The organism is Mesonia oceanica (assembly GCF_902499555.1).
Classification (GTDB): domain Bacteria; phylum Bacteroidota; class Bacteroidia; order Flavobacteriales; family Flavobacteriaceae; genus Mesonia; species Mesonia oceanica.
Window position 1 is genome coordinate 56,260 of sequence record NZ_CABVMM010000011.1, and the last position, 56,351, is coordinate 112,610.

61 protein-coding genes (2 of these 61 only partly in view) are annotated in these 56,351 nt (G+C 34.1%); 33 read left to right on the forward strand and 28 right to left on the reverse strand.

Features of this window, described 5'->3' with window-relative positions:
- The 14 genes from rplO to ctlX all read left to right on the forward strand — a co-directional run.
- Positions 1-215, forward strand: partial view of a 50S ribosomal protein L15 gene (gene rplO / locus FVB9532_RS13850; RefSeq protein WP_150545775.1) — the final stretch only. 238 nt of this gene lie to the left of the window's left edge; 215 of the gene's 453 nt are visible here — the last part of the coding sequence; its start codon lies off the left edge, out of view; its stop codon occupies positions 213-215.
- A 9-nt stretch (positions 216-224) separates the two neighbouring features.
- Positions 225-1,568 carry a preprotein translocase subunit SecY gene (secY, locus tag FVB9532_RS13855; RefSeq protein WP_150545776.1) on the forward strand — a complete coding sequence of 448 codons (1,344 nt, stop codon included), beginning with the start codon at positions 225-227 and terminating at the stop codon, positions 1,566-1,568.
- Positions 1,569-1,570: 2 nt separating this feature from the next.
- Complete coding sequence (gene infA, locus FVB9532_RS13860; protein WP_014031991.1) at positions 1,571-1,786, forward strand: translation initiation factor IF-1; 216 nt, start codon at positions 1,571-1,573, stop codon at positions 1,784-1,786.
- 114 nt (positions 1,787-1,900) lie between these two features.
- Positions 1,901-2,017 carry a type B 50S ribosomal protein L36 gene (ykgO, locus tag FVB9532_RS13865; protein WP_013305171.1) on the forward strand — a complete coding sequence of 39 codons (117 nt, stop codon included), beginning with the start codon at positions 1,901-1,903 and terminating at the stop codon, positions 2,015-2,017.
- Between the two features lie 2 nt (positions 2,018-2,019).
- On the forward strand, positions 2,020-2,394 hold the full coding sequence (gene rpsM / locus FVB9532_RS13870; protein ID WP_150313922.1) for a 30S ribosomal protein S13: 375 nt from the start codon (positions 2,020-2,022) through the stop codon (positions 2,392-2,394).
- Between the two features lie 12 nt (positions 2,395-2,406).
- Positions 2,407-2,790: a 30S ribosomal protein S11 gene (gene rpsK, locus FVB9532_RS13875; RefSeq protein ID WP_150545777.1), complete on the forward strand. Its 384-nt coding sequence runs from the start codon at positions 2,407-2,409 to the stop codon at positions 2,788-2,790.
- 98 nt (positions 2,791-2,888) lie between these two features.
- Positions 2,889-3,494, forward strand: coding sequence for a 30S ribosomal protein S4 (gene rpsD, locus FVB9532_RS13880; protein ID WP_150545778.1), 606 nt, complete (start codon positions 2,889-2,891; stop codon positions 3,492-3,494).
- A gap of 24 nt (positions 3,495-3,518) precedes the next feature.
- Entirely contained in the window at positions 3,519-4,511 is a 993-nt protein-coding gene (locus tag FVB9532_RS13885; RefSeq protein WP_150545779.1) for a DNA-directed RNA polymerase subunit alpha, read from the forward strand.
- 56 nt (positions 4,512-4,567) lie between these two features.
- Positions 4,568-5,101, forward strand: coding sequence for a 50S ribosomal protein L17 (rplQ, locus tag FVB9532_RS13890; protein WP_150545780.1), 534 nt, complete (start codon positions 4,568-4,570; stop codon positions 5,099-5,101).
- A 94-nt stretch (positions 5,102-5,195) separates the two neighbouring features.
- A complete protein-coding gene (gene carA / locus FVB9532_RS13895) occupies positions 5,196-6,308 on the forward strand; it encodes a glutamine-hydrolyzing carbamoyl-phosphate synthase small subunit (RefSeq protein ID WP_150545781.1) in 1,113 nt (370 codons plus the stop codon).
- A gap of 159 nt (positions 6,309-6,467) precedes the next feature.
- On the forward strand, positions 6,468-7,754 hold the full coding sequence (eno, locus tag FVB9532_RS13900) for a phosphopyruvate hydratase (RefSeq protein WP_150545782.1): 1,287 nt from the start codon (positions 6,468-6,470) through the stop codon (positions 7,752-7,754).
- 212 nt (positions 7,755-7,966) lie between these two features.
- Positions 7,967-9,253 (forward strand): citrate synthase, encoded by a 1,287-nt coding sequence (locus FVB9532_RS13905; RefSeq protein ID WP_150545783.1) that lies wholly within the window; start codon positions 7,967-7,969, stop codon positions 9,251-9,253.
- 72 nt (positions 9,254-9,325) lie between these two features.
- Positions 9,326-10,240 carry a dimethylarginine dimethylaminohydrolase family protein gene (locus FVB9532_RS13910; protein ID WP_150545784.1) on the forward strand — a complete coding sequence of 305 codons (915 nt, stop codon included), beginning with the start codon at positions 9,326-9,328 and terminating at the stop codon, positions 10,238-10,240.
- Between the two features lie 221 nt (positions 10,241-10,461).
- Positions 10,462-11,400: a citrulline utilization hydrolase CtlX gene (ctlX, locus tag FVB9532_RS13915; RefSeq protein ID WP_150545785.1), complete on the forward strand. Its 939-nt coding sequence runs from the start codon at positions 10,462-10,464 to the stop codon at positions 11,398-11,400.
- Between the two features lie 116 nt (positions 11,401-11,516).
- Here the strand turns inward: ctlX and FVB9532_RS13920 are convergent, their stop codons facing one another.
- Together FVB9532_RS13920 and FVB9532_RS13925 are read right to left on the reverse strand one after the other, a co-directional pair.
- Complete coding sequence (locus FVB9532_RS13920) at positions 11,517-13,007, reverse strand: BCCT family transporter (protein ID WP_317132294.1); 1,491 nt, start codon at positions 13,005-13,007, stop codon at positions 11,517-11,519.
- Complete coding sequence (locus FVB9532_RS13925) at positions 13,004-14,434, reverse strand: SDR family oxidoreductase (protein WP_150545786.1); 1,431 nt, start codon at positions 14,432-14,434, stop codon at positions 13,004-13,006. The genes FVB9532_RS13920 and FVB9532_RS13925 overlap by 4 nt, the downstream gene beginning before the upstream one ends.
- 69 nt (positions 14,435-14,503) lie before the next feature.
- Between FVB9532_RS13925 and FVB9532_RS13930 the strand changes: the two genes are divergently transcribed.
- A complete protein-coding gene (locus FVB9532_RS13930; RefSeq protein WP_150545787.1) occupies positions 14,504-14,707 on the forward strand; it encodes a hypothetical protein in 204 nt (67 codons plus the stop codon).
- 14 nt (positions 14,708-14,721) lie between these two features.
- Positions 14,722-15,387, forward strand: a complete 666-nt coding sequence (locus FVB9532_RS13935) for a hypothetical protein (RefSeq protein ID WP_150545788.1) — start codon at positions 14,722-14,724, stop codon at positions 15,385-15,387.
- On the opposite strand, the gene FVB9532_RS13940 is transcribed toward FVB9532_RS13935, so the two are convergent.
- Both FVB9532_RS13940 and FVB9532_RS13945 read right to left on the reverse strand, forming a co-directional pair.
- Entirely contained in the window at positions 15,388-15,657 is a 270-nt protein-coding gene (locus FVB9532_RS13940) for a MarC family protein (protein WP_228482352.1), read from the reverse strand.
- Positions 15,658-15,734: 77 nt separating this feature from the next.
- The gene (locus FVB9532_RS13945) at positions 15,735-15,998 is read right to left on the reverse strand and encodes a hypothetical protein (protein WP_150545789.1); all 264 of its coding nucleotides are present in this window, start codon (positions 15,996-15,998) and stop codon (positions 15,735-15,737) included.
- A 60-nt stretch (positions 15,999-16,058) separates the two neighbouring features.
- Between FVB9532_RS13945 and FVB9532_RS19925 the strand changes: the two genes are divergently transcribed.
- The 3 genes from FVB9532_RS19925 (at position 16,059) to FVB9532_RS13955 (ending at position 18,068) form a co-directional block, all read left to right on the forward strand.
- A complete protein-coding gene (locus FVB9532_RS19925) occupies positions 16,059-16,193 on the forward strand; it encodes a hypothetical protein (protein ID WP_262714400.1) in 135 nt (44 codons plus the stop codon).
- A gap of 74 nt (positions 16,194-16,267) precedes the next feature.
- The gene (locus FVB9532_RS13950) at positions 16,268-17,089 is read left to right on the forward strand and encodes a helix-turn-helix domain-containing protein (protein WP_194716555.1); all 822 of its coding nucleotides are present in this window, start codon (positions 16,268-16,270) and stop codon (positions 17,087-17,089) included.
- Between the two features lie 97 nt (positions 17,090-17,186).
- Positions 17,187-18,068, forward strand: a complete 882-nt coding sequence (locus FVB9532_RS13955) for a T9SS type A sorting domain-containing protein (protein ID WP_150545791.1) — start codon at positions 17,187-17,189, stop codon at positions 18,066-18,068.
- Positions 18,069-18,077: 9 nt separating this feature from the next.
- Here FVB9532_RS13955 and FVB9532_RS13960 read toward each other — a convergent pair whose 3' ends face one another.
- The 3 genes from FVB9532_RS13960 to FVB9532_RS13970 form a co-directional block, all read right to left on the reverse strand.
- Entirely contained in the window at positions 18,078-18,710 is a 633-nt protein-coding gene (locus FVB9532_RS13960) for a MarC family protein (protein WP_150545792.1), read from the reverse strand.
- A 151-nt stretch (positions 18,711-18,861) separates the two neighbouring features.
- Positions 18,862-19,284, reverse strand: coding sequence for a hypothetical protein (locus FVB9532_RS13965; RefSeq protein ID WP_150545793.1), 423 nt, complete (start codon positions 19,282-19,284; stop codon positions 18,862-18,864).
- A 7-nt stretch (positions 19,285-19,291) separates the two neighbouring features.
- Complete coding sequence (locus FVB9532_RS13970) at positions 19,292-19,741, reverse strand: thioredoxin fold domain-containing protein (RefSeq protein WP_150545794.1); 450 nt, start codon at positions 19,739-19,741, stop codon at positions 19,292-19,294.
- Positions 19,742-19,919: 178 nt separating this feature from the next.
- Here FVB9532_RS13970 and argS point away from each other — a divergent pair, with 178 nt between their 5' ends.
- The gene (argS, locus tag FVB9532_RS13975) at positions 19,920-21,695 is read left to right on the forward strand and encodes an arginine--tRNA ligase (protein ID WP_150545795.1); all 1,776 of its coding nucleotides are present in this window, start codon (positions 19,920-19,922) and stop codon (positions 21,693-21,695) included.
- Between the two features lie 3 nt (positions 21,696-21,698).
- On the opposite strand, the gene FVB9532_RS13980 is transcribed toward argS, so the two are convergent.
- From FVB9532_RS13980 to FVB9532_RS13990, 3 genes are read right to left on the reverse strand one after another with little or no spacing between them, the layout of a single operon-like run.
- On the reverse strand, positions 21,699-24,005 hold the full coding sequence (locus FVB9532_RS13980) for a TonB-dependent receptor plug domain-containing protein (protein ID WP_150545796.1): 2,307 nt from the start codon (positions 24,003-24,005) through the stop codon (positions 21,699-21,701).
- A complete protein-coding gene (locus FVB9532_RS13985) occupies positions 23,998-24,900 on the reverse strand; it encodes a FecR family protein (protein ID WP_150545797.1) in 903 nt (300 codons plus the stop codon). The genes FVB9532_RS13980 and FVB9532_RS13985 overlap by 8 nt, the downstream gene beginning before the upstream one ends.
- A gap of 55 nt (positions 24,901-24,955) precedes the next feature.
- Entirely contained in the window at positions 24,956-25,471 is a 516-nt protein-coding gene (locus FVB9532_RS13990) for an RNA polymerase sigma factor (RefSeq protein WP_150545798.1), read from the reverse strand.
- A gap of 615 nt (positions 25,472-26,086) precedes the next feature.
- Between FVB9532_RS13990 and FVB9532_RS13995 the strand changes: the two genes are divergently transcribed.
- The 4 genes from FVB9532_RS13995 (at position 26,087) to FVB9532_RS14010 (ending at position 33,231) form a co-directional block, all read left to right on the forward strand.
- Positions 26,087-28,330 (forward strand): DUF7619 domain-containing protein, encoded by a 2,244-nt coding sequence (locus FVB9532_RS13995; protein WP_150545799.1) that lies wholly within the window; start codon positions 26,087-26,089, stop codon positions 28,328-28,330.
- Positions 28,331-28,444: 114 nt separating this feature from the next.
- Complete coding sequence (locus tag FVB9532_RS14000; protein WP_194716556.1) at positions 28,445-30,571, forward strand: DUF7619 domain-containing protein; 2,127 nt, start codon at positions 28,445-28,447, stop codon at positions 30,569-30,571.
- A 360-nt stretch (positions 30,572-30,931) separates the two neighbouring features.
- The gene (gene ffh, locus FVB9532_RS14005; protein ID WP_150545801.1) at positions 30,932-32,260 is read left to right on the forward strand and encodes a signal recognition particle protein; all 1,329 of its coding nucleotides are present in this window, start codon (positions 30,932-30,934) and stop codon (positions 32,258-32,260) included.
- An 80-nt stretch (positions 32,261-32,340) separates the two neighbouring features.
- Entirely contained in the window at positions 32,341-33,231 is an 891-nt protein-coding gene (locus tag FVB9532_RS14010; RefSeq protein ID WP_150545802.1) for a bifunctional 5,10-methylenetetrahydrofolate dehydrogenase/5,10-methenyltetrahydrofolate cyclohydrolase, read from the forward strand.
- Between the two features lie 39 nt (positions 33,232-33,270).
- On the opposite strand, the gene FVB9532_RS14015 is transcribed toward FVB9532_RS14010, so the two are convergent.
- From FVB9532_RS14015 to FVB9532_RS14055, 9 genes are all read right to left on the reverse strand, one after another.
- On the reverse strand, positions 33,271-33,669 hold the full coding sequence (locus FVB9532_RS14015) for a YkvA family protein (RefSeq protein WP_150545803.1): 399 nt from the start codon (positions 33,667-33,669) through the stop codon (positions 33,271-33,273).
- Between the two features lies 1 nt (position 33,670).
- Entirely contained in the window at positions 33,671-34,750 is a 1,080-nt protein-coding gene (locus FVB9532_RS14020; RefSeq protein ID WP_150545804.1) for an AI-2E family transporter, read from the reverse strand.
- A gap of 3 nt (positions 34,751-34,753) precedes the next feature.
- Positions 34,754-35,179: a VOC family protein gene (locus FVB9532_RS14025; protein ID WP_150545805.1), complete on the reverse strand. Its 426-nt coding sequence runs from the start codon at positions 35,177-35,179 to the stop codon at positions 34,754-34,756.
- A gap of 3 nt (positions 35,180-35,182) precedes the next feature.
- Positions 35,183-35,419, reverse strand: a complete 237-nt coding sequence (locus tag FVB9532_RS14030; RefSeq protein WP_150545806.1) for a DUF7218 family protein — start codon at positions 35,417-35,419, stop codon at positions 35,183-35,185.
- A gap of 50 nt (positions 35,420-35,469) precedes the next feature.
- Positions 35,470-36,273, reverse strand: coding sequence for a 23S rRNA pseudouridine(2604) synthase RluF (rluF, locus tag FVB9532_RS14035; protein ID WP_150545807.1), 804 nt, complete (start codon positions 36,271-36,273; stop codon positions 35,470-35,472).
- A gap of 13 nt (positions 36,274-36,286) precedes the next feature.
- A complete protein-coding gene (locus tag FVB9532_RS14040; RefSeq protein ID WP_150545808.1) occupies positions 36,287-37,126 on the reverse strand; it encodes an alpha/beta hydrolase in 840 nt (279 codons plus the stop codon).
- Positions 37,127-37,144: 18 nt separating this feature from the next.
- Entirely contained in the window at positions 37,145-37,330 is a 186-nt protein-coding gene (locus tag FVB9532_RS14045) for a hypothetical protein (protein WP_150545809.1), read from the reverse strand.
- A gap of 82 nt (positions 37,331-37,412) precedes the next feature.
- Entirely contained in the window at positions 37,413-38,066 is a 654-nt protein-coding gene (locus FVB9532_RS14050) for an inorganic diphosphatase (protein WP_228482354.1), read from the reverse strand.
- A complete protein-coding gene (locus FVB9532_RS14055) occupies positions 38,029-38,580 on the reverse strand; it encodes a hypothetical protein (RefSeq protein WP_150545810.1) in 552 nt (183 codons plus the stop codon). Before FVB9532_RS14055 ends, FVB9532_RS14050 begins: the two co-directional genes overlap by 38 nt.
- 141 nt (positions 38,581-38,721) lie before the next feature.
- Here FVB9532_RS14055 and FVB9532_RS14060 point away from each other — a divergent pair, with 141 nt between their 5' ends.
- From FVB9532_RS14060 to FVB9532_RS14070, 3 genes are read left to right on the forward strand one after another with little or no spacing between them, the layout of a single operon-like run.
- Positions 38,722-39,354, forward strand: a complete 633-nt coding sequence (locus FVB9532_RS14060; RefSeq protein WP_150545811.1) for a 7-carboxy-7-deazaguanine synthase QueE — start codon at positions 38,722-38,724, stop codon at positions 39,352-39,354.
- A 37-nt stretch (positions 39,355-39,391) separates the two neighbouring features.
- Entirely contained in the window at positions 39,392-40,225 is an 834-nt protein-coding gene (prmA, locus tag FVB9532_RS14065) for a 50S ribosomal protein L11 methyltransferase (RefSeq protein WP_150545812.1), read from the forward strand.
- A gap of 51 nt (positions 40,226-40,276) precedes the next feature.
- Entirely contained in the window at positions 40,277-40,552 is a 276-nt protein-coding gene (locus FVB9532_RS14070; protein ID WP_150545813.1) for an ATP-dependent Clp protease adaptor ClpS, read from the forward strand.
- 60 nt (positions 40,553-40,612) lie between these two features.
- On the opposite strand, the gene FVB9532_RS14075 is transcribed toward FVB9532_RS14070, so the two are convergent.
- The 4 genes from FVB9532_RS14075 to FVB9532_RS14085 form a co-directional block, all read right to left on the reverse strand.
- Positions 40,613-41,359 carry a class I SAM-dependent methyltransferase gene (locus FVB9532_RS14075; protein ID WP_150545814.1) on the reverse strand — a complete coding sequence of 249 codons (747 nt, stop codon included), beginning with the start codon at positions 41,357-41,359 and terminating at the stop codon, positions 40,613-40,615.
- Between the two features lie 227 nt (positions 41,360-41,586).
- Complete coding sequence (locus FVB9532_RS19930; protein ID WP_262714401.1) at positions 41,587-41,715, reverse strand: hypothetical protein; 129 nt, start codon at positions 41,713-41,715, stop codon at positions 41,587-41,589.
- Positions 41,716-41,833: 118 nt separating this feature from the next.
- Positions 41,834-42,589 (reverse strand): TIGR03915 family putative DNA repair protein, encoded by a 756-nt coding sequence (locus FVB9532_RS14080; RefSeq protein ID WP_150545815.1) that lies wholly within the window; start codon positions 42,587-42,589, stop codon positions 41,834-41,836.
- A gap of 99 nt (positions 42,590-42,688) precedes the next feature.
- Positions 42,689-43,975 carry a putative DNA modification/repair radical SAM protein gene (locus FVB9532_RS14085; RefSeq protein WP_150545876.1) on the reverse strand — a complete coding sequence of 429 codons (1,287 nt, stop codon included), beginning with the start codon at positions 43,973-43,975 and terminating at the stop codon, positions 42,689-42,691.
- Between the two features lie 140 nt (positions 43,976-44,115).
- Between FVB9532_RS14085 and FVB9532_RS14090 the strand changes: the two genes are divergently transcribed.
- From FVB9532_RS14090 to FVB9532_RS14105, 4 genes are all read left to right on the forward strand, one after another.
- Entirely contained in the window at positions 44,116-45,339 is a 1,224-nt protein-coding gene (locus tag FVB9532_RS14090) for an MFS transporter (protein ID WP_150545816.1), read from the forward strand.
- A 55-nt stretch (positions 45,340-45,394) separates the two neighbouring features.
- Positions 45,395-46,156 (forward strand): LexA family transcriptional regulator, encoded by a 762-nt coding sequence (locus FVB9532_RS14095; RefSeq protein WP_150545817.1) that lies wholly within the window; start codon positions 45,395-45,397, stop codon positions 46,154-46,156.
- Positions 46,157-46,251: 95 nt separating this feature from the next.
- Positions 46,252-47,850, forward strand: a complete 1,599-nt coding sequence (locus FVB9532_RS14100; protein WP_194716557.1) for a tetratricopeptide repeat protein — start codon at positions 46,252-46,254, stop codon at positions 47,848-47,850.
- A gap of 123 nt (positions 47,851-47,973) precedes the next feature.
- A complete protein-coding gene (locus FVB9532_RS14105; RefSeq protein ID WP_150545819.1) occupies positions 47,974-49,398 on the forward strand; it encodes a T9SS type A sorting domain-containing protein in 1,425 nt (474 codons plus the stop codon).
- A gap of 74 nt (positions 49,399-49,472) precedes the next feature.
- Here FVB9532_RS14105 and FVB9532_RS14110 read toward each other — a convergent pair whose 3' ends face one another.
- A complete protein-coding gene (locus FVB9532_RS14110) occupies positions 49,473-50,351 on the reverse strand; it encodes an SDR family oxidoreductase (protein ID WP_150545820.1) in 879 nt (292 codons plus the stop codon).
- Between the two features lie 131 nt (positions 50,352-50,482).
- On the opposite strand from FVB9532_RS14110, the gene FVB9532_RS14115 reads away from it, so the two are divergent.
- Complete coding sequence (locus FVB9532_RS14115; protein ID WP_150545821.1) at positions 50,483-50,860, forward strand: winged helix-turn-helix transcriptional regulator; 378 nt, start codon at positions 50,483-50,485, stop codon at positions 50,858-50,860.
- A 184-nt stretch (positions 50,861-51,044) separates the two neighbouring features.
- On the opposite strand, the gene leuB is transcribed toward FVB9532_RS14115, so the two are convergent.
- The 4 genes from leuB to FVB9532_RS14135 form a co-directional block, all read right to left on the reverse strand.
- Positions 51,045-52,160, reverse strand: a complete 1,116-nt coding sequence (gene leuB, locus FVB9532_RS14120) for a 3-isopropylmalate dehydrogenase (protein WP_150545822.1) — start codon at positions 52,158-52,160, stop codon at positions 51,045-51,047.
- A 143-nt stretch (positions 52,161-52,303) separates the two neighbouring features.
- Positions 52,304-52,894, reverse strand: a complete 591-nt coding sequence (gene leuD / locus FVB9532_RS14125; protein WP_150545823.1) for a 3-isopropylmalate dehydratase small subunit — start codon at positions 52,892-52,894, stop codon at positions 52,304-52,306.
- Positions 52,894-54,276: a 3-isopropylmalate dehydratase large subunit gene (gene leuC / locus FVB9532_RS14130; RefSeq protein ID WP_150545824.1), complete on the reverse strand. Its 1,383-nt coding sequence runs from the start codon at positions 54,274-54,276 to the stop codon at positions 52,894-52,896. Before leuC ends, leuD begins: the two co-directional genes overlap by 1 nt.
- A gap of 144 nt (positions 54,277-54,420) precedes the next feature.
- Positions 54,421-55,593, reverse strand: a complete 1,173-nt coding sequence (locus tag FVB9532_RS14135; RefSeq protein ID WP_150545825.1) for a 2-isopropylmalate synthase — start codon at positions 55,591-55,593, stop codon at positions 54,421-54,423.
- A gap of 149 nt (positions 55,594-55,742) precedes the next feature.
- On the opposite strand from FVB9532_RS14135, the gene FVB9532_RS14140 reads away from it, so the two are divergent.
- On the forward strand, positions 55,743-56,351 hold the start of the coding sequence (locus FVB9532_RS14140) for a hypothetical protein (RefSeq protein ID WP_150545877.1). The gene runs 942 nt beyond the window's last position; 609 of the gene's 1,551 nt are visible here — the first part of the coding sequence; the start codon lies at positions 55,743-55,745; the stop codon falls past the right edge of the window.

Sequence of the window (56,351 nt, forward strand, 5' to 3'; positions counted from 1 at the left end):
TAGATACTTTACAAAAGTTAGTAGATGACGGTAAAATAAAAGATACCGTAGATTTTCAAACTTTGGTAGATCATAGATTGGCTACTAAGACAGATTTAGTAAAAATCTTGGGTAGAGGAGAGCTTAAAGCTAAATTAAAAGTTTCTGCTCATAAGTTCACTGCCTCTGCAAAAGAAGCTATTGAAGCTGCTGGCGGAGAAGCTGTAACCTTATAATAGATTAGGATGAAATTTATTGAAACTTTAAAAAACGTTTGGAAAATAGAAGAACTAAAGAATCGTATTCTGATTACTTTAGGTCTTCTATTGGTGTATCGTTTTGGTACGCAGGTAGTACTTCCAGGGATAGATGCCACTCAGTTGTCTAATTTAGCAAACCAGACCGAAAATGGTCTTTTAGGTTTGCTTAATGCATTTACTGGAGGTGCATTTTCTAATGCTTCAATTTTTGCATTAGGTATTATGCCATATATTTCTGCTTCTATTGTTGTGCAGTTAATGGGAATCGCGGTTCCTTATTTGCAAAAACTTCAAAAAGAAGGGGAGAGTGGTAGAAAGAAAATAAATCAAATAACCAGATGGTTGACCATTGCAATTACATTAGTTCAAGGTCCTGGTTATATTTATAATCTTTATAGTACATTACCTGATAGTGCCTTTATGTTAGGTGACTCAATAAGTTTTATTGCTTCTTCTGTTATCATCCTTACCACTGGTTGTATTTTTGCTATGTGGTTAGGGGAGAGAATAACAGATAAAGGTATCGGTAACGGTATCTCACTATTAATTATGGTAGGGATCATTGCAAGATTACCGCAGTCATTCGTACAAGAATGGGTGTCTAGAGTGTCAGGATCTGACGCTAATGGTGGTCTAATTATGATTCTTATAGAATTATTTATCTGGTTTGCAGTGATATTTGCTTCAGTAATGTTGGTGATGGCTGTAAGACAAATACCGGTTCAATATGCAAGAAGAAATGCGACAGGAGGATACGAAAAGAATATTTTTGGTGGAGCGAGACAATTCATTCCTTTAAAGCTTAATGCTTCAGGGGTAATGCCAATTATCTTTGCGCAAGCAATTATGTTTATTCCTTCTGCTTTGGCAGGACTTTCAGACTCAGAAACTGCACAAGGTATTACTGCAGAATTCAATAATATTTTTGGATTTTGGTATAACCTAGTGTTTGCTTTATTGATTATCATATTTACATATTTCTATACCGCTATTACTGTTCCTACCAATAAAATGGCTGATGATTTAAAAAGAAGTGGTGGTTTTATTCCGGGTATTCGACCTGGTAGTGAAACTTCAGAGTACTTAGATAGGATTATGTCGCAAATCACGTTGCCGGGATCTATATTCTTAGCGTTAATCGCTATTTTCCCTGCAATCGTTGTTTCCATAGGGATGCAACAAGGTTGGGCATTGTTCTTTGGAGGTACTTCTTTAATTATTATGGTAGGGGTAGCTATCGATACTATGCAACAAATCAATTCGTACTTGTTGAACAGACATTACGATGGTTTAATGAAATCAGGTAGAAAAAGAAAAGCAGTAGCATAATTATGGCAAAACAACCCGCAATAGAGCAAGATGGAACTATTATAGAAGCTTTATCAAATGCAATGTTTAGAGTAGAGTTAGAAAACGGACACGTTGTAACAGCTCATATCTCTGGAAAAATGAGAATGCATTACATTAAGCTTTTACCAGGTGATAAAGTAAAACTGGAAATGAGCCCATACGATTTAACAAAGGCTCGTATAACCTATAGATACTAATAAATCTTTTAAATGTAAATAATTCAAATATTTTTCTTACTTTTGCAGTTCGAAAAATTTTGATAAAAGTCTAAAAGACAGAAACTTTACATTTATCAAGAAAAATCAATTGAGATGAAAGTAAGAGCATCAGTAAAAAAGAGAAGTGCCGACTGCAAGATTGTACGCAGAAAAGGGCGTCTTTACGTTATTAATAAAAAGAATCCTAGATTTAAACAAAGACAAGGCTAATTATGGCAAGAATTGCAGGTGTAGATATACCTAAACATAAGCGAGGAGTTATAGCTTTAACCTATATCTTCGGAATTGGCAAGAGTAGAGCTCAAGAAATCCTTGAGGAAGCCAAAGTAGATGAAAATACAAAAGTTTCAGATTGGACCGATGATGAAATCGGAAGAATTCGTGAAGCTGTTGGGCAATATACCATAGAAGGTGAATTAAGATCTGAAGTGCAACTTAGCATTAAGCGATTAATGGATATAGGTTGTTACCGTGGTATCCGTCATAGATCAGGTCTTCCATTAAGAGGTCAACGTACTAAGAATAATTCTAGAACACGTAAAGGAAGAAGAAAAACTGTTGCTAACAAGAAAAAAGCAACTAAATAATAAGTAGTAGTTATGGCAAAGTCAACAACTAAAAAACGTAAAGTATCCGTTGATTCTTTTGGTGAGGCACACATTACTGCATCCTTCAATAATATCATTGTTTCTTTAACAAATAAAGGAGGAGATGTAATTTCTTGGTCTAGCGCAGGTAAAATGGGTTTTAGAGGTAGTAAGAAAAATACTCCTTACGCTGCTCAATTAGCTGCAGAAGATGCTGTGAAAGTAGCACACGAAGCTGGATTAAGAAAAGTAAAAGTATATGTGAAAGGACCCGGAAATGGTAGAGAATCTGCAATCCGTTCTATTCACAATGGTGGTGTTGAAGTAACCGAAATTATCGATATTACTCCAATCCCACACAATGGATGTCGTCCACCTAAAAGACGTAGAGTTTAATCATATTTAAAGTATAACAAACAAGGGAGTTCCGGTTATCGAAGGATTTTATATTATCGAAAGACCTTAATTCATAACCGCCCTTAAAATTTAAGTAAATGGCAAGATATACTGGTCCAAAAAGTAAAATAGCTAGAAAGTTTGGAGAAGCTATTTTTGGAGATGATAAATCTTTCGAGAAAAGAAATTATCCTCCAGGTCAACACGGAAACAACAGACGCCGTGGAAAAAAATCTGAATATGCTATCCAGTTAATGGAAAAGCAAAAAGCAAAATATACTTACGGTATATTAGAGCGTCAGTTCAGAAATATGTTTGAAAAAGCAACAAGTTCACAAGGGATTACTGGTGAAGTTTTACTTCAATTATGTGAATCTCGTTTAGATAATGTTGTGTATAGAATGGGGATTGCCCCTTCAAGAAGAGGAGCAAGACAATTAGTTTCCCACAGACATATTACTGTAAACGGCGAAATAGTAAATATACCATCTTACCGTCTAAGAGCTGGAGATGTAATTGGGGTAAGAGAAAAGTCTAAGTCTTTATCAGTTATCCAATCTGCATTGGAAAACTCAAATAATGTTTACGAATGGATTAGCTGGAATTCAGAGAAGAAAGAAGGAACTTTCGTTTCTATCCCTTCTAGAATTCAAATTCCAGAAAACATTAACGAACAATTCATCGTCGAATTATACTCGAAATAATTTTTAATAGACAGAACTCATAATATGGCCATACTTAATTTTCAGAAGCCCGATAAAGTTATCATGATTGATTCAACGGAGTTCGAGGGCAAGTTTGAATTTCGTCCCTTAGAACCTGGATATGGATTAACAGTAGGTAACGCTTTAAGACGAGTACTGTTGTCTTCTTTAGAAGGTTTTGCAATCACTTCAGTAAGAATTGAAGGAGTAGAGCACGAATTCTCTACCATCGCTGGAGTAGTAGAAGATGTTACTGAGATTATCTTAAACTTAAAACAAGTTCGTTTTAAAAGACAGATTGAAGATGTAGATAATGAAACCGTTACTATTTCTGTATCTGGAAAAGATCAATTAACTGCGGGAGACTTTCAGAAATTTATTTCAGGATTTCAGGTGCTAAATCCAGATTTAGTAATCTGTAATATGGAAGATAGCGTAAACCTTAATATCGAATTAACAATCGATAAAGGTCGTGGTTATGTGCCTGCTGAAGAAAACAAAAAAAATAATGCTCCTTTAGGTACTATATATACAGACTCTATTTATACACCAATAAAGAATGTAAAATATAGTATAGAAAACTATCGTGTAGAACAAAAAACTGATTATGAAAAATTAGTTTTTGAAATTATTAGTGATGGTTCTATTCACCCTAAAGATGCTTTAACAGAAGCAGCAAAAATATTAATCCATCACTTTATGTTATTCTCTGATGAAAGAATAACATTAGAGGCAGATGAAATTGCTCAAACTGAAACTTATGATGAAGAATCACTTCATATGAGACAGTTATTGAAAACTAAGTTAACCGACTTAGACCTTTCAGTAAGAGCTTTAAATTGTTTAAAAGCTGCAGAAGTAGATACTTTAGGAGACTTAGTATCTTATAACAAAAACGATTTGATGAAGTTCCGTAACTTCGGGAAAAAGTCTTTAACAGAGCTAGAAGAACTAGTAAGCAATAAAGGACTTAATTTCGGTATGGACCTTTCAAAATATAAACTAGATAAAGATTAATTCATCATATTTTGCTCCCCGCGAGGGTTTGGTAGCAAGATGATAAAGTAAAAGTCATGAGACACGGAAAGAAATTTAATCACTTAGGAAGAAAAACAGCTCATAGAAAATCGATGTTGGCCAACATGGCTTCTTCTTTAATTGAACACAAAAGAATTAATACTACTACTGCTAAAGCAAAGGCTTTAAAACAGTTTGTAGAACCTTTAGTAACTAAATCTAAAGAAGACACTACTCATAACAGAAGATTGGTTTTCGCTAAACTTCGTAACAAATATGCGGTAAGTGAATTATTTAGAGAAGTTGCCCCTAAAGTAGGTGATCGTCCGGGAGGATATACTAGAATCATCAAATTAGGAAATCGTTTAGGAGATAACGCAGATATGGCACTTATCGAATTAGTAGATTTCAACGAAATTTACAATCCTAAAGGAGAAGGTAAGAAAAAAACTACTCGTCGTAGTAGAAGAGGTGGTAAGAAGAATAATTCTTCTGAAGAAACTACTTCTACAGAAACTAAAACTGAAGCTAAAGAAGAGCCGAAAAAAGAAGCTCCTAAAGCTGATGAAAAAGCTGACGATAAAAAATAATATGATTTACCTCTATTATTAAAAATCTTAAAAAAGGATAAGCTCTTAGAGTTTATCCTTTTTTTTTAATTTCTTTGTAAATAAATTGAAATCAATGAAATATCAAGTTCGAAAAAAAGCAATTTTATTATTGGAAGATGGTACCATTTTCCACGGAAAAGTAGTTGGTGAAAGAGAAGGTACAAGCTTTGGGGAAGTTTGTTTCAATACCGGAATGACAGGGTATCAAGAAATTTTTACAGATCCTTCCTATTATGGTCAAATTATGATTACCACCAATGCGCATATTGGTAATTATGGGACTTTTTCAGATGAAATAGAATCAGATTCAATTAAGATCGCCGGACTTGTTTGTAAGAATTTTAGTTATAATTATTCAAGAGAAAAATCAGATCTTTCTTTAGAAGAATTTTTAAAAAAATACAATCTCCTTGCAATCTCAGATATAGATACACGCGCTTTGGTTTCTTACATTAGAAGAAATGGAGCGATGAACGCTGTGATATCTACTAGAGTAGATGAAATAGCTCAATTAAAAGAAGAACTGGCATCAATTCCTTCTATGAAAGGTTTAGAGCTTTCTTCTAAGGTATCTACCAAAGAACCTTATTTTATAGGAGATGAAAATGCTGAATTTAAAGTAGCCGCATTAGATATTGGTATCAAGAAGAATATCCTAAGAAATCTTGCCCAAAAAGGATGTTACATTAAAGTTTTCCCTTTCAATACTTCTTTTGAAGAAATGGAATCGTGGAATCCTGATGGATATTTCTTATCAAATGGTCCTGGAGATCCAGAACCTTTAAAAGATGCAATTGAAGCTACTAAAAAAATCATTGAAAAAGATAAACCATTATTTGGTATATGCTTAGGCCATCAAGTTATTGCATTGGCCAACGGAATCGATACATTTAAGATGCACCATGGGCATCGCGGAATTAATCATCCCGTAAAAAACTTACTTACTGGAAAAGGTGAAATAACCTCTCAAAATCATGGATTTGCCGTAAGTAAAGAATCCTTAGAGAAAAATCCGGATGTGGAAATAACCCATATTCATTTGAATGATCAGACCGTTGCTGGATTGAGAATGAAAAATAAAAACTGTTTTTCAGTTCAATATCATCCAGAAGCCGGTCCCGGACCTAACGATGCACTTTATTTATTCGATCAATTCATTGAGAATATGAAAAAAGTTACCGCATAAAATTAAAGCCCTTGAAATTTTCAAGGGTTTTTTTGTTAACAAAAACGTTTTCGGATGGCTTTAAATTCCAAAATTCATAATTGTTGACATAAATTTAAAAGTATTTAAGCTTTTAAATCATTATCTTGCAGCTAAATTATTTATAATCAAACAAGAACTATGAGCTTAATAATTGAAATTCACGCTAGACAAATATTTGATTCAAGAGGTAACCCTACGGTAGAAGTAGATGTAATTACAGAAAACGGAATATTAGGTAGGGCAGCCGTTCCTTCTGGAGCTTCAACTGGAGAACATGAGGCGGTTGAACTTAGAGACGGTGGTGATGATTATATGGGAAAAGGCGTAACCAAAGCTGTAGAAAACGTAAATACAAGCATTGCTGAAAATTTAATCGGTTTTTCTGTTTTTGAACAAGAAGCTATTGATAAAGCAATGATCGAGTTAGATGGAACTCCAAATAAATCTAAATTAGGAGCGAATGCAATTTTAGGAGTATCCTTAGCAGTAGCTAAAGCTGCTGCAAATGAGTTAAACCTTCCTTTGTATAGATATGTAGGAGGAGTAAGTGCTAAAACACTTCCGGTTCCTATGATGAATATTATTAATGGAGGTTCTCACTCAGATGCACCAATTGCGTTTCAAGAATTTATGGTGATGCCGGTAAAAGCAAAGAACTTTTCTCACGCCATAAAAATGGGAACTGAAATTTTTCACAACCTTAAGAAAGTTTTAAAAGACAGAGGCTTAAGTACAGCTGTAGGTGACGAAGGAGGTTTTGCTCCAACCTTAGATGGAACAGAAGATGCTATCGAGTCAATACAAAAAGCGGTTGAAAATGCAGGTTATAAATTTGGAGAAGAAGTAATGATTGCTTTAGATTGTGCTGCAGCAGAATTCTACGAAGATGGAAAATACAATTACAAGAAATTTGAAGGTGAAGGTGGTGAAGTAAGAACAAGCGAAGAGCAAGCTTCTTACTTAGCTGAATTAGTTTCAAAATACCCTATCATCTCCATTGAAGATGGAATGGATGAAAACGACTGGGAAGGTTGGAAAGCCTTAACAGATAAAATTGGAGATAAAGTACAATTAGTTGGAGATGATTTATACGTAACTAACGTAGAACGTCTTTCACGTGGAATTGACGAAGGTATCGCCAATTCAATCTTGATCAAAGTAAATCAAATTGGTACATTAACTGAAACTATTGCTGCTGTAAATATGGCGCATAATGCAGGTTATACTTCTGTCATGTCTCACCGTTCAGGAGAAACGGAAGATAATACCATTGCAGATTTAGCTGTTGCACTAAATACTGGGCAAATCAAAACCGGTTCTGCTTCTCGTAGTGACCGTATGGCTAAGTACAATCAATTATTAAGAATTGAAGAAGAATTAGGTGAAGTAGCTTATTATCCACAAGATAAAGCTTTTAAAATCTAATCTAAGAATATAAATTCAAAAAAGAGTCCTATTGAAAAATAGGACTTTTTTTATGCGAAAAAATGAATTTTTCTTAATTATTGGATTAACCTTTTCGATAATAGGAATTTTCTATTGAAATAATCAAAATTATAAAGCCTTCTTAACGGCTATTTAACACTATATTTTGTAAATTAGCGACACTTTAAATTAAAAATTCAATAATAAATAAAATGTCAAAAACAGCTACGATAGAACTTGACGGGAAAAAATATGAATTTCCTGTTACAGAAGGAACAGAAGGCGAAAAAGCGATTCAAATTAAATCTTTAAGAGGTGATACCGGTGGACTTATAACATTAGATCCCGGTTTTAAAAACACAGGATCTTGTGAGAGTGCCATTACTTTCTTAAACGGAGAGGAAGGGATTCTGAGGTACAGAGGATATTCGATTGAAGATTTAGCGGAAAAAGCGAGCTTTTTAGAAGTAGCATATTTATTGATTTTTGGCGAGCTTCCCACTCAGGAGCAATTAGATAAATTTTACGGAGATATCAAAGAAGAATCTCACGTAGATGAAGAGATGAAGAAAATCTTAGATGGTTTTCCTAAGACTGCTCACCCAATGGGAGTACTTTCATCATTAACAAGTGCGTTAATTGCATTTAACCCAGGCTCTGTAAACGTAGATTCAGAAGAAGATATGTATACGGCTATCGTGAAATTATTAGCTAAGTTTCCGGTATTGGTAGCTTGGACACTAAGAAAAAGAAATAGTAAGCCATTAGATTATGGTGATAGCTCTTTAAATTATGTAGATAACATCTTAAAAATGATGTTTAAAAAGCCAAATGAAGAGTATAAAGTGAATGCTAAAGTTTCTGAAGCTTTAAACAAATTATTGATTCTTCATGCAGATCACGAGCAAAACTGTTCTACCTCTACGGTAAGAATCGTAGGTTCATCTCACGCTGGATTGTTTGCTTCAATTTCTGCTGGTATTTCTGCACTTTGGGGTCCACTTCACGGAGGAGCTAATCAGGCTGTTATCGAAATGCTAGAAGGTATTAAAGAAGACGGAGGCGATACCAAAAAATATATGCAAAAAGCGAAAGACAAAGAAGATCCATTTAGATTAATGGGCTTTGGTCACCGCGTTTATAAAAACTTTGATCCTCGCGCGAGAATCATCAAAAAATCTGCTGATGAAGTATTAGGAGATTTAGGAATTGAGGATCCGGTATTAGACATCGCCAAAGGATTAGAAAAAGAAGCTCTAGAAGACAATTATTTTGTAGAAAGAAAGCTTTATCCGAACGTAGATTTCTACTCAGGAATTATTTATAGAGCATTAGGGATTCCAACAGAAATGTTTACCGTCATGTTTGCCTTAGGTAGATTACCGGGATGGATTGCACAATGGAGAGAAATGAGATTGAAAAAAGAACCAATTGGACGTCCACGTCAGGTGTATATCGGTGAAAACCACAGAGACTTTAAGGATATCGAAAAAAGATAATCATATTATTGTCAATTTTATAAAAGCTTCATAGGAATATGGAGCTTTTTTTATATTTGCTAAAAAATAAAAATGCTTTCATTACATATCACCAATGAGACCAATCGGCTTAAAGCCGTAGTATTAGGTCTTGCAAGAAACATAGGAGATCAACCAGCTATCGATGATACTTACGATCCCAAATCATTAGAACACTTAAAAGCCGGTACCTATCCAGAAGAGCAGGATATGGTCAAGGAAATTAAAGCGGTAGAAGACGTATTAAAAAAGTATGACGTTGAAGTTTACCGTCCAAAAGTGATTGAAAATTACAATCAGATTTTTTCAAGAGATATAGGTTTTGTGATCGAAGATAAATTTATCATTGCGAATATTTTACCCGATCGTGAGCGAGAGATTGAAGCCATTCAGCATATTATCGATAGGGTTCCAAAAGAAAATGTAGTACGTTTCCCAGAGGAAGCACATGTGGAAGGTGGCGATGTCATGCCACACGGCGATTATATTTTTGTAGGAACTTACCGAGGTGAAGATTATCCCGATTTTATTACTGCGAGAACCAATACAAAAGCTGTAAAAGCCTTAGAAGAATTATTTCCGAATAAAACCGTCAAGTCGTTCAATCTTAGAAAATCGAATACCGATGCGAAAAATAATGCGTTGCATTTAGATTGTTGTTTTCAGCCGGTTGGAAAAGACAAAGCCATTATTCATAAGAATGGGTTTTTAGAAGAAGAAGAATACGAGTGGTTGGTGAATTACTTTGGAAAAGAAAATGTATTTGAAATTACCAAAGAAGAAATGTATCATATGAACAGTAATATTTTCTCCATTTCTCCTGAGGTAGTCATTTCTGAAAAAAACTTTACACGATTAAACGCTTGGCTTCGTGAAAATGGAATTACTGTAGAAGAAGTACCTTATGCCGAAATTGCCAAGCAAGAAGGTTTATTACGTTGTTCTACTTTACCGTTAATTCGGGAGTAATCGCGTCAAGGATTGAGCGGTGTGTTTGAGCTCTTTTTTGTTGCCTTGAGCGGAGTCGAAAGGTTTTATAGACAAAAAAAGCGAGTAGCGAAAGCCTGCCCGGACGCTCAAAATAAATAACTATATGAATTACTTTGTCAGTTTGAGCGGATTAGAAAAATTTTTAAAATACATTCCGTAAGAGGAGACAAACATTAATTATTGTATTAAGAAGAAGAAAAATGAAACAGATTACAGATAGTATTTTAATGATTAGACCCGTTGCTTTTAGAATGAATGAAGAAACGGCGGTAAATAATTATTTTCAGAAAAATATTGAAGGAAACGTAGATGAAATTACTCAGAAAGCGCAGCAGGAGTTTGACGATTTTGTATCGAAACTACGTAAAGTAGGTGTAAATGTAGTAGTGGTTGATGATATTGCTGAAAATAATACCCCTGATTCCATCTTTCCGAACAACTGGGTTTCTTTTCACGAAACAGGAGATATAGCCCTGTATCCAATGTTTGCTGAAAATAGAAGGAGAGAACGTCGTGAAGATATTTTACAAAGCTTAGAGGAAGAAGGTTTTGAAATTAAAAATATTGTTGATTATACGGCGGCGGAAGAAGAGAACATTTTCTTAGAAGGAACGGGGAGTTTACTACTAGACCGTGCTAACGAAAAAGCTTACTGTGCACTTTCTGAACGCGCCGATGAAGATTTACTTATCGAGTTCTGTGAAGATTTTGAGTACATGCCCATTATTTTTAAAGCGAATCAAACCGTAGACGGTGAACGTAAAGCGATTTACCATACCAACGTGATGATGTGCTTGGCAGAAGAGTTTGCGGTAATTTGTTTAGATACCATCGACGATAAAAAGCAACGAAAAGCCGTGATGAATAGTTTGAAAGAAGACGGTAAAGAAATTATTACGATTTCTGAAGAGCAAATGCATGAATTTGCCGGAAATATGTTGCAAGTACAAGGAGCATTCAATAAGAAATATTTGGTGATGAGTGAACGTGCTCACCAAAGTTTAACGACAGACCAAGTGGCTAAAATTGAAAAGCATTGCGAAATTTTAAGCAGCAGTTTGCAAACCATCGAAACCCTTGGAGGTGGAAGTGCGCGTTGTATGCTCGCTGAAGTTTTCTTGCCAAAAGCTGAAAAATAAATTTTTTAAATAGGCGTCTTGCTGAAGCTGCCCGTCCAGTAGGCAGGCTTGATTCAGCATTTTATCTTGATAAACAAAACCTCATAGATTTTTCAAAAATCTATGAGGTTTTGTTTTTACGATTTCAAACTTCGGAAATCTTTTACCAGTCGAATTCCTATTAAAACACTTAATAATGCAAAAGGGAGTGAAGTGACAATCAACAATTTTTGCATGGCGGTGAGTACATCAATTTCAGCATTAAAACTTCCTAAGAGTAAAATGGCTTCGGTGAAAATGAACATTAAAATAGCCCAAACTAATCGATGGGTTTTCTTGGGGTTTTGTTTTCCTTTATCGGTAAACATACTCAACACATAAATGGCAGAATCTACCGAGGTAATTAGAAAGCCAACTAAGAGAACAATGGTTAAAATAGAAGTTAGCGTAGAAAGTGGATAAGCTTTAAGAAACACAAAAATAGAAGTGAACACATTATCAAAATCCCCTTGGTAATTATTCATCTGTTCGATAAGCTGAAAAGAGGAAGAGCCAAAAACACTAAACCAAAAGAAACTACCTAGTGAGGGGATTAAAATAGCGCCCAAAATCATTTGCCGAATGGTCCTTCCTTTCGAGATTCGGGCGATAAAAATACCGGTAAACGGTGCCCAAGCTAGCCAAAAAGCCCAATAATAAAGTGTCCAGTCGGTTAAAAATTGCTTTCCGGGATTGTAATTTCCCAAAGCTAAACTCAACGGAAGAAAATCGATGATGTATTGATAAGTCGCTATCCCAAAATTTTCAAAAATCTGAAGCATATCACTTTGCACAAAAACAAAAAGTAATAGTAGAAATGTTAATGCAATGTTCCAATTTGATATTTTTTGAATCCCTTTGTGAATTCCTTGATAGGCAGAAATAAAACCGAAGAGAAAGATGATAAACGTAAATAAATAAGCAAATGCGTAATCGTTCTCGGTATTGAGCAGAAATGTGAGTCCGCCCTCAATTTGTTCGGTTCCTAGACCAATAGCGGCAACAATTCCGATAACCGTAGTTAAAACAGTTAATAAATCAATCCCTTTAATTAGTTTACTGCCCTCAAACTGAGGAAAAGCATTACTGAGCAACATCGTCTTTTTTCGAATAAATAAATAATAGCCAATTACTAAAGCGAAGAATACATAAAATGCCCAAGCGGTAAATCCCCACTGGTAAAAAGTATATTCCAGTGCCATTACTTCCGCAGAATTATTGCTAGAAATGGGCGGGTTTTGTTGCATAAATACCGGTTCTTGGACGGCGCGCAATAAAATACCGGCACCCATTCCGGCGCTGTAAAGCATCGCAATCCAAGATAAAGTGTCGTACTCTGGTTTTTCTTTTCCGAGTCTTAATTTCCCTAAGGGGGTAAAGACTAAAATAAATAGAAACAAAACACAGCCTAAACCTAACCACAAGTAAAAACTTCCGAAGAGGTTTCTAATGGTTACCGAGTAAGATTCTATGGTGTAATAAAAGCTTTGCGGAGAAATAAAAATAAAACCTGAAAAAGCTAAAATAGTCAGAATAGATAAGGCTAAAAGAAGGTTGTTCTTAAAGTAGTCGAGTAAAGATTTAATCACTTGGCAGCCGCAATTTCATTCAACATTCCCTTAAAGATAAAAAAATGAAACGGAAGCATACTATACCAATAAGCTCTTCCGGCAATTCCCCTGGGTCTAAACGTGGCGGTTTGGTGTACAATTCCTTCCTCGTCAATACAGAATTCTAACCAAGCTTCTCCAGGAACGCGCATTTCAGCAAACAATAAGAGCCTGTTATTTTCTTTATCGGCTAAAAGCACACGCCAAAAGTCGAGTGAATCTCCGGTATTAATTTTATTATTATGTGTTCTGCCACGACGCAATCCTACACCGCCAAAAAGTTTATCGAGAAAACCTCTGAATTTCCATAAAGAATTGGCGTAATACCAACCATTTTTGCCACCAATGCTCCAGATTTTTTCTAATGAAACTTTTGGATCTTCTGCTTTTTGTTGCTGAACATCACGCAAACAACCATGGGTAGGAACCTGAATGTACTTATTCAAATCTTTTTGCCTGTATCTTCCGCTAGATTTAGAATCTTTCCAGCTAGAAACCACTTGATTTTGTTCAATTTTATCGAAGGCCATTTTGATTGCTTCTTCATAAGAAATAGGTTCAATATTTAACATTTCTTGTAAACGCGTATCTTTAGAAATTACTTCTACCGTCATACTGTCCACTAAGTTTACGGCAAGTTTATAGGAGGTGGAAGTCACAAAATACAACCAATAGGAAGAGAGTCTTGGCGTCATAAAAGGAACTCCGATAATGTGTAATTTTAATCCCCTAATTTTAGAATATTGAAGCATCATTTTTTTGTAAGTCAATACTTCTGGGCCACCAATATCAAAAGCTTCATCATAACACTTTTCGTTACCCAAAACACCGGAGAGGTATTGCAAGACATTTCTAATCGCGATAGGTTGTGTTTTGGTGTCTACCCATCGTGGGGTAATCATAAACGGAAGTTTCTCACATAAATCTCTGATAATTTCAAAAGAGGAACTTCCTGAACCTACTACAATTCCAGCTTGCAAACATGTAAGATGAAAATTGCCTTCCTGTAAAATTTCACCAACCTTTTTGCGGGAACTTAAATGCTTAGAACTTTCCTTATCATTGGTCATTCCGGTAAGAAAAATAACTTGCCTAGCATTGACAGGTTCTAAATAGTGGTTGAAATTTTCTGCGGCTTGTGCTTCTTTTTCATCAAAATCTTTGGTAGAAGTTGTCATGGAATGAATCAAATAATACGCTGCATCAATATCTGTGGGAAGTAAGTTGGGTTTTACTTCTTCTAGAAAATCAATCTCTACAATTTCGATTTCTTTTTTTACTTCAGGGTCTACCGATAGTCGGTCGGCACTTCTTACTGCGCAGACAACTTCGTGGCCTTGCTCTAAAAGTAAAGTCAATAATCGCATTCCTATATATCCATTAGCACCGGTAAGAAGAATTTTCATGAGTCAATTTTCCAAGAAAATTACAATTAAATACTTAACTTTCGGTACTTTTTAAGATGGGTTTATAAAATGAAGAATACATTAAAAATCGTTTTGCTGTTAGTTGGAGCTGTATTAATTGGCTATGGAATATACACCCTGCTATTTCCGCACGTTTCTTTAGAAAATGGAACAGAAAAAGTAATGGCTGAAAACGATGCCACACAATCTTTCGCCATGATTTGCTTAGGAATTCTTTCTTTAGTTTGCGGGATTGCTTTTAGAAAACGATAGTTCACTTTATTTATATGAAAAATATACTTTTTACACTTTTATTCCTTCTGCCTTTTATTACGTATTCTCAAAAAGTAGGAGGTGGTGCCTTTGCAATTAATCCTTTTCATGAAGCAAAAGTAGAAACGCGATCTGGAGAGATTATAGAAGGGGTTGCGAGGCTAAACTTAAATAATGAGATTGTATTTAAAGAGGATATAGATGCCGATAAGATTTTTTATAATTATAAAACAGCAAAGTCTGTTGATTTAACGATTGAAGGAGAACAGAAAAAATATGCTTACAAGATTGTCGATGGAGTTGCCTACCCACACGCTATTAAATTATTAGAAGTTTTTACTGAAGGAAATGTGATTCTTTATTTTAAGAAAAAAACAACTACTGATGCCTTTGCAGGTCAAAATTTTGCTAACGAAATGTCTCAAGGAGTGAATAATTCAGTTTCTAACAATGTGTTGAAAGATGTTAAATACACCAATTTCGATTATTATTTAGGAGTTCCCGGTCAAGATTTAGTGACCGATTTGAGAAACGGAAATACCTATTCAAAACGTTTTAAAACAATCGCTAAAAATTATTTTAGCGATTGTTCCGATTTAATGAATAAAATTAAGAGTAAGTATTTTAAGCGTTATGAAATAAGGTCGATTGTGAATTATTACAATAACGATTGCCAATAACTACCTAAACGCAACACCTAAAACCGTCATTACGGAAGAGCTAATATATTCAATACCAATAGCAATCACAATAAAACCAATAATTCTGGAAATTGCATTAATGCCGGAAGCTTCTAGCCATTTTACAATAAACGGAGCACTTCTTAAAACTAAAAACGTCGCAAAACATACAATTAAAATAGAAAGTACAATGACAAGTTGATCTAAGAAAATACTGTATTCTTCATTTAAGCCAATTAAAAATGAAATAGATCCCGGTCCGGCCAGCACATTGGGATCGCGAGCGGAGTTAACGCTACGCCATCACGTTGATAATCATCATTTTTATTTTTTTACGCTCCATACCTTTATGTTTGTTGAAAGATCCTGTGAGTAAAACAAATCCGGAAAGTGATAATAATTCCTTCAGGTCTTATTTCAATATTGCAAGTATTGATATATTTATCTAAAATCAGCAGATGTTGAATTTCAATGCTGGTGGAAGTAATAAAAAGTTTATGGGAACCAACTCCTTTCTTTTTAATAGGTTCCATTAGCGTAAATGCTTTTCCTATTTCTTCATTTATCTTTTCACGGCGTTCAGGATGATTATAAGAAGCATTTAGTAGCATAACGTGTTTATTGGGTGTAAATCTTTCCTAAATTAATTAATTGGCTATGGAATATACACCTTGCTATTTCCGCATGTTTCTTTAGAAAATGGAACAGAAAAAGTAATGGCTGAAAACGATGCCACACAATCTTTCGCCATGATTTGCTTAGGAATTCTTTCTTTAGTTTGCGGAATTGCTTTTAAAAAACGTTAAAGTATTAAGTTTTTAATTTGCTTTTAATAGTTTAATTGATTTAATTTCAGTGTTTTATTTTGATGACTGAAATTATGGATATTGTATCTTTACCTACAGAACAATTATTAAGCGTTGAATCTTTAGATTATTCGAATTCTTATAATTACAAAACACCCCATCGTCATAATTATTTCGAAATTATTTTGGTAAATGAGGGCGAAGGACATCAATTTATCGATTTTCAAAAATACAGCTTATCCAAAGGTTCTATTTATTTAGTATATCCCGGGCAGGTTCATTTGTTGAGACGTAATCAAGCTAATGGGTTACTTCTTCAGTTTAAAAAAGATATTTTTGAGTTTATTTTTCCAATTCGGCATTATGATTTATTTTTTAAACAAGCCGAATTAAAATTGAAATTAAAAGATTTTGAATTACTACATCAACTTTTTAAGCAAATTGAAATTCTGAATCTCAATCAGGATAGTACGCATTTATCTTTTTGTAAAATATATAGTTACTTAGAAATTATTCTTATTACTTTAATTGAAAATCAATCTACCGGAGTGTTTTTTGACCAAGTGAATTTTTCTGCAAAATTTATATTAGCTGTTGGGGAAAACATTAAAACTAAAAGAAAAGTAGTTGAATATGCAGAGCTACTATCATTGCCTAAAGATAAACTTACCGCAATTTGTAAGAAAACTTTTGGGAAGACGCCTCTTAAAATAATTCACGAAGAATTACTTCTAGAAATTAAAAGGGAAATGATACTTAATGAAGCATCATTAAAAGAAATTTCCTATGACTTTAATTTTAATAATCCTGCTAATTTCAGCAAATTTATCAAGTCAAATACCGGTAAATCAGCTTCAGAGTTAAAAGCGGAGTTATTGACACTCTATAATTTATAGATGTATAATTGTCTATTTTACAAGTATTTATCTCTTTTTGATAATTTGTTTAAATAAAGGTAAGGTATATTTATCATATAACTTAAAAACTTTTGTGATGAAAAAAATTCTTACTTTATTTTACTTGTGTCCTTTATTTCTTTCAGCTCAACTCCAAAATTTAGATTTTGAAGATTGGCAAACAGACACCAAACTTAATTATTGGCAATGTGGAGTGATTTTTGGTGAAAATGATTCATTTTCTGAGCATTTTTATTTTGGAAATAATGCTGATGCACATCATAATAATTATGCCCTTACCTTGGGAATGTGGTATTTTTATGTGAAAGACGCTGCTATACAGAGAGCACCTATTAGTTATTTGCCGGAAAAACTGACAGGGTATTATAAATATACCGAAAATTTGCTTGAAAAAGAGGGGGAATATGTTGTAGACACTGCTCAGGTAAATGTATTTCTTACCAAGTGGGATCCGGCTATTTCTCAAAGGGACACCATTGGTATAGGAGAATTGAAATTAGGTGAAGAACAATTAAATTATCAATTATTTGAAGTCGCTATCGAGTATGATGATATTACCCAAGAACCAGATTCTATAGCAGTAATTTTAGATCCGTCTTTGATAAATCGAAAAGGCTCTATTATTGGTGGTGTTGGATCAGGCTGGCAAGCAGACATTAGTGGAGACGGTAGTTCTTCCTTTTTTACCATAGATTATCTTTCTTTAGAAGGTGATGTTCTAACTAATACTTCTTATGAAAAGTCTCAAATTGTAATGTATCCTAATCCTTCTTCGGAAGAAATTTTCATTTCAACATATAGCGGAGAAATTGCTATTTATGATATACTGGGAAAAAAAGTATTAGCTAAAACTATAACAGAAAATCAAGCTATTAACATTGCCACATTATCTAAAGGGGTGTATTTTCTAAAGTTAGCTGGTCAAAATAGTATTGTAAGGAAATTTATTAAAAAGTAAATGGAATATTTACCTAAATACCACACCTAAAACCGTCATTACGGAAGAGCTAATATATTCAATACCAATAGCAATCACAATAAAACCAATAATTCTTGAAATTGCATTAATCCCTGAAGCGCCTAACCATTTTACAATAATGGGGGCGCTTTTTAATACCAAAAAAGTAGCAAAACAAACGGCAAAGATAGAAAGGACGATCACTAATTGATCTAATAACTCATTATGTTCTTCATTTAAACCAATTAAAAATGAAATAGATCCTGGTCCGGCCAACATTGGTATCGCTAGCGGAGTTAATGCTACGCCATCACGTTGATAAGCATCATTTTTTACTTTTTCGCGGTCCATTCCTTTGTGTTTATTGAAAGTTCCCGTAAGTAATGCAAAACCGGAAGAAACAATAATGAGTCCACCGGCAATGCGGAGGGATTCAATACTAATTCCGAAGAAATTTAGAATATATTTTCCGGTGAAAAATGCAATTAATAAAATTACAAAAATATTGATTGCTGTAAGAATTGAAGTGCGCGATCTCTCGGCATTACTGTCTTCTTTAGTAAGTCCTACAAAAATAGGAACCGTTCCCAGCGGATTAATCACCGAAAATAAAGCAGCAAAAACATAGATAAATAAGTCCATTCTTTTTTGCCGCAAATGTGATTTTTAAAATTTAGATGGATGTAAGCAATTCTTTAAATGAATGTTTGAGGAAGGTTAAAAAAGAGACTAATTTTTTAAATTAAATATTCAAACTAGAAAAGTACGGTTTTCAATATTTATACAGAAAAAATCAAGGATGCGAAGAAGAAGTCCAATGATTCGCTTTAAAATCCAGCAATTTCTTCATGAAGATATGCGTGTTTTTGGTATCAGCTTTTACTTTAATAAAATAGTGATCTCGGTAAATGGAGTATTCTTCTGCTTTGCTTTTGTAGAGTTTTAGTTTATAGTAAGGGATAACCAAAGCATAAGTTTCTAATAACGACCGGAAAGTGACAATAATTCCGTCAGGTCTTATTTCAATATTGCAAGTATTGATATATTTATCTAGAATCAGCAGATGGTGAATTTCAATGCTGGTGGAAGTAATAAAAAGTTTATGGGAACCAACTCCTTTCATTTTAATACGTTCCATTAACGTAAATGCTCTTCCTACTTCTTCATTTATCTTTTCACGGCGTTCAGGATGATTATAAGAAACATTTAGTAACATAACGTGTTTATTGGGTGTAAATCTTTCCTAAGTTAATTAATTGGATAGGTGTTTTGTAACCGGATACCCGATTTAAGATTCTACCATCACCACCGTTTAAAAAGAGTAAGGTAGGGTAGCTTTGAAGTCCAATACTTTCTGCAATTATTTTACCTTCCCCTTTTTCTGCATTCAGTGCAAGGTTTATAAATTCTTCGTTATAAAAACTACCTACTTCTTTATCTTTTAGCGTATTTTTCTTCAGAGATTTACAAACGCCACACCAATTGGCATATAAATAAACAAAAACCAATTTTTCTTCCTTTTCTGCTTTTTCCAAAGCTTCTTGATAGTTCCCATTATAAAAATCAATTCCTTTTTTAGCCGCTGGTTTTTTAGCAGAAGAAATTCCGAAGAAAACAAACATTCCGCATACTAAAAACAATTTATTGATCAGGAAAGATGTGAATAGTCGCATTTCTTAATATTATTAGTTAAAGTTAAGCCTTAATTAGAAGGAATACAAACGCTCTGTATGCAATTTAAATTTCACTTTTTTAATACAACTAATACTGAATTTAAAAAGGAAAGCCGTTAAGGATGTTAGTCAGCTTTAAATTTTAAATTATCTTTGCGGTTCAAAATTTTTTGAGAAGATGACTATTCAAGACACATTAGCAGACAAAGTAAAAGAAGCCGTAAAACACCTTCATAATATAGAACTAGAAAATGTTGAGTTTCAAGCAACACGTAAAGAGTTTGAAGGTGATGTGACCGTTGTGGTTTTTCCTATGTTACGTCAAGTAAAAACCAATCCGGTACAATTGGGAGAAGCTATAGGGAAATACTTAGAAGAAAATGTAGAAGAGGTTGCTGGCTTTAATGTGGTAAAAGGCTTCTTGAATATTGTGCTTAGTGATGCGTATTTCTTAAAGTTTTTCAATGTTATGAAAGACGACGAGCATTATGGAAGCATCTCTACCAATGAGCAATCTCCAAAAATTATGGTCGAGTATTCTTCGCCCAATACAAACAAACCTTTGCATTTAGGACATATTCGAAATAACTTATTAGGCTATTCTGTTGCAGAAATATTGAAAGCTGCGGGAAATACAGTTTATAAAACTCAAATTATTAACGACCGAGGAATTCATATTTGCAAAAGTATGTTGGCTTGGCAGAAATTTGGAGAAGGTGAAACTCCGGATTCTACAGGATTAAAAGGTGATAAACTTGTTGGTAATTACTATGTGAAATTTGACAAAGAATATAAAACTCAAATTTCTGAATTACAAAAGCAAGGTGTTTCTGAAGAGCAGGCCAAAAAAGAAGCGCCGTTGATACTGGAAGCCCAAAAAATGTTACAATTGTGGGAAGCTGGAGATGAAGAAGTAGTAGCACTATGGGAAAAGATGAACCAATGGGTGTATGATGGTTTTGAGCAAACTTATGCAGCGCTTGGGGTAGACTTTGATAAAAATTACTACGAAAGTAATACCTATTTATTAGGAAAAGAGGTGGTAAACGACGGACTCGAAAAGGGCGTTTTTTACCGAAAGCAAGATGGAAGTGTGTGGATAGATTTAACCGAAGAAGGTTTAGATGAAAAAATCGTGTTGCGTGCTGATGGAACTGCGGTTTATATGACGCAAGATATCGGTACGGCGATTCAGCGTGTGGAAGATTATGCCATTAACGGAATGGTTTACACTGTAGGAAACGAGCAAGATTATCATTTTAAAGTATTGTTTTTAATCTTGAAGAAATTAGGTTTTGAGTGGGCAAATCATTTGTATCACTTAAGCTACGGAATGGTAGATTTACCCAGCGGAAAAATGAAAAGCCGTGAAGGAACTGTAGTAGATGCCGATGATCTTATTGAAGAAATGACCAAAACCGCCCAAGAAATTTCTGAAGAATTAGGAAAGCTTGAAGGGTATACTGAAGAAGAAAAACAACAACTGTACAAAACTATTGGTTTGGGAGCCTTAAAATATTACATTTTAAAAGTAGATCCTAAAAAACGTATTTTGTTCAATCCCGAAGAATCGGTAGATTTTCAAGGAAATACAGGACCGTTTATTCAATATACGTATGCAAGAATTCGTTCCATTTTAAGAAAAGCAGATTTTAATCATTCTACAGATTTAGCAGACTATCAATTGCACGAGAAAGAACGTGAAGTAGTGAAGTTGCTTCAGCAATATCCAGAGATCGTGCAACAAGCGGCAGAACAACACAGTCCCGCATTAATTGCAAATTATACCTACGATTTGGTAAAAGAATTTAATTCGTTCTATCAAAATGTAAGTATTTTGGGGGCAGAGGTTGAAGAAGAAAAAATATTTAGGGTTCAACTTTCAGAAGCGGTGGCCAATACCATTAAAAACGGATTTTCGTTATTGGGAATAGATGTTCCTGAACGTATGTAAAAATTAGAACTTAACCCTGAACACAAAGTTTGGGGTTAAGCCTAAAGCTTCTTGCTGCACTAAATAAATTTCATTATTCCTATTTTGGCGGTAATAAGAGTTGATGATATTTTTCCTGTCCAATAAATTCCATATAGATAAACCAGCGTAGGCCATTAATTTCTTCTGAATTTTAAACTCTTGACTTACCGAAATATCTACCCGCATATAATCTTTTAAGTTACTGCTATTAATAGGTTCATAATCAAATTGGTTGTTGGCTAACCCATTTTCGGTAATTGGAGTGAAGGGTTTTCCGCTACGCCAAATGAGTCCGCCGGAAGCTTTAAAAGTTTTGTAGCTATAGGAAGTGGCAAAGGTGAAAGAATTAGTGATTTCAAAATTATTCGGAATTCCTGAAGTAGATAAATCTTCAAAGAAATAATCATTATGCGTAAGAGAATAACTTAAGCGAGTATCAAAATTTTTAAACTTTTTATTGATGAGAATATCCAATCCTAAAATTCTATAATCCCCCACAATCTGCGCATATTCATATTGATTCTGAAACCCTTGACTTTGTGAAGAAATTCCTTCAACCTCTTTTACGTAAGATTCTACACTTGCCAACCAATTATTTTTTTGAAAGTTAAGTCCTAAAGAAGCTTGCCTACTTTGAAGGATAGGGAAAATTTGCTGATCTGCCAATTGCCATTTTCGGTTTTCAATTCCCAAAAAATCATTTTGAAAATTTATCACCTGAGATAAATATTGGCTTTTCAATTCGCCTAAAACTTCTATCGAAAAGTTATTCAAAAACTGCTGATTCAAACTTAGCCTTGGTTCGGCTAATAGCAAATTAAAATCATTCAAATAATTTAATCGGGTACCCGCATGGATCAAGGTTTTTTTAGAAGAACTTTGGTAGCGTACACTGGCGAATAGATTATTTACATTGATGGTATTTGCAAGCCTATCTTCATTGGTGATTTCCTCGTTAGCTTCAGCATTTTTTATTTTGGTAGAAATAAACTCGTAACCTGAATTTAACTGAAAGTGACTATCTAAAACCCATTTGGTAGTTAATTTAAGCGAGTTTTCATATAAATTGTTTTCTTGCTCTAGGTAATCACTGGTGTTTAGAATTTCGTTTGTAGCAGTAAGCTTATAGTTAGAATGATAGAGTTGAAGTTGTGAAGTGAAGTTTTCGCTCCAATTTCTGCGATAATACACCCCCATTCCTAAACTGTTTTGTGAAAGCTTACTGCTTTTGGTTTCAATAGTTCCGTTGTTTAATTCTTCAGCAGTAAAACCCAATTCATTAGAAATGGAAAAATAATTTAGTCGTAATATATCTTTTTCAGAAAGTTGGTATAACCACCGAAAACTCACATCTGAAAACCTGAAATCCTCTTCACCATTACTTAGACTAGTTGGATTGGTGGTGACTTCTGTATCTTGAAATGCCCTATCGTAATATTGTAAATAAGTAGGAGTGATAAAAGCTCCGTTAATAGAGGTTCTTGCTGCAATCTGTATAGAAGATTTTTTGTCGAGTGGGGTGTCGATAAAAGCATCGGCACTTAAAAATGTAAGTCCAATTTCTGCAGTAAACTCATCGTTTAACTTTTTATCTGAAGCGAGTTCAATAACGCTTGAAACGCTATTGCCAAAATAAGCGGGAGTGCCATTTTTATATAATGTCGCGGTATGATTTTGATGTGGATTGATGGCAGAAATTAACCCGAAAAAATGCCCGGATTGATAGACTCTAATCCCATCCCATAAAATTAAGTTTTGGTCGTTAGTTCCGCCACGGATATTAATATTGGAAACTTTTTCATTTACGCTTTCTACTCCGGGGAGTGCTTGTATGGTTTGAAAAGCATCATTTTCAATAAGTCCGGGAATGATCCCTATTTCATCAAAATTAATTTTAAAACTTCCATCTTTAATTTTAGAGACCCCTTTAGCGATTACGTTGGTTAAAATAATCTCATCTAATTTTTCTACCGGTAATTCTTGCTTTGGGGGTTTTACAGGAATATTTGCATCGACTACAATTTGATTACTGCCAATGAGGGTAAATTTAAACCCCGTTTTTTCTTCTAAGAAGGCGATGGTTTCGGTAACCGAAAGCATATTGGGCGGTTCCGGTACTTCAATATTTTTTAAATCTTCATCAGCGTAAGAAAACCTGTAATTGGAGTGGCTTTCTAATATCTCTAATAATTCTGTTAAAGGAAAAGTGTTCTGACTTTTTTCTTGTGAAAAAAGCTGATGGCAAAAAGTGAAAAGAAATATTACAATGAGGTAGTTTTTTTTACTCACTTTTAATAATGCTTACAGAACTACCTTCTATTTTGTACGTGAGATTAAAAGGAATGGTAATTGCCTTTAATGCTTGTTGTAAGTTGTTATGTACAAAGCTTCCGGTAAATGTTCGATCTGCATCAAAAGTAAGGTTTTTTAAATGAACCTTAATGTTATATTGTCTTTCTAGTTCGTTAAACACCTCTTTTAATGGAGTGCTTGTAAAATTACTTTCTCCGGCAATCCAAGAAGGGGTTTGGGCAGAAATATTTTCTACTAAACTACTTCCATTAATTTTTCTGTATTCTTTCCCGGCGGGTAGTAAAATAGTGTCTTTTGCGGTAGTTACTTCTACAAGGCCTTCATAACAACTCACTACAAAAATATTGTTTCGTTGTTTTACATTAAATTGTGTTCCTTTTACGCTAACATTTCCTAAGGGAGTCACCACTGTGAATTTTTCACCTTTGGCAACCTTAAAATAAGCTTCCCCTTTTAGTTGTACTTCCCTTTTTTGTTTCCATTGATTTTCATTAAAAGCAAAGTAAGAAGCAGCATTTACATTTACTTGAGAATTATCTGGGAGTGAAATATTTTCTGAAGTTGCTATTTGCGTAGAAACTTCGGTTAAGGAATCTTGAAAAAGAAAAGTATAAGCTAAAAACCCGATAATCAATACGGCAGCAATTTTACTAATGTTTGCTAACCAATTTGTACGAGTGTTTTCTTTCTCTTTTTGTGCCTGTATGTTGGTGTAAGTGGTAGCTGCGTCAAACTTTGGCGCTTTAAAATATTGTGCGGCGGCATCAATTTTTTGATAGTCCTTAAAGGCTTCAAATTGCTCAAGCTCTCTCTTTTCTTCAGGAGAAAGCTCGCCGTCTAACCATTTTTGTATGAGTTTTTCTTCTTTCATCTTCGTGTTCTCTGCAAATAAAACAAGTAAGCTTAAAAATTTCCTACCTCTACTATTAAATTTCTTTTAAATCTTCCCGAAGTTTTTTCAGGGCAGTGTAAATTCTCTTTTCAACTGCTTTTCTTGAGATGCCTAAAATTTCAGCAATTTCTTTATGTTTTTTACCTTCGGTACGATTCATCATAAAAGCGACGCGTTGGGCTTCAGTAAGTTTGGCTAATGCGTTTTGAAATTTTTCTAAGTATTCTTTTTCTTCTACTAAAAACTGTGGGTCTTGATGATTTACTTTTTTAGTTTGTTTCTGTTGGTATTTTAGAACCACTTTTTGATGGTTAAATTCATTCAGCATTAAATTGTTGGCCACCGTAAATAAAAAAGATTTGGCTTTGTTGGGCGGAACGTCTTTACATTTTTTCCAAAGTTTTACAAAAGCTTCTTGCACTTTATCTTGGGGACCTAATTTTTCACCAAACTTGTAATAAAGAAAATTAAATAAGTGGGTGGCATGCTCATTATAAATCTTACTGAAAAGACGTTCTTCACAAACATTTTCTTTTAGGGATTTGGGCATTCTTTTGAATTTTAGGCAATAAATGTAGAAAAATTTATAATAACAAGTAGGAATTTAATAAGATAGTATGTTTTATAAATAACAAACAAGATTTATGTTGCGAAGCATGGTCTTAATTTAGTTATTCTTTTTAAGGGTTTTCTTATTTGTTTTTTGTTTAGGGGGAGAATGGTCGTCTTTTTTGGCGGCCATTTTCTTTTAGTCTATATGCTTTTTAATATTTATACCTTGATAATCAATCAATTTTATACATTCTATACGAAAAACCACATCTATTTTAGCAGAAGCAGTTATCTATTTGGATTTTGATGCATCGGTGTTAATGAAGTTAAGTTTCTACAGAAGTTATTGAAAACTTATCAGTCACTTCTGAAGATGTAATGCATGTTGAAAATAAATCCCAGCAGATTAATTTGAGTTCACTAAACACAGGAATTTATTTTTGAAAGTATCAAATAGGAAGTGGAACTTCTTTTACTCAGAAAGTGATAGAAAAAGAAAAGATGATTTTAATTTTTTTGAAATATTCATAGAGAACTCTTAATATTTTTATTAAAAATGTTAGGAGTTTATTGTTTTTGGTTGTTGTAAGTGAAAATATCAAAAACTTTTATCATGAAAAAAATTACTTTATTAGTACTCTTTGTACTAGCATTTCAAAACTTTTCTGCACAAACAGTTAATATTCCAGATGAGTATTTAAAGTCACTATTATTAAACTATTCACCTGTTATAGACACTAATAATGATAATGAAATTCAAGTTTCTGAAGCTTTACAGGTAACAGAATTAGATGTGCAGTTTCAATCTTCTTGGGCGCCTACAATTAGTGATGCAACAGGTCTGGAAGCTTTTATAAATTTGACTAATTTAAATTTAAGAGGAAATGTATTAACAGATATTGACTTAACTTCCTTGGTGAACTTAGAGGTATTAAATTTAAATGACAATAATATTGGCACAGTAGATATCTCTCAGAATTCTAACCTGCAGATTTTCAGAATTCGTAATAATAATTTAACATCCATTAATCTCGATCATCCTGATTTACTAGAATTGGAAATTAGTGGTAATAATTTAACCACTTTAGATATTACCGGCGAATTAAATTTAGAGCTTTTAAGTGCATCTGGGAATAATATTGCAGCGATAGATTTGTCTCAAAATCTTAATCTAGAAGAAATATTTTTAAGTGCAAATCCTATTACTAACTTAGATGTGAGTAATAATATGTATTTAGAATATTTGTGGATTGAAAGTAATTTAATAACCGAGCTAGATTTATCTCAAAACCCTAATTTAATAGAGGTTAGCTTTTTTGATAGTGAATTTTTGGTTTATGTAAACTTAAAAAATGGTAATTCGTCCAATATTGGTTTAGGAGAAGGATTTTATGAGACTCCCAATGTAGAATTAGTATGCGTAGATGAAATAGATACTTTTAATACATGGTATTTTCAGCAGCTAGAAGTATTAAATGCAACATTAAGTACGAATTGTAATTTTGGTAATGATCAGCCTAATGTGGTGTACGGTTCGGTGAAGTATGACATAGGCTTAGGTTGTAATGACCCTTCTGCTGTAATTGTTCCAAACACACTGGTTACCGCAAATGTGAATGGGGAAGATTATGGAACCATAACAGATGCTAATGGAGACTATACGTTATACACCGATGAAGGAAATAATACATTAACGGCTCTTTCTGCTAATATGAATTTTACATTTACACCTGCTTCACAGCAAGTCAACTTTACGGGCTATGGAAATCAAACTACTATAGATTTTTGTGCAGAAGCTGCTACTACCATCAATGATTTGTCAGTTGCCTTTCTTCCTATAAATAATGCAAGACCTGGTTTTTCATCAAATTATCAAATTGTTGTGACTAATAACGGTACCACTAGTTTAGATGGAGAGATTTTACTCACTTATGATGAAAATTTACAAACCTTTATAGTAGCTTCACCTTCAGAAACTGCGACGACCACCAATACAATAAGTTTTAGCTTTACAGGTTTAGATCCTTTTCAAAGTGATTATATAAACCTTCAATTTTTAAATGCTCAACCTCCAACGTTAAATGGTGGTGATAGCTTAGATTTTAATATCGAAATAACAACTTCTGTTATCGATGATAACCCAAGTGATAATGAGTTTACCTATAGTCAAGAAGTAGTGAATTCTTTTGACCCTAATGATAAAAGCGTATTGGAAGGGAGTGAGGTTTATATTGAGGAGGCCATTAACTATTTACATTATATGGTTCGTTTCCAAAACACTGGTACTGCGAATGCACAAAAAGTAGTAGTAAAAGATACCTTGAGTGATAACTTAGATTGGAGTTCTCTGCAGATGGTTTCCGCTAGTGATGATTATCAAGTGAATATTGTAAACGGTAATGCGCTAGAATTTGTTTTTGATAACATAGATTTACCCTTTGAAGATGCCGATGAAGAAGGTAGCCAAGGTTACATTTCCTACAAGATAAAACCAAAACAAGGTATTGTGGTTGGAGATATAATAGCTGGAGATGCTGCTATCTATTTCGACTTTAACGAACCGATTATTACCAATGAAGTCTCTACAGAAATTATAGAAAACCTATCGGTCGCTGCTAAAGAGTTATCATCTAGAATTCAACTGTATCCAAACCCTACAGAACATGTAATGTATATTGAAAACAATTCTTCAGAAAAAATAGATCAAGTAGGAGTTTATACCATAACAGGTCAGCAGATTTTAGTTGAAAATAAAGCTCAGCAGATTAATTTAAGTTCGCTAAACACCGGTATTTATTTTGTGAAAATTACTACAGAAGGCGGAATTTCCTTTACTCAGAAAGTGATTAAAAAGTAAAGATAAGTTCGGTTTTTTTTATAATTATTGAAAATTCCTGACATTTTTATTAAAAAGTGTTAGGAATTTTTTGTTTTTGGTTGTTATAAATAAAATTACCAAAAACTTATTATGATGAAAAAAATTACTTTATTAGTGCTCTTAGTACTATCGTTTCAAAACTTTTCTGCACAAACAATTAATATTCCAGATCAGAATTTAAAAGATGCGCTTCTCAACTATGATCCAGCTATTGATACTAACGTTGATGGAGAAATTCAGGTTTCGGAAGCATTAGCCGTTACAGAATTAGAATTTAGTAGTGGTTCTTCGTTTGATCCCAAAATTCAAAACACAACAGGTTTGGAAGCTTTTCAGAATCTAACTAGTTTAACAATTTGGAATCATTCAATAACAGCTATCGATTTAACCTCATTTGTAAATCTTGAAGAATTAAACTTAGATCATAATCAAATAAGTGCAATAGACTTTTCTAATAATTTAGCCTTGCAACAGATTGATGTAGGTTTTAATAATTTATATAGTATAGATGTAAGTATGTTATTGGATTTAAAAGATTTTTATGTGAGAAATAATAATTTAGTTTTATTAGACTTAAGTAATAATCTAGCTTTGGAAAAGGTAGATTGTCAAGGTAACCCATTAACATCTTTAGATGTTTCTAATAATTCTAATTTAGAATATTTAGAACTCATGTATCTTGAAAATTTACAATATTTAAATCTTAAAAATGTAGATGTCGCAAATTTATATGCAGAAGCCCCTTTTAGTGATATGGAAAGTCTTGAATATGTTTGCGTAGATGACGTAGATGTGTTTTTTGAAAGTTTTTATAACAATGAATGGCTTGGAGAGCCTTGGTTTACCGTAAGTACTAATTGTGATTTTAATATGGAAGCTATTAATCTTATAAGTGGTGTTGTTAAATATGATACAGGCTTAGGTTGTAATGACCCTTCAGCAGTTGTAATACCAAACACAATAGTCACTACAACTATAAACGGCGAAGATTATGGTACAATCACTAATGCTAATGGAAGTTATATTTTATACACAAGTGAAGGCACAAATACTTTGACAGTAGGCTCAATAGATACTAATTATGCATTTACACCAGCTTCACAGCAAGTCAACTTTACAGGCTATGGAAACCAAGAAACTGTGAATTTTTGTGCAGAAGCAAATGCTGAGGTAAATGATGTTTCAATTGTATTTTTACCATTACAAACAGCAGTTCCGGGTTTTTCAATTAATTATCAAATTGTTTTTACTAATAACGGTACCACTAGTTTAGATGGAGAGATTTTACTCACCTATGATGAAAATTTACAAACTTTTATAGTAGCTTCACCTTCAGAAACTGCGACGACCACCAATACAATAAGTTTTAGCTTTACAGATTTAGCCCCTTTTCAAAGTGATTATATAAATGTTGAATTTTTAAATGCCCAACCTCCAACGTTAAATAGTGGTGATAGCTTAGATTTTAATATCGAAATAACAACTTCTGTTATTGATGATAACCCAAGTGATAATGAGTTTACCTATAGTCAAGAAGTAGTGAATTCTTTTGATCCTAATGATAAAAGGGTATTGGAAGGAACTGAGGTTTATATTGAAGAAGCCAGTAACTATTTACATTATATGGTTCGTTTCCAAAACACTGGTACTGCGAATGCACAAAAAGTAGTAGTAAAAGATACCTTGAGTGATAACTTAGATTGGAGTTCTCTGCAGATGGTTTCCGCTAGTGATGATTATCAAGTGAATATTGTAAACGGTAATGCGCTAGAATTTGTTTTTAATAACATCGATTTACCCTTTGAAGACGCCGATGAAGAAGGTAGCCAAGGTTACATTTCCTATAAGATAAAGCCAAAACAAGGTATTGCAGTTGGAGATATAATAGCTGGAGATGCTGCTATCTATTTCGACTTTAACGAACCGATTATTACCAATGAAGTCTCTACAGAAATTATAGAAAACTTATCGGTCGCTGCTAAAGAGTTTTCATCTAAAATTCAATTGTATCCAAACCCTACAGAACATGTAATGTATATTGAAAACAATTCTTCGGAAAGAATAGATCAAGTAGGAGTTTATTCGATAACAGGTCAGCAGATTTTAGTTAAAAATAAAGTTCAGCAGATTAATTTAAGTTCGCTAAACACCGGTATTTATTTTGTGAAAATGACTACAGAAAGCGGAAACTCTTTTACTCAAAAAGTAGTGAAGAAGTAAATGGTTAATTCATTGAAATAGGAGGCTTAACCTCAATAAACCACCAATTTGATGAATTTTTTAATGGTCGGTAGTAAAATATGCAAAAGTTAATTATTTTAAGTTTAATTATTACATATATTGATTTTAATTAGATTGTACTTCCTAGCGATTAAGTTAAAAGTTAGGAAGGTTCTTTGAGAAATTAACTGCCGACCTCTATTTTTTAGGTTAAAAATTCTTTAATTGGAGTAATTTTCAATGCTAAAATAAATCTGATAAATATATTTCCAAAAAGCAAGCTTATTTTTAAGGTTGCTTTTTTTATTGTTATGTAGCAAATCGTTAACTTTGCAAATCTCAAAAATTGACTGAAAGATTATGTTTGATAATTTAAGTGATAAGTTAGACAAGGCACTACACGTTTTAAAAGGGCATGGCCAGATTACCGAAGTTAATGTTGCTGAAACTTTAAAAGAGGTAAGAAGAGCATTGGTAGATGCCGATGTTAACTTTAAAACCGCTAAGAACTTTACCAATACGGTAAAAGAAAAAGCACTGGGGCAAGATGTACTTACAGCCTTAAAACCAGGGCAGCTTATGGTAAAGCTCGTGAAAGATGAGCTTACCGAACTTATGGGAGGAGATGCAGAAGGAATTAACCTTTCAGGAAATCCTAGTGTGATTTTAATGTCAGGGTTACAAGGTAGTGGTAAAACTACATTCTCCGGTAAACTTGCTAATTACCTAAAAACTAAAAAGACAAAAAATCCTTTATTGGTAGCTTGTGATGTTTATCGTCCGGCAGCGATTGACCAGTTACATGTGGTGGGAGATCAAATTGGGGTTGAAGTATTTTCAGATCGAGAAGAAAAAAATCCGGTTGCTATTTCTCAAAAAGCAATCGCTTACGCTAAAGAGCACGGTCATAACGTAGTGATTATCGATACCGCGGGTCGTTTAGCGGTAGATGAAGCGATGATGAATGAAATTTCTGACATTCATAAAGCTATCCAGCCACAGGAAACTTTATTTGTGGTAGATTCTATGACAGGGCAAGATGCAGTGAATACAGCAAAAGCCTTTAACGATACATTGAATTTTGACGGAGTTATTCTTACCAAATTAGATGGTGATACTCGTGGTGGTGCGGCTATTTCCATTAAATCTGTGGTAAATAAACCTATTAAGTTTATTGGTACCGGTGAGAAGATGGAAGCCATAGATGTGTTCTACCCTTCTCGTATGGCAGATCGTATCTTGGGAATGGGAGATGTGGTTTCTTTAGTAGAAAGAGCTCAAGAACAGTACGACGAAGAAGAGGCGAGAAAACTTCAGAAGAAAATTGCCAAGAACCAGTTTGGGTTTGACGATTTCTTAAATCAAATTCAGCAGGTAAAGAAAATGGGGAATATGAAAGACCTCATAGGGATGATTCCCGGTGCTGGAAAAGCTATGAAAGATATCGATATTGATGATGATGCTTTTAAACATATTGAAGCTATTATCCATTCGATGACACCAGAAGAAAGGTCTACACCATCACTTATTAATGCAAGTAGAAAACAAAGAATAGGAAAAGGTTCAGGAACTTCAGTAACTCAGGTAAATCAATTACTGAAGCAGTTTGATCAAATGAGCAAAATGATGAAGATGATGCAAGGCGGAGGCGGAAAGAAAATGATGCAAATGATGCGCGGAATGAAATAAAACAAAAAGGCTGGGAGTAAAATGTCCGGCCTTTTTTTATTGAAATGATTTATTGATTACCCAGATTCAATTTATAAAAAATGATATTATTAGACGGTAAAAAAATTAGCAACGATATTAAAAACGAAATAGCGGCAGAAGTTGAAAAAATGAAAAGCCGTGAAGAGAAAGTTCCGCATCTTGCAGCGATTATTGTAGGGAATGATGGAGCGAGTATGACCTATGTAAATAGTAAAGTTAAAGCTTGTAAGCGCGTAGGTTTTGAGTCTAGCTTGGTGAGAATGTCCGGTACGACAAGCGAAATGGAACTGCTTGATAAAATTGAAGAACTGAACAATAATGATGATATCGATGGTTTTATCGTTCAGTTACCCTTACCTCCACAAATTGATACCCAAAAAGTATTAATGGCAGTAGATCCCGATAAAGATGTAGATGGTTTTCACCCAACTAATTTTGGGAAAATGTCGTTAGATATGACTTCCTTTATTCCGGCCACACCGTTTGGGATTTTAGAGTTGTTAGAGCGTTACGATATTCCAACAAAAGGAAAACATACCGTAGTGATAGGGAGAAGTCACATTGTGGGAAGACCTATGAGTATTTTGATGGGCAGAAGTGGTTTTCCTGGGAATTCAACCGTTACTTTAACGCATAAATACACCAAAAATATAACTCAGATTACATCACAAGCAGATATTATTATCATTGCTGTGGGAATCCCACATTTCTTAAAAGCAGAAATGATTAAAGATGATGCTGTCGTAATTGATGTAGGAATTACAAGGGTTCCGGATGAATCTACCGAGAAAGGCTATAAAATTGTAGGAGATGTAGATTTTGATAATGTAAAAAAACGTGCTTCCTATTTAACGCCGGTACCTGGTGGAGTAGGGCCTATGACTATTGCAATGCTGTTGAAAAATACATTGCTGGCTAGAGAACGTCACAGAAAAAGAGAAAGAATATAGTTCATAAAAAAAGGAAGCCTTCAAGCTTCCTTTTTTATTTTAATCCTGTTCAAGTTTCCAATCTAAGTATTTATGGATATCGGTTTCTACAAATCGAAGAGCTAAGGTAAACACACTTAAATCATCCACATAACCAAATCCGGGAATAAAATCTGGAATCAAGTCTAGCGGATTTAAAACATATAGCAATGCAAATGCAATAGAAGCAATGGTAAACCAAGGCACATTGTGGTAATGTCCTTTTTTATAATCTTTCAGCATATTAATCATTAACTTACCCAGTTCAGCATATTTTTCAAGTAAACCTGCAGTTGACATTTTATGATCAATTTGCTTTTGATTGTCCAATGTTTCAGTAACATCTTCAGGCCTTGTTTTATTGGCTTCACGTTTAACGTACTCCTCGTTAATTTTATCTTTTATTTTATCAAATATCATATTACAATTTTTTCGAGTTACTTTCTTCTTTTAATTCCTTGTTATCTATTTCATTGGTGTTGCTAGAACTAAATTTATCTTTTCCATATTCTTTCTTATAAATCATCACAATCAATAAGAATAAAGATACTAATAAAGGACCGAAAATAAGTCCGATAAATCCAAATAAAGGAACGCCAACAACCACGCCAATTAAAGTGATTAATGGGTGTACATCAGATAATCGCCTTAATACATATAATCTAATTATGTTATCGGAGGATCCCACAACTACAATTCCATAAATCAAAATTGCGATAGCTTGCCAGTCTTCACCTTGTGTAAACATTAAAATGGTGACGGGTACAATTCCGATAGCTGTTCCCACAAATGGGATCATAGAACCAATAGTAGTAATTACAAACCAAAAGAATGGATTGGGTACCCCAAAAATTAAAAAGCCAATTAAAGCAACAATTCCTTGTACGAAAGCGACTAACGGGATACCAATTGCATTAGCCTTTACCATATTGTCACTTTCTTTACCAATTAACATCAAGTTTTCATGGTTAATGGGTAAATATTCATCTAAAGAGTTTCTAATCTTATCTTGGAAAGTGAGCATGTAATACAGTAAAAAATACATAATACCAATGGCTATAAATGCATTAAACGTACCTCCCGCCAAATTCTGTAAATTGGTAGATACCCAGCTAGTAATTTCTGAAGTATTTATTTGATCACTAACACTGTAATTTAGCGAATGTTCCCACTTGTCTATTTGAGTTTTAAAAGCTTGCACCACTTTTTCCGAATTGTTTACTGCTTTTCCTATCTTTGAAGTAAGCATCGTAATGATTCCGGCTACCGGAACTAGAATCCCAATAAAAGAGGCAAACATTAATAAACCGGCTGCCAAATCTTTGTTCCACCCCTTGTTTACTAGTTTTCTCATCCAGCCCTTAAGCAGAAAAAACAAAGTAATGGCACCTAAAATCCCAGAGAGGTAAGGTGTTAATTCATTAAAAATCAAGAAGCCTAAAAATAAAAGAAGCAACAATATAAAAAGTTGTCTTACTAAGGATGGTTGTAGTTGTTTCATATATTATTTGGCAAATAATTGTTGTTGGTCTTTAAATGCTTTAAACTCTAAAGCATTTCCGCAGGGATCATAAAAAAACATGGTGGCTTGTTCACCCGGTTTTCCTTTAAATCGAATATAGGGTTCAATTTCAAAAGATATGTTCTTTTGCTGGAGTTTTTCTGAAAACGAATGAAAATCTTCCCACGTTAGTACTACTCCAAAATGTGGAATTGGTACAGCTTTTCCATCTACCGGATTTGTACTTTTCTTAGCCGAACTATCTTTTTCTTTGTAATGAATGACCAACTGATGGCCGAAAAAATCAAAATCTACCCAGTGATCGTCACTTCTCCCTTCTTGAAGCTCTAATGTGTCTCGGTAAAAAGTTCTCGCGGCCTCTAAATCATCTACCGGAATAGCTAAGTGAAAAGGTTGAATATGCTTCATCACTTAATGATTTCTTAGCGCGTCAATAAGTTCGTCTTTTTTCATATTAGAGCGACCTTCGATACCTATTTTTTTAGCCTGTTGGTATAACTCTTCTTTAGTGCGCTCTTCATATTTTTTACTTTTGCCTCCTTTTTTACCAGAATCTGGGGTGTTTGCAATTCGTGCAGATTTTTCTTTACTATAACCTTCGTCTCGTAAAGCTTCGTACTGCTCTTCGTTTTTAATTCGTTTTGCCATTTTTGTTTTAAATGTAGCAAGAATTAAAAATCTTTATCCTTAAAATAATGTTACTTTTTGCGATTGATTCTTGGTCGCTTTTTTACTTTAGCTTGGACTTCGTTGGCAGAAAGTTGAGAAGCTTCTTCAGTTTTGCTGGAATCACCTATAAGTTGATTCAGGTTTTTAAATTCTTCGGGAGTAAGTTCACGGTATTTACCCACAGGTAAATCCAGTTCAATATTCATGATCCGGATACGCTTTAGATTCACCACTTCATAGTTTAGATATTCACACATTCTTCTAATTTGGCGGTTTAAACCTTGCGTGAGTATAATCCTGAATTCGTGACTGCTTACCTTAGCTACTTTACACTTTCTTGTAACAGTGTCTAAAATAGGAACCCCATTACTCATTTTATTTAAAAAATCGTTGTTAATGGGTTTGTCAACTTTTACAATATATTCTTTTTCGTGATTATTTCTGGCACGTAAAATTTTGTTGACAATATCACCATCATCGGTAAGTAGGATGAGACCTTCACTAGGTTTGTCTAATCTTCCAATGGGGAAAATACGCTTTGGGTAATTAATATAATCAATGATATTATCTTTCTCGACCCGAGTGTCAGTCGTGCAAACAATGCCCACAGGTTTATTAAACGCTAGATAAACGTTTTTTTCTTTTTTAGCTGAAATTAATTCACCATTTACCCGAACTTCATCTTCATCAGAAATTTTCGTTCCCATTTCAGGAACAGCTCCGTTAATGGTTACCCTTCCTTCATCAATAAGCTGGTCGGCTTTTCTACGGGAACAATACCCCACTTCACTTAAAAATTTATTGATTCGTTTTAATTTCTTCTCTTCTGCCACAGATGTGAAATTTTTATTTTTTTAGAAATTGAATAATTGCTGAATAAATATAGTCATTATTGAGCGAATGACCGGCACCTTCGGTTTCTATAAATTCAGATTGCTGTAGGTTTTGCTGAATACTTTTTGAAGCTTCTACCGGAGCGACTTTATCATATTTATCGTGAATTACCAGGGTAGGTTGTTTTACTTCTTTAGCAAATTTTGCAATGGAAAATTCTTCAAACTTAAATCCTAATTGGTCATAAAATTTATTTTCTAAACCTTTCATCACCCGGGGTTTTAAATTTAAGATTTGTTGGTAGTCTTCCATAATCGAAGTTAGTTCGGAAGGTGGTCCTAAAAGTACTAACTTCTTAATGTTTTGATTAGGGAATTGATGCTGATGAAAAACGGTGGTCATTCCACCAATGCTATGACCTATTACAATTTCAGGATTATATGCCTGCACTATTTTCTCTACACATTTCGTATAAAGCGGAACATGAATATAGTTTCCTTCAGAATACCCATGAGCAGGAGCATCAAAAGCATAGATGTTATAATTTTCTGCCTGTAGCTTTTCGATTAAAACTTTCCAACGATAAGTGTTACTTTCCCAGCCATGGATAAGCAAAATTGTTTTGCCGGAACCTTGCCAATGATAAGTTTGTAGCTTGATTCCTTCAGCAGTTATCACCTTGGCTTTGGCACCGTTTAAAAAGTCTTCCTGTTCAGGTTTTACCTTTCCGCGACGGGGTGTGCAAAACAAGTAGAAAGCTTTTTTGACTGCCTTTTGGGGTTTTACTAAGTGTAAGGTATTAAGCCTTATCCCAATTACTTTTGGTAAGTACTTATTAATTGTTTTTTTCATATAAACCCCATAATTAGGTTAAACTTCGTCGGTATCTTTTTTCCTTTTTACAATACCAATTCCTGATAAGAAAAATATAAGGCCAACAATGGCAAATGCCCAAGGACTAAGTCCAATAGATAGGCTTCCAAAAATACCAAATACACCTAACACTAGGCCAATCATTCCGCCAACAACAAGTATAATTCCAAGAATCTTGATCATCTCTAATTTTTTTGGTTAGAGGGTAAAGATAATATTATGTGTTGCTGCTAAGGTGGTGATTAACATTTTGTAAACAAAAGCATCATGGATGGGTTCGCCATTTCTCGATTTCACTTTTGGCAGATTCTTCACCTGTCCAGCGTAAAATTTTCACTTCGTCATTTAGATCGTAATTTTCAAACCAAGTACCAATCATTTTTCTTATTTCAGGATATTTAGTGGAAAAATCATCGAAATTAGCCGCTTTAATAATCCTGTTTTTTTCTTCCCTAGGGATAGCAATTATTTTGTTGTCAGATTCCCCATTGTCACTTAATTCTAACAACGCAATTGGAATGATTTCAACAACACTTCCCGTCGGTATGTTTTCGCCTAAAATAAGAACATCAAGCGCATCTCCATCACCACCTTTTTCAGGATTGGAATAGGTAGATGGTATAAAACCGTAATTCCCCAAGTAAGGCAAAAAATTGATTATTCGAGCTTTTCCTTCAGCAGAATCAATTACAAATTTTCTTGAAATTTTATCATATTCAATCTTATGATTGGTTCCTGCAGGAATTTCAATCACCGCTTGAATATTATTCGTTTCAGAATAAGTAGGTAAATGATAATAGTCTTTGCTCTCTTCCTTGGTGTTACAAGAAAAAAAGAATAGGAGACCAACCGAAAAAAGTAGAAGTGGGGTGATTTTCATCTTATTCCCAACCAATCCAAAAACGTTTAATTTCGGCATCATCCGGAATCTGGTTTGGCTCTACCGGAATGTCGGTATTGTATTTTGCATCACCAGAGATATGTTTTTTATCGATAGCGATGTAAGCATTGATTTCATCTAAGAAAATAATAACATTACTCAGCGTATTTTCGATGCGGGAAATTTTATAATTGGTAGAAATATCTTTAAAAGTACTTTTAGCTGTTAATCCTTTTTCGGTTTTAAATCGTTTATCTTTTACCTGAATAGTTCCAATTGTACTAGTGCTGTCAAATTGTTGTACAGGAGTTAATAATAAAAGTTCGTTTCCTTTTTTATCAAAAACCGAAATTTGATTACTACTTCTAAACTGATTTTGTCCTTGTGTTACTAGAGAATCGTTTGCATAAATAGAATCTAAATCTCTAACCTGAATATCTTTTGTAAGAAGGCCTACCTGATTTTTACTGATTAAAAAAGGGTCTTTCTTTTCTTCTTTGTTACAAGAAATTATGACGAGAGCTAAGGTAAAAAGCGTAATTAATTTTTTCATGGATATATTGAATTATAAAGTCGTAAAAATAGGAATACTTATTTGCTCTTAGAAATAAATTGGAATGAATTCTATGAACAATTTAAGATAACTTAAAGAAATAAGAATAGTTCATCTGCTATTGATTATCTTTGCGCCGCGATGAAAAAAGAAGAAGTAGAGCAGTTGGTAAACGAAGGGAAAATGCTTCCGCTAATGGAAGAGTTTTATACTATTCAAGGAGAAGGTTACCATAAAGGAACGGCCGCTTATTTTATAAGAGTAGGAGGCTGTGATGTAGGTTGCCATTGGTGTGATGTAAAAGAAAGTTGGGATGCCCAAAAACATCCGCCAACAGCCACAGAAACGATTGTAGATAATGCTATAAAATATAGCGATACAGTGGTAGTGACCGGTGGGGAACCGCTTACGTGGGATATGACGGAGTTGACCTCACAATTAAAGGCAAAAGGAGCAAAAATACATATTGAAACTTCCGGAGCTTATAAATTAACGGGTGCTTGGGATTGGATTTGCCTTTCTCCCAAAAAACTAAAACTTCCTACACAAGAAGTTTACGAAAGGGCTAACGAATTAAAAGTAATTGTGTTCAATAAACACGATTTGAAATTTGCAGAAGAACAAGCAGCTAAAGTAAACGAAGATTGTATTTTATATTTGCAACCTGAGTGGAGTGTTCGAGAAAAGATTATCCCGCTTATTGTCGATTATGTGATGCAAAACCCAAAGTGGAAAGTTTCCCTGCAAACCCATAAATATTTAAATATTCCGTAATTATTCATCTGAAAAGATTGAAAATTTAAACTTAAAAATGAATCCATCCTATAAAGGTTTTTACTTTACCATAGCACCTCTTCAACCAGCTACCGAAATCTTAATCGCCGAGTTAGGCGAATTGGGTTTTGAAAGTTTTGTTGAAACAGAAACCGGTTTGCAAGCTTTTATTATAACTGAAGATTACCACGAAGGAATGTTAGGCGAAATACAAATTCTTCAATCGGAAGAGTTTGAGATTTCGTACACTTCAGAAGATATCGAACAAGTGAATTGGAATGAAGAATGGGAGAAAAACTTTTCTCCGATTATGGTTGATGAAGTTTGTCAAGTTCGGGCACCTTTTCACCCCAAATTAGATACAGAATTTGATATTGTTATAGAACCCAAAATGTCTTTTGGAACGGGTCATCATGCAACTACACATATGATGATTCAGCATATTTTAAAAGAAGATTGGCAAGATAAAAAAGTACTTGACATGGGCTGCGGAACCGGGGTTTTAGCCATCCTTTCCGAGATGAAAGGAGCAAATCCCATTGACGCTATAGATATTGATAATTGGTGCTACCTTAATACGTTAGAGAATATTGAACGCAATAATTGTAAGCACATTTCAACTTACGAAGGAGATGCTGGTTTACTTGAAGGTAAAAATTATGATACGATTATAGCGAACATTAATAGGAATATACTGTTAAAGGATATGGCCACTTATGCAAATTGCTTAAATGAAAAGGGAAGTTTGTTTTTAAGTGGATTTTATCAAGAAGATTTAGCGATTATTAAAGAATCTTGCGAGAAACTGGGACTTAGTTACGAAAGTCACTTAGAACGAGACAATTGGATCGCTGCAAAATTTGTTAAATAATTTATTTATCTAAAGGTTATTTTTTAATTTTAGGTGTTTAAAATCTTAATTATGAGTGTACAAGAAGAAGTATTAGAAGAGTTACTCACCCAAACAGAAGAAACAGAACAAAATGAGATAGTGGTGTTTAATGATGAGGTAAACACTTTTGATTTTGTAATTGAAATGCTGATGCAAACTTGCGATCATAATCCTTTACAAGCAGAACAATGTACCATGCTTATTCATTATAAAGGTAAATGTGCTGTAAAAACCGGTGATTACGACGATTTAGAACCTCGGTGTAGTGCTTTGTTGGAAGCAGGGATAAGCGCAGAAATTCAATAATTATTTGTCATACTGAACTTGTAGAAGTATGAAATTAAGATATACAAAAATCCTTTTCAACTAATTTGAAAAGGATTTTTTCTTTCCCAATCGTAGTAATACCGGAAAACTAACTTCTCTTTTTTCATCTTTCCAGACCATTTTTAGATCTTTTTCAATTTCTTTAAGCGGACTTTCGTTTTTCGCTTTTTCATAATGTTTTACTGCTGACCAAGTATTGAGGTAATTCAGGGTGTCTTCTGCGGTCCAATTAACTTTAATTTGAAAAGCTGGAGTAGAAATTTCTTCAAATGGAAACGGAATCGTTTCATAATTTTCTTCAATATATTTTCGCTCTTCATCCCAATATGAACCAATAATGTGGTTATAAAAATGATGAATCACTTTATCTATTTCAGGAGAAATAGTTAACAATCCATAACCAATCACAGCTAAAACTCCGTTGGGTTTTAAAGTTCGGTTTACTTCCGCATAAAACTGTTCAAAATTAAACCAGTGTATGGCTTGTGCCACAGTAATCAAGTCGAATTGATTATTCTTAAAATTGGTTTTTTCAGCCAATTGAACAGAATAATTAATGTTGTCTTCGCGTGTAGCATTTTCTAATTGCGAATCACTTAAATCTGTTGCTTTAACTACATTAAATCCTTTAGCAAGCTCAACGGCTACTTGCCCGTTACCTGTAGCACAATCCCAAGCAAAATCTTTATTTTCAACTAAATCAAATAAATAGGTGAATAATTCTTTAGGATAGGTGGGACGGTATTTAGCGTATAAATCGGAGTCTTTAGAAAAATTATCTTTCATTTTTCAAAAATAAAAAAAAGCTTAGCAATTTGCTAAGCTTTACGCCTTTTGATTGATGAAAACATATTTTGGCTAAAAAATAAATTAAAGGCGGTTTCTTGAGTATTTATTAAAAGACTTTATAAAAGTTAAAGTGTTACAGTTATGCTAATGATTTTTTTTAAATACAAAGGCTAACTATTACGCTAGCCTTTGTTACGCCGTTGATTGATGAATAAGAACAATTTTTAACTAATTAAATACCGGCGTTTGCTGTTCCAAAACTTTTTACGACTATTCACGGTAGAATAAGTTTGGTTGGTGTTTTCAGGTGTTTTTGTACTTACTTGTTCTAATGATAAATTTACAGTATTCATAACATTGTGTTTTTTGATTGTTGATGATTGATTTATACTAGTATGACGCCCAACTATAAATTTTGTTACAGTACTTGGTAATGCAAAGTAATTATTTAAGATTTTATTAACATTTCGGTTATAAATATTTTTCACTTAAATATTTCCAATAGCGTTTAGGGACGTGCTGTTGATGGAGTTTAGTGTTTTTGCGGGAGGTGATATTGGTACTATTAAAATAATTTTTCCAAAGATGTTGAAATTGAATTTCTTCCGTAGTAAAAAAATCGGTGGAAGTTTCTAAAATAGAAGTTGGTAATTCTAGTTGAATTACTTCTACTTTTTCTAAGTCGTAATAAATTCCGTAGTTTCTTTTTACATCGTATATACACCATTTTTGATCGGCATATCGATTTTTAAAATGTTTCGCATTGAGCGGTAATACATTAAAATCGGGTGCTATTGTGGCAAAAAAAATATCATCTTTTGTTTTTCTAAAACGTACAAAAGCATCCATTCGGTGTTTTTCTCGACCAACTTGCTTTACGGTTTGCGCTACCTTTAACACGGCCGGGTGCGCATAATCTTTAGTAATATCTTTTGCAGAAACTAGAGCATGTTGAATGTATTGAAATAAGGTGTTTTCAATATTCTCAAGTTCGCTTAAAAAAGACCAATAAATTTGTTGACTCCCTCGGGTGCCACATTTTTCTGTTATTTTTTTCCATACGCGTGCCGATTTTTCTTCGGAAGTAATAACTTCTTCAACATCCTCAAAAAAATCACCAATGAACTTTTCTTTCTTTACAATTTTTGGTGTTTTACATCTGTATTCGTAAGCTGCAAAAACCGAAGAAAGAAAACCTTCAAAAGAAGCATCATAAATAAAAATCATTTTTTATTTCAATTTTAATGTCGTCATGCTGAACTTGTTTCGGCATCTCATCTTAATTTTAAAATTATTTGAAGTTTGTCAAATGAGCTTGTCATTGTTTTAATATTGAATCAATGCATCTTGTTTATCAAATAAATTAAGCTGGTTATTATACGTGTTTCTGAATTTACTTTTTGAATTCTGTAAAATCAAGCCTTTAATGTTCATTGCCGAGAGATCTTTCTTTTCCCATTCTTTAGAGTTGCAGACCATAAAATATTTTGCCCGATTGAGTGCAACCCCAATTTTTTGAAGGTGTTCCCAGTTAAGATTTCGGTATTTTCTGGCTCCCAAAATTTTATAAACAGATTTCATTCCGAGTCCGGGAATTCTAGCCAACATTTGCTTATCGGCTTTATTTACATCTACTGGAAATAAATGCAAATTCCGCAGTGCCCAACTCAGTTTTGGGTCTACATCGCTATCTAAATTAGGATGTTCTTTGTTTAGTAATTCTTCAATAGAAAACCCATAAAAGCGCATGAGCCAATCAGCTTGGTACAATCTGTTTTCTCGTAATAGGGGAACATCGGTTCCAATCGATGGCAACCGAGGGTCGTAACTCACCGGTATGTATCCCGAATAATAAACCCGTTTCATCTGGTATTTTTTATAGAAGTAAGCCGCAGTGTACATGACTTGCGCATCGGTTTCATTGGTCGCACCCACAATCATTTGTGTACTTTGTCCAGCAGGAGCAAATTTGGGCGTACTTTTAATAATATTTCTTTCTGCTTTATAGCGAACTATTTCATTTTTCACCTTTTTCATCGGTTGCAGAAAGTCTTTTCGATCTTTATCCGGAGCTAATAGTTGGAGTCCTTCCCGAGTGGGAATTTCAATATTTACCGAAAGCCGATCGGCATACAACCCGGCTTCATACATTAACTCATCACTCGCACCGGGAATCGATTTTAAATGAATATATCCGTTAAAGTTCTCTTCTAACCGAAGCTTTTTAGCTACTTGTACTAAACGTTCCATTGTGGTATCTGGACTTTTAAAGATACCGGAGCTTAAAAAAAGACCTTCAATATAATTTCTTCGGTAAAAGTTAATCGTTAAATCGACTACTTCTTGTACTTTAAATGCGGCTCGTTTGATATCGTTGCTTTTTCGAGTAACACAATACGCACAATCGAAAATACAATGATTGGTAAGTAAGATTTTCAACAAAGAAACACAACGTCCATCCTCCGTATAACTGTGGCAAATGCCCATTCCACTAGAATCACCAAGTCCTTTATTCGTGTTTTTCCGCTTACTGCCACTACTAGAGCAGGATACATCGTATTTAGCGGCATCGGCAAGAATATTCAATTTTTCTTTTATTCGGTCAAAATCCATCATTTAAAATTGGAAATATTACAAACTTATGGAATTAATCCTTTTCGTTGTTTTTTTTCTTGTTAAAATAAAATTCCAAACTTTTGAAAGGCGAAGCGATAATAACGACCTATACATTTTATCTATTTCTACTACTATTTATGCACCTTCGATCAGCTTCAGAAAAGCAAAAGAAAATTGCTACGATCATCACGTTTTTCACAATTCCGTTATCCGGTTTTATGACCGATGTTTATTTACCTTCTTTTCCTTCGATGGCAAGAGATCTATCGGTTTCAGAAACTAGTATTCAGCTCACCCTGACTTGCTTTTTTTTAAGTTATGGTTTTGCTCAATTGTTTGTTGGAAGTATATTAGATAGCTTAGGACGCTATAAACCTTTATTAATTTCATTGGCGGTTTTATTTGTGAGTAGTTTAGCCATAACATTTACTGACCAAGTTTGGTTAATTTCTTTTTGGCGAGTTGTACAAGGTATAGGAACTGCTTTTGTAGTGGTGGCCAAACGTGCTTATTTTGTAGATGTTTATGATGCCGAACGAAGAAAACATTACCTAAGTTATTTTACAATTGTTTGGTCTTGTGGACCTATAATTGCTCCATTTTTAGGTGGTTATTTGGAAGAATTATTTCATTGGCAAGCCAACTTTTATTTCTTGGCTGTTTATGCGGCGCTTTTATTTGGAGCTGAAGCTATTTTTAGTGGTGAGACCATACGCGTGGTGAAGAAATTTAATTTGAAGAAAACCGTAAAGCTCTACCGAGTGATGCTTAGAAATAAAGCATTTGTACTGGGTATTTTAATTTTGGGCTTAGCCTATTCTGTAGTGATGGTTTTTAATATTGCCGGTCCTTTTGTGGTAGAAAAACATTTTAATTTTAATGCAGTGGTAATTGGTTATTGCACGTTAATTTTAGGAATTTCGTGGATGATTGGCGGTATTCTAAGTAAGCGATTTAATTTTTATTCTTTTCCTATAAAAAATAAGTTTGCTGTTATCACTCAGCTGGTATTGATTTCAATTTTAGTGATACTCGGAATATACTTTGATACACTTTACTTACTAATTGCATTTGCTTTTCTCATCCATATTTGTTCCGGATTTATCTTTACCAATTATTTTACGAATAATATGATTTATTATCCTAGCAATGCCGGAATTGCAGGAGGTTTAATAGGCGGCTTGCTTTATATAATTACTTCATTCTCTAGTTTTGTGATCTCTTCTTCCGGAGAAATTATAGATACAAAAGATATGGCTTTACGCTATTTATTAATTTCAATTCCGTTAGCTATTGCTATATTTTATGCGCTTTATGTTCAGTTTAAACGAATTAAAAGAAGAAATTTAGTTATCGGGTAAAGGAAAATATCCTTTTTATTTTTGGAATATTTCCTAATCATGTTATCTTTACGATATGGAATTAGGAATAGAAATCAAACGCTTTAAAGAAATAAGAGACGAAAATCAGTTTACACAAGCTGAATTTGCCGAACGTCTCGGGGTAAAAAACACTACTGCCGATATTGAACGTGGTCGTACCAAACTTTCAGGAACGGTAGTGATGGAGTTATTAAAGCAATTCAACATTAATCCGTTGTGGTTGTTTGGGCAAAGTCATCAAAAACATTTGCCTTTGCATCAGGTAGATACAATGCCAAAAGTAATTACGGTAGATTCTGAAGATAATGAGAATATTATGATGGTGAACCAACGTGCGGCGGCAGGATATCCTCATAATATTCAAGATGTTGAATGGTACAAACAATTACCGGCTTTCGATTTTCCACTTCCTCAATATCGAAATGCTACCTATCGTGGTTTTCAAGTAGAAGGAGATAGTATGTTGCCTAATTTAAGACCTGAAGATTGGGTTTTGGCAAAAGCAATCCCGAGTTTATCGGAAGCAAGTGACCATAAAATTTATGTAGTGGTAATGTATGATACCGTTGTGGTAAAGAAACTCAATAAATTGGCAGATCCCTCAAAAATCCGATTAGTATCTCTAAATGAAGAATATGCTCCTTTTGAGGTGAAAGTTTCCGATATTCAAGAGCTTTGGCAAGTCACCAGTAAGCTTACGTTTAGCTTAGATGCCAATTCTGAAAATAGTATGTTGAGACAACTTCAAGCGTCAATGGAAGAATTAAAAACTCAATTGAACTCTTTTAAAAAGTAATTTAATATTTCAAAATCTTTACTTTAGTAGCTAATTCTATCTTAATGCTAAGGGTGAAAGTTTTTTTTCTATTTCTTTTTTTGGGAGTTCAACTTATGTACTCTCAGAGTAGAAAGCAATGTGATTCGATTTTGAGTTCTGCTGTAGAAGATATTTTTAAAAATGAAAAATATACTTCAGCAATCCTAAAACTTCAGCATGTAAAAGAAGTTGCACAAGCACAAAATTTTCAGAAACAACATTTTTTGGCCACTAATAATATAGGGGTGGCTTATTATCAAATGTTAGATTATGGAAATGCAATTCAATATTACCTAGAAGCTTACCAAATTGCTATAGAAAGCGAAGATATGAATCACGAAATGTCTGTGCTTAATAATATAGCTATTGTTTATGCAAGCGAAGAAAATTTAGAAAAAGCACAAGAGTACTTTAAAAAATCGTTCGATATCGCTCAAGATATAGACAATACCAACCGAATTAGTTTATATGCTTCTAATTTAGCTAAAATTAATTTTGAACTGAATAAAATTCAGAAAGCTAAAGCATATATAGAAATCACATTAGCTAATTCAAATAGTGACAATAAGGCTTCAGAAATTAATGCGTTAATTACTGAAATTCGTATATACTTTCAAGAAGGAAAATATGACAAAGTAATTACTCAGTCCAATTTAGTTTTGGAAGAAGCTAAAAAATATAAACTTTTTGAATCAATTTCTGAGATACAATTGATTTTAGCTAAAACTTATCTGGAAATTGAAGATATTAAAAAGGCTTCGCAAATAATTCAAAAGGGAATTAAAAATGCTCCAAATAACGTTTATAAAGTTGAGTTTTATGAACAAAAGTCCCTATTAGCTTTTAAAACCAACAACATCCAAGACATTTTTAAAGCGAAAGACAGTATCGTAAAGCTTAAAGATTTTATTTACCGTTCTAAAAATCAAGAAATTTTAGAACACTCTCAACTAAAGTTTGAGTTGGCTGCTTCGCATCATGATTTAGAAATTAATAAAGAAAAAAGTGCGAACCAGCGGCTTATTTATAAGTTAATAACTGTTTCCTTAGTTTTCATTCTCATTAGCTTATTGTGGGCATTTTATAAAAGAAATCAAGCAGATAAAAATAAAAGGGAGTTAGTGGAACGCAACCTTCAGATCGCAGATTTAGAATTGGAGAAAGAAAAACAAAAAGCCGAAATTCTTAATCAAGAGTATAAGGAGAAAGAACTAAGAAATGAGCTTGATAAGAAAAAGCTCACTCATGAAATTGAGCAAAAAAATAAAAAGTTGTCAGCTAAAATTCTCTTTCAAAGTACCCGAAATGAAATGATTGAGGAAATTATAAATAAGATTTCCAAGCTTCCACAGATAAATGAAAATAAATCTACACAAACTTACATTAATGAGCTAAAATTTCATTTAAAAGAAGACACTAAATGGGAAGAATTTAATGATAATTTTCAAAATGTGAATAATGAATTCTTAGCTAAATTAAAAGAATTACACCCTAATTTAAATGCAAACGATATTCGTTTTTTATCATTTGTTTATTTGAATCTTTCCAATAAAGAAATTGCTTCATTATTAAATATTACTCCTAATACTTGTAGAAAGAGAAAAGAAAGGCTATCTAAAAAAATGGGATTAACTTCAGGCAAAATACTATTTGATTACCTCTCTAAACTGTAATGTCACAAAATGTCACATCGCATGTCACAACTTGTATTGAGAGGGATTACTGTATTTCATGAGATTATTTGATTTTAGCATAAAGTATAATTGCTTTTAAATTATTAACCCTAATTTTTTCTTATGAAATCAACATTAACTTTATTTATTGTTTTTTTTAATACCCTAATCGCATTAGCCCAAAATGATCCTGTAATTTCAGGAGATATAATGTTATGTCCAGAAAGCAACGGAAATGCATCTATCACCAATGACGAAACTTATGATAGCTACCAATGGTATTTTAAGTATTGGTTTTTGCAGGGTGATTTTGAAGAAATCGAAGGTGCTACGGATGCTAGTTTTACTTACGATTGGTTTACCTACGATCAAGCCTTGTTAAAAGTAGTAGTAACAAAAAATGGAGAAACCTATGAATCTAACCAAATTCAAATAGATTCCTATGCGTTTGCAAGTCTTATTATCCAAAATGATTCGAGTGAAAATGTAGAAATAGATCCTACTAATGGTCATTTTTTAATTTGTGATGGAGACTATATCCAAAATACCGTTCAATTACCCTATACCATTGTACAATGGTTTAAAGATGGTGAAATTATAGAAGGAGCTACAGAAACCTCTTACACGATTACAGAACCCGGAATATATAGCGTAGAGGCTTCTCCCGAGAGTTGTCCTAATCTAATAGAAACTGGCTTAGCCATAGCGGTAGAGGAAAAATCAAATTGCGAAAGCTCTGAAGTAGAATCTCCCGTTATTGCCGGAGATATTATGTTATGTCCACAGAGCAATGGAACTGCATCGGTAACCAACAATGAAACTTATGATAGTTATCAATGGTATTTTAAATACTGGTTTTTAGAGGATGATTTTGAAGCGATAGAAGGTGCTACCGGGGCTAGTTTCACTTATGATTGGTTTACTTACGATCAAGCTTTACTAAAAGTAGTAGTAACAAAAAATGGGGAGACTTATGAATCTAACGAAATCCAGATAGATTCCTATGCGTTCGCAAGTCTTTTGGTTGTTCATAATCTAAGCGATGGAGTAGAAGTAGATCAAACCAATGGGCATTTTTTAATTTGTGAAGACGATTATATTGAAAGTACGGTTCAGATGCCCTATACCATTGTGCAATGGTTCAAAGATGGAGAAATAATAGAAGGAGCAAATGAAACCACCTATGTATTTACAGAACCTGGCGTATATACAGTCGAGGCTTCACCGGAAATTTGTCCTAATTTCGTTGAAACCACTCCTCCTATGATCGTTGAAGAGAAAGAAGATTGTAACTTGGGAGTAGATGAGGTTTTATTAAAAAGCATTGGTTTATCTCAAAACCCTGTTATAAATAATTTAAAACTAGTAAACGTAGATCAGATAGAACTGACCCGATTGGCGGTATATGATTTAAGTGGAAAGCAAGTTAAATTGAAATCTTCAGGAGACTTGAGAGAATTAACTATAACCGACTTAGCAAGCGGACTTTATATTTTAAGAATTCAAGTTGGAAATTCTATTAAAAATATCAAATTTGTAAAAGAATAATCTAGAAGAAATCATCGAAAAAAGGCTTTCAGCAATCTGAAAGCCTTTTTTGTTTAACAAAAGAAGCTTCCTTATTACTTTCCGTAAAGTTCTTTTAAGAATTCTTTTAAAGAAGTAGGTTCATTTCCGGTCAAATCTTTATAAATAGAAGCCGTTTCATTAAATTCTCCTTGAGCAATTCCTTTAGCGAACATTAGAGTCATATCAATTGCCGGTTGAGGAACGCCGTAACTTTTTAAGGTTTCTATAAATTCATCCGCATTTGGAGAAACATAATTAATTTTAGTTCCGCTCTCTTCAGAAATAAGTGCTGCAATTTCTGAGAATGAATAAGCTTTATTACCACTCACTTCATAAGTTTTATTTTCGTGTCCTTTAGCGGTTAAAATTTCAGCTGCAAGATTTGCCATATCTTTTCTCGCCATAAAACCGGTTTTTCCATCTTCTGCAGGTAAGAAAAGTGTTTTACTTTCTAATAAATTCTCTCCAGCAAAAAGCGGAATGACTTCCATATATAAGTTATGCTTTAAAATGGTGTAATCTAAAGAAGCATTCTTTAAAGCATTTTCGGCCGCTAAATGTCCTTTGGCTACGGGGTAGATCGGTGAATTTTCAGATTCATTTTTTCTGCCAAAACTCGTGTAAATTACATGCTTAACTCCAGCTTTTTCAGCTGCAGCAACGATGTTCTTATGCTGAGCCACTCGCTTATCTAAATCACTTCCAGAAATAAAATAAATTTTTTCAATCCCTTGAAAAGCTTTTTCTAAGGAACTTTCATCATCATAATTTCCTTCTCGAATATCTATTCCTTTAGCTTTAAGGTCTGCTGCTTTGCTAGTTTCTCTAACTAAACCTGCAATTTGGTTAGCTTCAATCTTCTCTAATAAAGCCTCAATAACTAAGCCTCCTAAATTTCCGGTAGCTCCTGTAATTAAAATTTTTCCTTCCATATTATAATTTATTTAAGTTTGTTACTTACTTTTGGTAAGTCAAAGATATTTAGTAATTAAGTATTAAACAAGAGCGAACTAAAAAGTGAAATAGTTACTTAGAAGTTAGTCTTGTTGAAAATCAATAAATTATGAGCTCAGAAAGTTTAAAAATTTTTGCGGAAACAGAAACTTGCCCGGCAAGAAATGTACTGGACCGCTTTGGAGATAAGTGGTCTACCTTGGTGATTTTGGTGTTGAATGAAGAAGAAAAGCTACGTTTTAATGAGATTCACAAAGTAATAGGAGACATTTCGCAGAAGATGCTAACCGTAACTTTAAGAAGTTTAGAGGCGGACGGATTGGTCAGCCGAAAAGTGTATCCGGAAATCCCGCCACGTGTAGAATATAAATTAACCGATTTAGGAAAAAGTTTGGTCCCCCACATTTCAAGTTTAATCAAATGGGCAGACCAAAACTTTTCAAGTATTATGGCATCACGTTCAAAATATAATCAAAAGGCAAATTAATACCTTAGTGCATTAAGAAATTAAATTAGTCAGTTCCAGTGATTTTGTGTAGTGAAACAAAACAAAATTGTATCGAGAACCTAATTTTACTTCAAGCCCTATTCTCGGTACAAAAATCTTCACAGATTTTTTACTTGAATTGACGGTCTTAAAGTTATTAAATTAAATAGTTGTAAAACTTGAACTAGATAATGGTAGCTTGTCCTAAACTAAGATTATTACCATTCAATTTTAGATCTTCATTATCTAAAATTAAACCTTCAATAAAAGTACCCACTTTTTCGGTAGAGTAGGAGCTTTCTTTGTTAATATCGCTAGTGCAAATATTCATTTCTAGACTTTTGTCAACAGCCGCCTGAATAATCGCCGCTTCTTCTAATAAATCGAAATGTTCCAATAACATTGCTGCCGATAATATTGAAGCAATCGGGTTGGCAATTCCTTTTCCGGCTGCCTGTGGATAAGAGCCGTGAATGGGTTCAAAAAGCGTATGTTCTTTTCCTACCGAAGCTGAAGCCAACAAACCAATACTACCACCAATCACGCTAGCTTCATCAGAAATAATGTCACCAAACATGTTTTCAGTAAGAATGACATCAAATTGCTTTGGATTTATAATCATTTGCATCGCAGCATTATCAACATATAAAAAGTCTAATTCAACTTCCGGATATTTCTTTGCAATTTCTTTTACTGTTCTACGCCAAAGGCGGGAAGTTTCTAAAACATTTGCTTTATCAACCAAAGTGACTTTGTTTCTTCGTTTTTGCGCGGCTTCAAACGCCAAATGCGTCATCCGTTCAATTTCTTCTTCAGAATATACACAAAGATCAGAAGCTTGCTTCCCATCATCACTTAATGTTTTTTCGCCAAAATAAATACCTCCCGTCAATTCTCGGTAAATTACCATATCAGCACCTTCAATACGTTCTGGTCGTAAAGGTGAATGTTCTAGTAAACGCTCAAAAGCCCGAACCGGTCTAATATTAGCAAACAATCCTAATTCTTTTCGCAGCTTCAATAAACCTTGTTCGGGGCGCACTTTCGCTGCGGGATTGTTATCATATTTAGGGTCACCAATCGCACCAAACAAAACAGCATCAGATTTTTTGCACAAATCGAGTGTAGGATCTGGCAATGGGTTTCCAGTTAAATCGATGGCCGATGCACCAACCACTGCTTCTTCAAACAAAAACTCGTGATTAAAACGCTCTGCAATAGCTTTTAAAATTTTTACTGATTGCTGCGTGATTTCCGGTCCAATGCCATCTCCTGATAATACTGCAATATTCAACTTCATATCTCAATTTTTTAGGTTGGGCGCAACCCTATCGGGGCGGGCTTTCGCGAGTCGCTTTTTTATTTTGTCTTTTTTTTCGACAAGCTCAAGAAGACAAAATAAAAAGAGCTCCAACAATCGCTCAATCCCTTGCGCAAGTTAGTTTATACGGTTTGTTGCTCTTCAAAAGCTTTAATTTGATCAAGTTTGCTTACTAAAAAATCAATATCATCAAAACCTTTCAGCATACACATTTTTTTATACGCATCGATATCAAATCTTTCTTCTAGATTTTTATCGATGAGCTTGATGACTTGGTTTTCCAAATCTACCTTAATTTCTGTTGATGGATTTTCTTCAATGGCTTTAAAAAGTTCCGTTAAAAATTCGGGACTTACTTGTACGGGGAGTAAACCATTATTCAAAGAGTTTCCTTTAAAGATATCTGCAAAATAGCTCGATACGACTACTTTAAATCCGTAAGCTTTAATTGCCCAAGCTGCGTGTTCTCGACTCGAACCACAACCAAAATTATCGCCGGCAACTAAAATTTGTCCGTGATATTTTTTTTGATTTAATGGAAAATCTTCTTTTAAATTTCCTTCCTTATCAAAGCGCCAATCTCTAAATAAATTCTCGCCAAATCCCGCTTTATCGGTCGCTTTTAAAAATCGCGCCGGAATAATTTGATCGGTGTCAATGTTTTCTATTTCTAGAGGAACAGCGGTATGGGTAAGGGTGATAAATTTTTCCATTAGTTTAAATGTTTGGTAAAGTCAACAATTTTTCCCGCAATCGCGGTTGCCGCAGCGGTTAACGGACTCGCCAAGATGGTACGCGAACCTTGTCCTTGTCTTCCTTCAAAATTTCTGTTACTTGTAGAGACACAGTATTCTCCGGCAGGAATCTTATCATCATTCATCGCTAAACATGCCGAACATCCCGGTTGGCGAAGTTGAAAACCGGCTTCTTCAAAAATGGTATGTAAGCCTTCTGCTTCGATTTGAGCAGCAACTTGTCTCGAACCTGGAACAATCAATGCGTTTACATTCTCGGCTTTTTTCTTGCCTTTAATGTAGTTGGCGGCAATTCTAAAATCTTCTATTCTAGAATTTGTGCAACTACCAATAAAAATGTAATTAATAGGTTTGTCAATTAAAGATTCTCCGGCGGTAAATCCCATATATGCTAAAGCTTTCCCCGAACTTTTACTTTCATTTACAGGAATCGCTTGAGAGATTTTAATTCCCATTCCGGGATTAGTTCCATAAGTCACCATTGGTTCGATAGCTTCGGCTTCAAAAGTGTATTCTTGGTCAAATTCAGCACCTTCATCAGTTTTCAAACTTTCCCAATAAGTTTTCAATTTCTCAAATGCTTCACCTTTGGGAGCAAATTCTCGGCCTTCTACATAATCATAAGTGGTTTGGTCTGGGGCAATGAGTCCGCCGCGCGCACCCATTTCAATGCTCATGTTGCAGACGGTCATTCTGCCTTCCATCGACATTTCTTCGAACACATTTCCGGCATATTCACAGAAATATCCAGTACCTGAATTAGTACCGAGTTCACTAATAATATACAAAATGATGTCTTTAGGAGTGACGCCTTTTTTTAATTTTCCGTTTACATTAACCCGAAGCTTTTTAGGTTTTTCAACCAATACCGATTGGCTTGCAAACACTTGTGCAACTTGGCTAGTACCAATCCCAAACGCGATGGTACCAAAAGCACCGTGAGTTGAGGTATGGCTGTCGCCACAAACCATCGTCATTCCCGGTTGGGTAATTCCTAATTCCGGAGCCATTACGTGAACAATGCCGTTGTAAGGATGCCCTAAGCCATATAAGGTAATCTTGTTTTCTTCGCAGTTTTGCGTAAGTTCTTTTAATTGTTTGCGCGATAATAAATCTTTTACCGGCAAATGCTGATTTTCGGTGGGTGTGTTATGATCTGCGGTGGCTACAGTTTTATCTGGCCGGAATACCGGAATGTTACGGTCCTTAAGTTCTTGAAAAGCTTGTGGACTCGTAACTTCGTGGATTAAATGTTTATCAATATATAAAATATCGGGACCATTAGGGATCGATTCGACCACATGTGCATCCCAGATTTTATCAAAAAGTGTTTTTTTCATTTTGTTTATCTTCTAATTGCGCAAGAGGATTGAGTGATTGTTGGAGCTATTTTTGTTTTGTCACCTTGAGCGGAGTCGAAAGGTCTTACTGGCAAACCAAAAAAGCGACTCACGAAAGCCCGACCCGTGAGGGTTGCGCCCAAATTATGCGCTTACTCGATTTTTACTTTGATAGATTTGCATGATTTCGTGAATGTCGTTGTCTAAAACTTCTTTGCGAGCATCCGCAAAATGAAGGAATTCTTGATACACGACGTCTAGCTCTAATTTGGTAAGGTGGTAACCAATTTTTTTGGCTTTATGTGCCAAGGCTGCACGACCACTTCTAGCAGTTAGGATAATAGCCGATTCGGTAACACCAACATCGGCAGGATTGATGATTTCGTAAGTTTCTCGGTTTTTTATCACTCCATCTTGATGGATTCCAGAACTGTGTGCAAAAGCATTGGCGCCCACAATTGCTTTGTTGGGTTGTACGAACATACCCATTTCTTGAGAAACCATTTTGCTGGTGTCGTACAATAATTGGGTATTGATATTCGTGTCTAAATTTAAAGTTGGGTGTTGACGCAAAATCATCACGATTTCTTCTAGGGCAGTGTTGCCGGCACGTTCGCCAATGCCGTTAATAGTGCATTCGATTTGTCGAGCTCCATTGGTCATTCCTGCCACTGAATTAGCAGTGGCCATACCTAAATCGTTGTGACAGTGACATGAAATAATTACATTCTCAATGCCCGGCACATGTTCTTTTAAGTATTTTATTTTTTTACCGTATTCTTCTGGTAAGCAATAACCGGTAGTATCCGGAATATTTAAAACAGTGGCTCCGGCTTTCACGGCTTCTGTACAGACGACAGCTAAAAATTTGTTGTCTGTTCTTCCGGCGTCTTCCGCATAAAATTCCACATCGTCAACAAAAGTTTTGGCATAGGCAACAGCCTCACCGGCACGCTCAATAATTTCTTGAGGCGTGGCTTTAAACTTATATTTGATGTGTGATGCAGAGGTACCAATACCGGTATGGATTCTTGGCTTTTTTGCGTATTTTAAGGCTTGAGCAGCCACTTCTATGTCTTTTTTTACCGCTCGGGTTAAACCACAAACAGTTGCGTTTTTTACGAGTTTAGCAATTTCTGAAACCGATTGGAAGTCTTGCGGACTTGATACCGGAAAACCGGCTTCAATTACATCTACTCCCAGTTCATCTAATCGTTTGGCAATTTTTAATTTTTGTTCGGTGTTTAATTTACAACCGGGCACTTGTTCTCCATCTCTCAACGTGGTGTCAAAAATTTCTACCTTTTCTGTACTCATAAACGCTAGATTTTAGTTTATCTTTAGCATAAAAGTAAGTAGCTTGTAAAGGTCTATCAACCGATTTTTAAAAATGCTTACGATCGCTAAATTTTTATTTTTTAATTTAGTTTTCTGGTAATCAGTTTTTTGTGTTTTAGTTAATTATGATGTTAAAAGAATTTTCTGATCCTTTATTTTCTTTGGTAAAGTCGCTTTCTGCTTCAGAAAAGCGACAATTTTCATTATATGCAGGAAGATTAGGAGGGAATTCTGAACGTAAATTTGAGCATCTTTTTAAGATTTTATCGAAGCAAAAAAACTATGATGAAACTGAAATTTTAGCTAAGACATCCATCACCAAGCAACAGCTTTCAAATGTAAAAGCACATTTGTATAAGCAAGTTTTAACGAGTTTACGTTTACATACTTCGCAGCAAAGTATTCCGTTACAGTTAAGGGAACAATTTGATTTTGCTTATATCTTATACAGAAAAGGTTTGTATAAGCAAGCTTTGAAGTTATTAGATAAAACCAAAACCACTGCTATAGCCTACGAAGAAAAGATAATAGCTTTTGAGGTGTTGGATCTTGAAAAAATTATAGAATCGCAATACATTACCCGGAGTTCTGAAAATCGTGCTGATCATTTGGTGAGGCAAACTGAAGAGCTTTCTTTCTTGAATTTGATTGCCGGCAAGCTTTCTAACTTATCACTTCAGCTCTATAATATTTTCTTGAAAATGGGGTATGCAAGAACAGAAGAAGAAGCTCAACAA

What these genes read in the sequence shown, in the direction of transcription:
- secY (WP_150545776.1), top strand. Translation starts at nt 225, where the DNA reads ATGAAATTTATTGAAACTTTAAAAAACGTTTGGAAAATAGAAGAACTA.
- infA (WP_014031991.1), top strand. Translation starts at nt 1,571, where the DNA reads ATGGCAAAACAACCCGCAATAGAGCAAGATGGAACTATTATAGAAGCT.
- ykgO (WP_013305171.1), top strand. Translation starts at nt 1,901, where the DNA reads ATGAAAGTAAGAGCATCAGTAAAAAAGAGAAGTGCCGACTGCAAGATT.
- rpsM (WP_150313922.1), top strand. Translation starts at nt 2,020, where the DNA reads ATGGCAAGAATTGCAGGTGTAGATATACCTAAACATAAGCGAGGAGTT.
- rpsK (WP_150545777.1), top strand. Translation starts at nt 2,407, where the DNA reads ATGGCAAAGTCAACAACTAAAAAACGTAAAGTATCCGTTGATTCTTTT.
- rpsD (WP_150545778.1), top strand. Translation starts at nt 2,889, where the DNA reads ATGGCAAGATATACTGGTCCAAAAAGTAAAATAGCTAGAAAGTTTGGA.
- FVB9532_RS13885 (WP_150545779.1), top strand. Translation starts at nt 3,519, where the DNA reads ATGGCCATACTTAATTTTCAGAAGCCCGATAAAGTTATCATGATTGAT.
- rplQ (WP_150545780.1), top strand. Translation starts at nt 4,568, where the DNA reads ATGAGACACGGAAAGAAATTTAATCACTTAGGAAGAAAAACAGCTCAT.
- carA (WP_150545781.1), top strand. Translation starts at nt 5,196, where the DNA reads ATGAAATATCAAGTTCGAAAAAAAGCAATTTTATTATTGGAAGATGGT.
- eno (WP_150545782.1), top strand. Translation starts at nt 6,468, where the DNA reads ATGAGCTTAATAATTGAAATTCACGCTAGACAAATATTTGATTCAAGA.
- FVB9532_RS13905 (WP_150545783.1), top strand. Translation starts at nt 7,967, where the DNA reads ATGTCAAAAACAGCTACGATAGAACTTGACGGGAAAAAATATGAATTT.
- FVB9532_RS13910 (WP_150545784.1), top strand. Translation starts at nt 9,326, where the DNA reads ATGCTTTCATTACATATCACCAATGAGACCAATCGGCTTAAAGCCGTA.
- ctlX (WP_150545785.1), top strand. Translation starts at nt 10,462, where the DNA reads ATGAAACAGATTACAGATAGTATTTTAATGATTAGACCCGTTGCTTTT.
- FVB9532_RS13925 (WP_150545786.1), bottom strand. Translation starts at nt 14,434, where the DNA reads ATGAAAATTCTTCTTACCGGTGCTAATGGATATATAGGAATGCGATTA.
- FVB9532_RS13930 (WP_150545787.1), top strand. Translation starts at nt 14,504, where the DNA reads ATGAAGAATACATTAAAAATCGTTTTGCTGTTAGTTGGAGCTGTATTA.
- FVB9532_RS13935 (WP_150545788.1), top strand. Translation starts at nt 14,722, where the DNA reads ATGAAAAATATACTTTTTACACTTTTATTCCTTCTGCCTTTTATTACG.
- FVB9532_RS13945 (WP_150545789.1), bottom strand. Translation starts at nt 15,998, where the DNA reads ATGCTACTAAATGCTTCTTATAATCATCCTGAACGCCGTGAAAAGATA.
- FVB9532_RS13950 (WP_194716555.1), top strand. Translation starts at nt 16,268, where the DNA reads ATGGATATTGTATCTTTACCTACAGAACAATTATTAAGCGTTGAATCT.
- FVB9532_RS13955 (WP_150545791.1), top strand. Translation starts at nt 17,187, where the DNA reads ATGAAAAAAATTCTTACTTTATTTTACTTGTGTCCTTTATTTCTTTCA.
- FVB9532_RS13960 (WP_150545792.1), bottom strand. Translation starts at nt 18,710, where the DNA reads ATGGACTTATTTATCTATGTTTTTGCTGCTTTATTTTCGGTGATTAAT.
- FVB9532_RS13965 (WP_150545793.1), bottom strand. Translation starts at nt 19,284, where the DNA reads ATGTTACTAAATGTTTCTTATAATCATCCTGAACGCCGTGAAAAGATA.
- FVB9532_RS13970 (WP_150545794.1), bottom strand. Translation starts at nt 19,741, where the DNA reads ATGCGACTATTCACATCTTTCCTGATCAATAAATTGTTTTTAGTATGC.
- argS (WP_150545795.1), top strand. Translation starts at nt 19,920, where the DNA reads ATGACTATTCAAGACACATTAGCAGACAAAGTAAAAGAAGCCGTAAAA.
- FVB9532_RS13985 (WP_150545797.1), bottom strand. Translation starts at nt 24,900, where the DNA reads ATGAAAGAAGAAAAACTCATACAAAAATGGTTAGACGGCGAGCTTTCT.
- FVB9532_RS13990 (WP_150545798.1), bottom strand. Translation starts at nt 25,471, where the DNA reads ATGCCCAAATCCCTAAAAGAAAATGTTTGTGAAGAACGTCTTTTCAGT.
- FVB9532_RS13995 (WP_150545799.1), top strand. Translation starts at nt 26,087, where the DNA reads ATGAAAAAAATTACTTTATTAGTACTCTTTGTACTAGCATTTCAAAAC.
- FVB9532_RS14000 (WP_194716556.1), top strand. Translation starts at nt 28,445, where the DNA reads ATGAAAAAAATTACTTTATTAGTGCTCTTAGTACTATCGTTTCAAAAC.
- ffh (WP_150545801.1), top strand. Translation starts at nt 30,932, where the DNA reads ATGTTTGATAATTTAAGTGATAAGTTAGACAAGGCACTACACGTTTTA.
- FVB9532_RS14010 (WP_150545802.1), top strand. Translation starts at nt 32,341, where the DNA reads ATGATATTATTAGACGGTAAAAAAATTAGCAACGATATTAAAAACGAA.
- FVB9532_RS14015 (WP_150545803.1), bottom strand. Translation starts at nt 33,669, where the DNA reads ATGATATTTGATAAAATAAAAGATAAAATTAACGAGGAGTACGTTAAA.
- FVB9532_RS14020 (WP_150545804.1), bottom strand. Translation starts at nt 34,750, where the DNA reads ATGAAACAACTACAACCATCCTTAGTAAGACAACTTTTTATATTGTTG.
- FVB9532_RS14025 (WP_150545805.1), bottom strand. Translation starts at nt 35,179, where the DNA reads ATGAAGCATATTCAACCTTTTCACTTAGCTATTCCGGTAGATGATTTA.
- FVB9532_RS14030 (WP_150545806.1), bottom strand. Translation starts at nt 35,419, where the DNA reads ATGGCAAAACGAATTAAAAACGAAGAGCAGTACGAAGCTTTACGAGAC.
- FVB9532_RS14040 (WP_150545808.1), bottom strand. Translation starts at nt 37,126, where the DNA reads ATGAAAAAAACAATTAATAAGTACTTACCAAAAGTAATTGGGATAAGG.
- FVB9532_RS14045 (WP_150545809.1), bottom strand. Translation starts at nt 37,330, where the DNA reads ATGATCAAGATTCTTGGAATTATACTTGTTGTTGGCGGAATGATTGGC.
- FVB9532_RS14050 (WP_228482354.1), bottom strand. Translation starts at nt 38,066, where the DNA reads ATGCCGAAATTAAACGTTTTTGGATTGGTTGGGAATAAGATGAAAATC.
- FVB9532_RS14055 (WP_150545810.1), bottom strand. Translation starts at nt 38,580, where the DNA reads ATGAAAAAATTAATTACGCTTTTTACCTTAGCTCTCGTCATAATTTCT.
- FVB9532_RS14060 (WP_150545811.1), top strand. Translation starts at nt 38,722, where the DNA reads ATGAAAAAAGAAGAAGTAGAGCAGTTGGTAAACGAAGGGAAAATGCTT.
- prmA (WP_150545812.1), top strand. Translation starts at nt 39,392, where the DNA reads ATGAATCCATCCTATAAAGGTTTTTACTTTACCATAGCACCTCTTCAA.
- FVB9532_RS14070 (WP_150545813.1), top strand. Translation starts at nt 40,277, where the DNA reads ATGAGTGTACAAGAAGAAGTATTAGAAGAGTTACTCACCCAAACAGAA.
- FVB9532_RS14075 (WP_150545814.1), bottom strand. Translation starts at nt 41,359, where the DNA reads ATGAAAGATAATTTTTCTAAAGACTCCGATTTATACGCTAAATACCGT.
- FVB9532_RS19930 (WP_262714401.1), bottom strand. Translation starts at nt 41,715, where the DNA reads ATGAATACTGTAAATTTATCATTAGAACAAGTAAGTACAAAAACACCT.
- FVB9532_RS14080 (WP_150545815.1), bottom strand. Translation starts at nt 42,589, where the DNA reads ATGATTTTTATTTATGATGCTTCTTTTGAAGGTTTTCTTTCTTCGGTT.
- FVB9532_RS14085 (WP_150545876.1), bottom strand. Translation starts at nt 43,975, where the DNA reads ATGGATTTTGACCGAATAAAAGAAAAATTGAATATTCTTGCCGATGCC.
- FVB9532_RS14090 (WP_150545816.1), top strand. Translation starts at nt 44,116, where the DNA reads ATGCACCTTCGATCAGCTTCAGAAAAGCAAAAGAAAATTGCTACGATC.
- FVB9532_RS14095 (WP_150545817.1), top strand. Translation starts at nt 45,395, where the DNA reads ATGGAATTAGGAATAGAAATCAAACGCTTTAAAGAAATAAGAGACGAA.
- FVB9532_RS14100 (WP_194716557.1), top strand. Translation starts at nt 46,252, where the DNA reads ATGTACTCTCAGAGTAGAAAGCAATGTGATTCGATTTTGAGTTCTGCT.
- FVB9532_RS14105 (WP_150545819.1), top strand. Translation starts at nt 47,974, where the DNA reads ATGAAATCAACATTAACTTTATTTATTGTTTTTTTTAATACCCTAATC.
- FVB9532_RS14110 (WP_150545820.1), bottom strand. Translation starts at nt 50,351, where the DNA reads ATGGAAGGAAAAATTTTAATTACAGGAGCTACCGGAAATTTAGGAGGC.
- FVB9532_RS14115 (WP_150545821.1), top strand. Translation starts at nt 50,483, where the DNA reads ATGAGCTCAGAAAGTTTAAAAATTTTTGCGGAAACAGAAACTTGCCCG.
- leuB (WP_150545822.1), bottom strand. Translation starts at nt 52,160, where the DNA reads ATGAAGTTGAATATTGCAGTATTATCAGGAGATGGCATTGGACCGGAA.
- leuD (WP_150545823.1), bottom strand. Translation starts at nt 52,894, where the DNA reads ATGGAAAAATTTATCACCCTTACCCATACCGCTGTTCCTCTAGAAATA.
- leuC (WP_150545824.1), bottom strand. Translation starts at nt 54,276, where the DNA reads ATGAAAAAAACACTTTTTGATAAAATCTGGGATGCACATGTGGTCGAA.
- FVB9532_RS14135 (WP_150545825.1), bottom strand. Translation starts at nt 55,593, where the DNA reads ATGAGTACAGAAAAGGTAGAAATTTTTGACACCACGTTGAGAGATGGA.